48 protein-coding genes, 1 tRNA gene and 1 pseudogene (1 of these 50 running past the window's edge) are annotated in these 57,671 nt (G+C 60.6%); 23 read left to right on the top strand and 27 right to left on the bottom strand.

Features of this window, described 5'->3' with window-relative positions; translation table 11 throughout:
- Positions 1 to 720 carry the 3' portion of a YjiH family protein gene (locus ABRP66_RS02440; protein ID WP_284782524.1) on the top strand. It extends 627 nt beyond the left edge of the window, so the window shows 720 of its 1,347 coding nt (coding positions 628-1,347); its start codon lies beyond the left edge, outside the window; it ends in the stop codon at positions 718 to 720.
- Between the two features lie 3 nt (positions 721 to 723).
- Here the strand turns inward: ABRP66_RS02440 and hutG are convergent, their stop codons facing one another.
- Positions 724 to 1,662, bottom strand: a complete 939-nt coding sequence (hutG, locus tag ABRP66_RS02435; protein WP_284782525.1) for a formimidoylglutamase — start codon at positions 1,660 to 1,662, stop codon at positions 724 to 726.
- A 62-nt stretch (positions 1,663 to 1,724) separates the two neighbouring features.
- Between hutG and ABRP66_RS02430 the strand changes: the two genes are divergently transcribed.
- Positions 1,725 to 2,468, top strand: coding sequence for an IclR family transcriptional regulator (locus ABRP66_RS02430; RefSeq protein ID WP_284782527.1), 744 nt, complete (start codon positions 1,725 to 1,727; stop codon positions 2,466 to 2,468).
- 74 nt (positions 2,469 to 2,542) lie between these two features.
- A complete protein-coding gene (gene hutH / locus ABRP66_RS02425) occupies positions 2,543 to 4,093 on the top strand; it encodes a histidine ammonia-lyase (protein ID WP_349838292.1) in 1,551 nt (516 codons plus the stop codon).
- On the opposite strand, the gene ABRP66_RS02420 is transcribed toward hutH, so the two are convergent.
- Positions 4,074 to 4,874, bottom strand: a complete 801-nt coding sequence (locus ABRP66_RS02420) for an SGNH/GDSL hydrolase family protein (protein ID WP_349838291.1) — start codon at positions 4,872 to 4,874, stop codon at positions 4,074 to 4,076. The two genes, hutH and ABRP66_RS02420, sit on opposite strands and share 20 nt — an antisense overlap.
- A gap of 181 nt (positions 4,875 to 5,055) precedes the next feature.
- On the opposite strand from ABRP66_RS02420, the gene hutU reads away from it, so the two are divergent.
- The 4 genes from hutU to ABRP66_RS02400 all read left to right on the top strand — a co-directional run bounded on the left by hutU (position 5,056) and on the right by ABRP66_RS02400 (position 11,206).
- Positions 5,056 to 6,732 carry a urocanate hydratase gene (gene hutU / locus ABRP66_RS02415; protein WP_349838290.1) on the top strand — a complete coding sequence of 559 codons (1,677 nt, stop codon included), beginning with the start codon at positions 5,056 to 5,058 and terminating at the stop codon, positions 6,730 to 6,732.
- The gene (hutI, locus tag ABRP66_RS02410) at positions 6,733 to 7,902 is read left to right on the top strand and encodes an imidazolonepropionase (protein ID WP_284782532.1); all 1,170 of its coding nucleotides are present in this window, start codon (positions 6,733 to 6,735) and stop codon (positions 7,900 to 7,902) included.
- A gap of 46 nt (positions 7,903 to 7,948) precedes the next feature.
- The gene (locus ABRP66_RS02405) at positions 7,949 to 9,820 is read left to right on the top strand and encodes a DEAD/DEAH box helicase (RefSeq protein WP_023017755.1); all 1,872 of its coding nucleotides are present in this window, start codon (positions 7,949 to 7,951) and stop codon (positions 9,818 to 9,820) included.
- A 471-nt stretch (positions 9,821 to 10,291) separates the two neighbouring features.
- Positions 10,292 to 11,206 (top strand): HNH endonuclease signature motif containing protein, encoded by a 915-nt coding sequence (locus ABRP66_RS02400; protein WP_284853502.1) that lies wholly within the window; start codon positions 10,292 to 10,294, stop codon positions 11,204 to 11,206.
- Positions 11,207 to 11,214: 8 nt separating this feature from the next.
- On the opposite strand, the gene ABRP66_RS02395 is transcribed toward ABRP66_RS02400, so the two are convergent.
- The 3 genes from ABRP66_RS02395 to putP are packed head-to-tail and all read right to left on the bottom strand — an operon-like array spanning position 11,215 to position 13,887.
- Positions 11,215 to 11,658, bottom strand: a complete 444-nt coding sequence (locus tag ABRP66_RS02395; RefSeq protein ID WP_284851556.1) for a DUF2269 domain-containing protein — start codon at positions 11,656 to 11,658, stop codon at positions 11,215 to 11,217.
- A gap of 56 nt (positions 11,659 to 11,714) precedes the next feature.
- Positions 11,715 to 12,281, bottom strand: coding sequence for an HNH endonuclease family protein (locus ABRP66_RS02390; RefSeq protein ID WP_284769873.1), 567 nt, complete (start codon positions 12,279 to 12,281; stop codon positions 11,715 to 11,717).
- A 34-nt stretch (positions 12,282 to 12,315) separates the two neighbouring features.
- Positions 12,316 to 13,887: a sodium/proline symporter PutP gene (gene putP / locus ABRP66_RS02385; protein WP_349838289.1), complete on the bottom strand. Its 1,572-nt coding sequence runs from the start codon at positions 13,885 to 13,887 to the stop codon at positions 12,316 to 12,318.
- 180 nt (positions 13,888 to 14,067) lie between these two features.
- On the opposite strand from putP, the gene ABRP66_RS02380 reads away from it, so the two are divergent.
- The 7 genes from ABRP66_RS02380 (at position 14,068) to ABRP66_RS02350 (ending at position 22,718) form a co-directional block, all read left to right on the top strand.
- The gene (locus tag ABRP66_RS02380) at positions 14,068 to 17,085 is read left to right on the top strand and encodes a DEAD/DEAH box helicase (protein ID WP_502879901.1); all 3,018 of its coding nucleotides are present in this window, start codon (positions 14,068 to 14,070) and stop codon (positions 17,083 to 17,085) included.
- 4 nt (positions 17,086 to 17,089) lie between these two features.
- Positions 17,090 to 17,911, top strand: a complete 822-nt coding sequence (locus ABRP66_RS02375) for an SWIM zinc finger family protein (protein WP_284769870.1) — start codon at positions 17,090 to 17,092, stop codon at positions 17,909 to 17,911.
- Between the two features lie 2 nt (positions 17,912 to 17,913).
- The gene (locus ABRP66_RS02370) at positions 17,914 to 19,029 is read left to right on the top strand and encodes a metallophosphoesterase family protein (protein ID WP_284769869.1); all 1,116 of its coding nucleotides are present in this window, start codon (positions 17,914 to 17,916) and stop codon (positions 19,027 to 19,029) included.
- Between the two features lie 5 nt (positions 19,030 to 19,034).
- Entirely contained in the window at positions 19,035 to 21,623 is a 2,589-nt protein-coding gene (locus tag ABRP66_RS02365) for an AAA family ATPase (protein WP_349838287.1), read from the top strand.
- A 5-nt stretch (positions 21,624 to 21,628) separates the two neighbouring features.
- Positions 21,629 to 22,135 carry a MarR family winged helix-turn-helix transcriptional regulator gene (locus tag ABRP66_RS02360; RefSeq protein WP_023026318.1) on the top strand — a complete coding sequence of 169 codons (507 nt, stop codon included), beginning with the start codon at positions 21,629 to 21,631 and terminating at the stop codon, positions 22,133 to 22,135.
- A complete protein-coding gene (locus ABRP66_RS02355; protein WP_284782544.1) occupies positions 22,122 to 22,442 on the top strand; it encodes a molecular chaperone GrpE in 321 nt (106 codons plus the stop codon). Before ABRP66_RS02360 ends, ABRP66_RS02355 begins: the two co-directional genes overlap by 14 nt.
- Positions 22,443 to 22,514: 72 nt before the next feature.
- On the top strand, positions 22,515 to 22,718 hold the full coding sequence (locus tag ABRP66_RS02350; protein WP_005282344.1) for a hypothetical protein: 204 nt from the start codon (positions 22,515 to 22,517) through the stop codon (positions 22,716 to 22,718).
- A gap of 57 nt (positions 22,719 to 22,775) precedes the next feature.
- On the opposite strand, the gene ABRP66_RS02345 is transcribed toward ABRP66_RS02350, so the two are convergent.
- A complete protein-coding gene (locus ABRP66_RS02345) occupies positions 22,776 to 23,930 on the bottom strand; it encodes an ABC transporter permease (RefSeq protein WP_284782545.1) in 1,155 nt (384 codons plus the stop codon).
- 18 nt (positions 23,931 to 23,948) lie between these two features.
- A complete protein-coding gene (locus ABRP66_RS02340) occupies positions 23,949 to 24,848 on the bottom strand; it encodes an ABC transporter ATP-binding protein (protein WP_284769865.1) in 900 nt (299 codons plus the stop codon).
- Positions 24,849 to 25,044: 196 nt separating this feature from the next.
- Here ABRP66_RS02340 and ABRP66_RS02335 point away from each other — a divergent pair, with 196 nt between their 5' ends.
- Positions 25,045 to 25,494 carry a Panacea domain-containing protein gene (locus ABRP66_RS02335; protein ID WP_284769864.1) on the top strand — a complete coding sequence of 150 codons (450 nt, stop codon included), beginning with the start codon at positions 25,045 to 25,047 and terminating at the stop codon, positions 25,492 to 25,494.
- 516 nt (positions 25,495 to 26,010) lie between these two features.
- Here ABRP66_RS02335 and ABRP66_RS02330 read toward each other — a convergent pair.
- The 6 genes from ABRP66_RS02330 to ABRP66_RS02305 form a co-directional block, all read right to left on the bottom strand.
- On the bottom strand, positions 26,011 to 26,169 hold the full coding sequence (locus ABRP66_RS02330; protein WP_005282354.1) for a hypothetical protein: 159 nt from the start codon (positions 26,167 to 26,169) through the stop codon (positions 26,011 to 26,013).
- Positions 26,170 to 26,316: 147 nt separating this feature from the next.
- Positions 26,317 to 26,390, bottom strand: a tRNA-Arg gene (locus ABRP66_RS02325).
- A gap of 53 nt (positions 26,391 to 26,443) precedes the next feature.
- Positions 26,444 to 28,000 (bottom strand): alpha/beta fold hydrolase, encoded by a 1,557-nt coding sequence (locus ABRP66_RS02320; protein ID WP_284796323.1) that lies wholly within the window; start codon positions 27,998 to 28,000, stop codon positions 26,444 to 26,446.
- Positions 28,001 to 28,111: 111 nt separating this feature from the next.
- On the bottom strand, positions 28,112 to 28,732 hold the full coding sequence (locus tag ABRP66_RS02315; RefSeq protein WP_284769862.1) for a LutC/YkgG family protein: 621 nt from the start codon (positions 28,730 to 28,732) through the stop codon (positions 28,112 to 28,114).
- A complete protein-coding gene (locus ABRP66_RS02310; RefSeq protein ID WP_284784698.1) occupies positions 28,729 to 30,234 on the bottom strand; it encodes a lactate utilization protein B in 1,506 nt (501 codons plus the stop codon). The genes ABRP66_RS02315 and ABRP66_RS02310 overlap by 4 nt, the downstream gene beginning before the upstream one ends.
- A complete protein-coding gene (locus ABRP66_RS02305; protein ID WP_284782550.1) occupies positions 30,234 to 31,019 on the bottom strand; it encodes a (Fe-S)-binding protein in 786 nt (261 codons plus the stop codon). The genes ABRP66_RS02310 and ABRP66_RS02305 overlap by 1 nt, the downstream gene beginning before the upstream one ends.
- 224 nt (positions 31,020 to 31,243) lie before the next feature.
- Here ABRP66_RS02305 and argS point away from each other — a divergent pair, with 224 nt between their 5' ends.
- The 4 genes from argS to thrB all read left to right on the top strand — a co-directional run bounded on the left by argS (position 31,244) and on the right by thrB (position 36,709).
- Positions 31,244 to 32,896 carry an arginine--tRNA ligase gene (gene argS / locus ABRP66_RS02300; RefSeq protein ID WP_284769860.1) on the top strand — a complete coding sequence of 551 codons (1,653 nt, stop codon included), beginning with the start codon at positions 31,244 to 31,246 and terminating at the stop codon, positions 32,894 to 32,896.
- Positions 32,897 to 34,234 carry a diaminopimelate decarboxylase gene (lysA, locus tag ABRP66_RS02295; RefSeq protein ID WP_349838286.1) on the top strand — a complete coding sequence of 446 codons (1,338 nt, stop codon included), beginning with the start codon at positions 32,897 to 32,899 and terminating at the stop codon, positions 34,232 to 34,234.
- Between the two features lie 178 nt (positions 34,235 to 34,412).
- Complete coding sequence (locus ABRP66_RS02290; protein WP_284782551.1) at positions 34,413 to 35,756, top strand: homoserine dehydrogenase; 1,344 nt, start codon at positions 34,413 to 34,415, stop codon at positions 35,754 to 35,756.
- Between the two features lie 23 nt (positions 35,757 to 35,779).
- Positions 35,780 to 36,709: a homoserine kinase gene (gene thrB, locus ABRP66_RS02285; protein ID WP_284852162.1), complete on the top strand. Its 930-nt coding sequence runs from the start codon at positions 35,780 to 35,782 to the stop codon at positions 36,707 to 36,709.
- Here thrB and ABRP66_RS02280 read toward each other — a convergent pair.
- The 4 genes from ABRP66_RS02280 to ABRP66_RS02265 form a co-directional block, all read right to left on the bottom strand.
- Positions 36,696 to 37,355, bottom strand: coding sequence for a helix-turn-helix transcriptional regulator (locus ABRP66_RS02280; protein ID WP_284796325.1), 660 nt, complete (start codon positions 37,353 to 37,355; stop codon positions 36,696 to 36,698). The genes thrB and ABRP66_RS02280 overlap by 14 nt on opposite strands.
- A gap of 4 nt (positions 37,356 to 37,359) precedes the next feature.
- Positions 37,360 to 39,216: an ATP-binding cassette domain-containing protein gene (locus ABRP66_RS02275; protein WP_349838285.1), complete on the bottom strand. Its 1,857-nt coding sequence runs from the start codon at positions 39,214 to 39,216 to the stop codon at positions 37,360 to 37,362.
- 3 nt (positions 39,217 to 39,219) lie between these two features.
- Positions 39,220 to 39,981, bottom strand: a complete 762-nt coding sequence (gene modA, locus ABRP66_RS02270; protein ID WP_349838284.1) for a molybdate ABC transporter substrate-binding protein — start codon at positions 39,979 to 39,981, stop codon at positions 39,220 to 39,222.
- An 84-nt stretch (positions 39,982 to 40,065) separates the two neighbouring features.
- Positions 40,066 to 40,326 (bottom strand): DUF2249 domain-containing protein, encoded by a 261-nt coding sequence (locus tag ABRP66_RS02265; RefSeq protein WP_284769854.1) that lies wholly within the window; start codon positions 40,324 to 40,326, stop codon positions 40,066 to 40,068.
- Positions 40,327 to 40,395: 69 nt separating this feature from the next.
- On the opposite strand from ABRP66_RS02265, the gene ABRP66_RS02260 reads away from it, so the two are divergent.
- The 3 genes from ABRP66_RS02260 to ABRP66_RS02250 are packed head-to-tail and all read left to right on the top strand — an operon-like array spanning position 40,396 to position 44,044.
- A complete protein-coding gene (locus ABRP66_RS02260; protein ID WP_349838283.1) occupies positions 40,396 to 41,472 on the top strand; it encodes a DUF8744 domain-containing protein in 1,077 nt (358 codons plus the stop codon).
- On the top strand, positions 41,462 to 42,661 hold the full coding sequence (locus ABRP66_RS02255; protein ID WP_284850276.1) for a beta-carotene 15,15'-monooxygenase: 1,200 nt from the start codon (positions 41,462 to 41,464) through the stop codon (positions 42,659 to 42,661). Before ABRP66_RS02260 ends, ABRP66_RS02255 begins: the two co-directional genes overlap by 11 nt.
- A complete protein-coding gene (locus ABRP66_RS02250) occupies positions 42,662 to 44,044 on the top strand; it encodes a multicopper oxidase domain-containing protein (RefSeq protein WP_284850275.1) in 1,383 nt (460 codons plus the stop codon).
- 291 nt (positions 44,045 to 44,335) lie between these two features.
- Here the strand turns inward: ABRP66_RS02250 and narI are convergent, their stop codons facing one another.
- From narI to ABRP66_RS02225, 5 genes are read right to left on the bottom strand one after another with little or no spacing between them, the layout of a single operon-like run.
- Entirely contained in the window at positions 44,336 to 45,115 is a 780-nt protein-coding gene (gene narI, locus ABRP66_RS02245) for a respiratory nitrate reductase subunit gamma (RefSeq protein WP_005280178.1), read from the bottom strand.
- Between the two features lie 10 nt (positions 45,116 to 45,125).
- Positions 45,126 to 45,953, bottom strand: coding sequence for a nitrate reductase molybdenum cofactor assembly chaperone (narJ, locus tag ABRP66_RS02240; RefSeq protein WP_284769850.1), 828 nt, complete (start codon positions 45,951 to 45,953; stop codon positions 45,126 to 45,128).
- Positions 45,954 to 45,960: 7 nt separating this feature from the next.
- Complete coding sequence (gene narH / locus ABRP66_RS02235; protein ID WP_349838282.1) at positions 45,961 to 47,553, bottom strand: nitrate reductase subunit beta; 1,593 nt, start codon at positions 47,551 to 47,553, stop codon at positions 45,961 to 45,963.
- Positions 47,553 to 51,290 (bottom strand): nitrate reductase subunit alpha, encoded by a 3,738-nt coding sequence (locus ABRP66_RS02230; protein ID WP_284852157.1) that lies wholly within the window; start codon positions 51,288 to 51,290, stop codon positions 47,553 to 47,555. Before ABRP66_RS02230 ends, narH begins: the two co-directional genes overlap by 1 nt.
- 19 nt (positions 51,291 to 51,309) lie before the next feature.
- On the bottom strand, positions 51,310 to 52,635 hold the full coding sequence (locus ABRP66_RS02225; RefSeq protein WP_284769848.1) for a nitrate/nitrite transporter: 1,326 nt from the start codon (positions 52,633 to 52,635) through the stop codon (positions 51,310 to 51,312).
- A 228-nt stretch (positions 52,636 to 52,863) separates the two neighbouring features.
- Here ABRP66_RS02225 and ABRP66_RS02220 point away from each other — a divergent pair, with 228 nt between their 5' ends.
- Positions 52,864 to 53,343 (top strand): molybdopterin-binding protein, encoded by a 480-nt coding sequence (locus tag ABRP66_RS02220; RefSeq protein WP_284782557.1) that lies wholly within the window; start codon positions 52,864 to 52,866, stop codon positions 53,341 to 53,343.
- A 52-nt stretch (positions 53,344 to 53,395) separates the two neighbouring features.
- On the opposite strand, the gene mobA is transcribed toward ABRP66_RS02220, so the two are convergent.
- From mobA to ABRP66_RS02195, 5 genes and pseudogenes are all read right to left on the bottom strand, one after another.
- Complete coding sequence (gene mobA / locus ABRP66_RS02215) at positions 53,396 to 53,971, bottom strand: molybdenum cofactor guanylyltransferase (protein ID WP_284769846.1); 576 nt, start codon at positions 53,969 to 53,971, stop codon at positions 53,396 to 53,398.
- Positions 53,971 to 54,450, bottom strand: a complete 480-nt coding sequence (gene moaC / locus ABRP66_RS02210; protein ID WP_284769845.1) for a cyclic pyranopterin monophosphate synthase MoaC — start codon at positions 54,448 to 54,450, stop codon at positions 53,971 to 53,973. Before moaC ends, mobA begins: the two co-directional genes overlap by 1 nt.
- A 15-nt stretch (positions 54,451 to 54,465) precedes the next feature.
- Positions 54,466 to 55,671: a molybdopterin molybdotransferase MoeA gene (locus tag ABRP66_RS02205; protein ID WP_349838281.1), complete on the bottom strand. Its 1,206-nt coding sequence runs from the start codon at positions 55,669 to 55,671 to the stop codon at positions 54,466 to 54,468.
- Positions 55,672 to 55,682: 11 nt separating this feature from the next.
- Complete coding sequence (gene moaA / locus ABRP66_RS02200) at positions 55,683 to 56,798, bottom strand: GTP 3',8-cyclase MoaA (RefSeq protein WP_284782559.1); 1,116 nt, start codon at positions 56,796 to 56,798, stop codon at positions 55,683 to 55,685.
- A 61-nt stretch (positions 56,799 to 56,859) separates the two neighbouring features.
- Positions 56,860 to 57,600, bottom strand: a pseudogene (locus tag ABRP66_RS02195) (AMP-binding enzyme); the annotation flags it as partial.
- Positions 57,601 to 57,671: the final 71 nt, after the last annotated feature.

Below are 57,671 nucleotides of genomic sequence, written 5' to 3'. Positions count from 1 at the left end.
GAGGCTGCCGTTATTGCCACGGGATTCTCCACGGTATCGGCGGCGTTTATGGTTATCGTGGCTAAGCAGCTGGATTTGATGAATATCTGGGGCACGTACTTCGCCGTCACGCTGCTGGTGACGTTCCTGGTTACGGCCATTACCGTGCGCCTCCCGCCGCTGCGGACGATTCCGGATGAATACTGCGAGGATGCAGAGCCAGACCCGGAAAAGCCGGTGGAAGGATCGCGCTTTAAGAATGCGTGGCGCGAGGCGATGCTGGCTCTGCAGCGTGCGCCGTCGCTGCCGCAGGCCATTTGGGATAACCTGCGCGATGGCGTGCGCATGGCCGCGGCCATCGTGCCGTCCATCATGTCGGTGGGACTTATTGGCTTGCTGCTTGCGCGGTTTACCCCGATTTTTGAATGGATTGGGTACCTGTTTTATCCCTTTGCCTGGATAGTGCAGCTGCCGGAGTCGGCGCTTGGCGGCAAAGCCGCGGCGATGGGCATTGCGGAGATGTTTCTACCCGCCACAGCGGTGGCAGGCAGTGACTCCATGGTGCTGAAATTCGTCATCGGGGTCGTGGCGGTCTCTGCCATCATCTTCTTCTCCGCCTTGGTGCCGTGCATTCTGGCCACCAAGATTCCGGTGAAGCTATCCCACCTGGTCATCATCTGGTTTGAGCGCGTCGCGCTCACCATCGTGATTGCGACCCCGATTGCGCACCTGCTGTTTTGAGTTTTATTGCCCGCTTACCGCAGTGAGGTGAGCATTAACGATGTCATCGATAAGCCGCGCCGCCGCCTTGGCGGTGTGGTTGTCTATGTCGAAGGTGGGGTTGAGCTCGACGACATCGACAAGCGCGAGCTTGCCCGTCGCGGCGATGGCGACCGCCAGGGCGCGGATGCGCTCGTAGGCAACGCCGAGGCTGGCCGGGGCGGATACGCCCGGTGCGGTGGAGGCGGGAAGGACATCCAGGTCGATGGAGAGGTGGACCTTGTCCGCGGCGGTGGTGGCCTGGGTGGCGAGCGCGCCGCATTCGGCCGGGGTGAGGTTTAGCAGCTCCTCATCCAGGGTGTAGTTGACGCCGAGCTTTTCGGCATCGTTGAAGAGCACCGCGGTGTTATTGGGGCGGGAGATGCCGAAGACGGTGTAGTCAAAGTCATCGGTGAGCTGGGAAATCTGGGTAAAGGGCGTGCCCGAGGTGGCGTGGTCTGCGTGGCGAAGATCGAAGTGGGCGTCCAAGTTGATGATGGGGGTCGCACCGCGCGCGCGGAACAGGCCGCGGTGGGAGCCGAAGGCGGTTTCGTGCCCGCCGCCCAAGATGATGGGCAGGGTAGTGCTGCGGACGAGTTCTTCGACCTTGTCAGATAGCGCCTCATGGGCGCCGTCGAGATCGTCGGCTTGGGTGGTGATGGTTCCGGCATCGGCAAGCGCATGGCCGTGGTGGACCGCCAGGGAGCCAAGGGCTGTGCGCAGGGCGGCGGGGCCGGCGGCGGCACCTTGGCGGCCGCCGTTGCGCAGCACGCCCTCATCAGAGGCAAAGCCCAGCAGGGTCACGGGCGCGGATTCGGCCTGGTTGATAACGCTATGCCAGCGCGCGTGCTCGGGGCCGGGGCCATCGGAGCGGCCGGACCACTCGGGGGCGGGAGTAAAAAGTGGGGCTGATTCGGTATTCATAGTGCCGATACTAGAAGCGTGCGGTGAATTTGTCTGGCAGTAGCGGAATATAATTGGGCGCTGTGAGTGCTAACCGAGTCCCCGCCGCGCGCCATGCCCTGGACATCCTCAAGCTGCTATCGACTATCGATGTCCCGATTTCCGCCGCCCGCATCCAAGGCGAGCTCGGCCTGCCGCGCTCGACCACGTACCACCTGCTCGCGGAAATGGTCGATGCCGGGTTCGTTGCCCACCTGCCGGAGCACAAGACCTACGGCCTGGGGCTGGCCGCGTACTCGATGGCCTCTGCGTATGTAACCCAGCAGCCGCTGGTGCGCATGGCTACGCGCGATCTGGAGGAATGCGCACGGCTCGTTGGCGGATCCGGCCACCTTTCGCGCATGGCGGGCTCGGAGATTTTATACCTGCAGGAAGTCCGCGCGCCGGGCGCTACCTCGTTGGTTACGGAGGTGGGAGTGCGCCTGCAGGCGCATAAGACGGCATCGGGCAGGGTGATGCTGGCACACCTGCCGGAATGGGAGGTCAAGGCCGCATTTGATACCGCGGGCGGGGAAAATTTTGGTCTCCTTAAAAAGCAGCTGGACCGGGCCCGTGCGCGCGGATGGGACCAAGAGATAGAAGAAATCTCGCGGGGACAGGCCTCGGTGGCGGTGCCCATCCTGGACCACCTGGAGCGGCCCGCGGCGGCCATTGCGGTGACCTATCCCGTGTCCACGCCGGGCGATGGGGTGGAGGCGCTCATTGCGGCGCTGGGCCAGGCCGCGGAGAAAGTCGCGGGGAAAATGTATCGCCAGCGCGAAAAGTGAGGTAGCATGCGGGCTAGCGCGTTAGGCTGTGACGTGAGCTATATTTTGCTGCCCTAAAGACAATAGGAGTCATCATGCCTAATGCATACCCATCTACCGTTACCGTCGGCGTCGGAGCGCTGACCATTGAGGAAGTCGTGGCCGTTGCCCGCTACGGCGCCACGGTAGAAATCTCCGCCGAGGCCCTGGACGAGGTCGCCTCCACGCGTGACCGGGTCGAAGAACTGGCCCAAGACCCCACGCCGGTCTATGGCATCTCCACCGGTTTCGGCGCGCTTGCCCGCCGCCACATTCCAGAAAAAATGCGCGCGCAGCTGCAGCTATCCCTGGTGCGCTCCCACGCGGCCGGCACCGGCCCTGAGGTGGAAGAAGAAGTCATCCGCGCGCTCATGCTGCTGCGCCTATCCACCCTGTGCACCGGCCGTACCGGCGTGCGCCCCGTGGTGGTAGAAACCTACGCCAAGGCCCTTAACGCCGGCATCGTGCCGGTGGTGCGCGAATACGGTTCGCTGGGTTGCTCCGGCGACTTGGCCCCGCTGGCCTACTGCGCCCTAGCGCTCTTGGGCGAGGGCGAGGTGCGCGTGGGCGGTGAGCTCAAGGACGCCGGCGAGGCCCTTGCCGCCGCCGGCATCGAGCCGCTGGAGCTGCGGGAGAAGGAAGGCCTTGCCCTTATTAACGGCACCGATGGCATGCTGGGCCAGCTCTGCCTGGCCATTACTGACCTGCGCGCGGCCGCCAAGACCGCCGATATCGCGACCGCCATGACGGTAGAAGGCCTGCTTGGCACCCTCGTGGTCTTTGCCGATGACCTGCAGCAGCTGCGCCCGCACCCAGGCCAGGCCGATTCTGCCGCCAATATCCGCCAGGTGGCGGACGGCTCCGAGATCCTCGCGGCAGCGCTGGAGGAGTTCAAGAAGAACCAGGTCCAGGACGCTTACTCCGTGCGTTGCGCGCCGCAGGTAGCCGGCGGTTTCCGCGATACCTTGGCGCATACCGCGCAGGTAGCTGAGCGCGAGCTCGCCGCCGCCGTGGATAACCCAGTGGTGGCCAAGGACGGCCGCGTGGTCTCTAACGGCAACTTCCACGGCGCGCCGGTGGCCTATGCGCTTGATTTCCTCTCCATCGTCACCGCGGACCTGGCGTCCATTTCTGAGCGCCGCACCGACCGCTTCCTGGATCCGGCCCGCAACCGCGGCTTGAACGCCTTTCTTGCCGATGACCCCGGTGTCGACTCCGGCCACATGATCGCCCAATACGCCCAGGCTGGCATCGTCAGCGAATTAAAGCGCCTGGCCACCCCGGCCTCGGCCGATTCCATTCCTTCCTCTGCCATGCAGGAAGACCACGTGTCCATGGGCTGGTCCGCCGCCCGCAAGCTGCGCAAGGCAGTCGATGGCCTGCAGCGCGTGCTGGCCGTGGAGCTCCTCACCGCGGCGCGCGCCATCGACATGCGCGAGGGAACGCCCGCTGGCGGCACCGGCGCGGTTATCGCCGCCCTGCGCGAGACCGTTCCTGGCCCCGGCACCGACCGCTACCTATCGCCGGAAATCGAGGAGACCGTGCGCTTGGTCAAGTCTGGCGCGCTGATCGATGCCGTCGAGGCCGCTACGAGCGAGCTGCGCTAACTGCCTCGGCCATTGCCACCTGGCCCGCGTGGGTGGGGTGCATGGGAAAGGAATCGGTATCCTGCCCCGTAAAGTCCACCCACGGCTCATCCGAGCAGGCGGAGTGCTGCGGGGCATCGTCAGGCAGCACGTAGGTGGCCCCGTTGCGTTCGGCAGCCTCGCGCACTGTTTGATTGATGCGCTGGATGGTATCTGCCAACCACTCCCGGTCTGCGGCCGGGATTTTTTCTATGAAGGGGCAAGTCTCGCCAGGATTGATGAGGGGTATATAGCCGGTGGCAATGACCTTCGCCTCAGGTGAGCGGTGGGCGATTTCCCCGTAGACCTTGTCTAGGCGTTGGGGCAGATCGTGCAGTTCCAGTTCTATCTGCGCCCCCGATTCGTCTTGGCAAATATCGTCCGTTGCGCATTGGGTCAGGCGCACAAAGCTGGCATCGTTGCCGCCGATGCTCAAGGAGACAAGGGACGTATCCGCGGCCAGTGCGTCCACCTGGGCGGGGTGCTCGCCCGCGGAGGATAAGACATCCAGCGTGCTCGCGCCCTGGCAGGCGACGTTGCGGAAAGAACTCGTGCTGATTTCCTGCGCGGCGAGTTCTGGATAGGAATCTTGTGCTCTGGCGCAGGAATCGGGCGGATCGAGCGGGAGTGTCGTCGAGCCCATTGCCGCGTAGGAATCCCCGAGGGCCACATAGTTTTCGGGGTCTTCTGGAACTTTCTCTGGCTGGTTGGAACATCCTGCAAGCAGGCAGGTGGCGGCGAGGGCGGGCAATACGTGGCGCATGAATGCCATCGTAGCCGCAGAGTCTGAAATGCCAGACAGTTGGTGACTAAGCAAGCTCTAAATACGTTGTGCATCACACTAAATTGATATCTGTGACGCTCGCCAAGCCCCCGGGAGACAGCCCCGGGAAACCGGCCTTGGGGTAGGGCACGGCGTCGATAAGCACGAGCGAAAGGAAGCCATGTCTGAACCACGCGAAGTCCGCGCACCCCGCGGCACCGAACTCAACGCAAAATCCTGGCAAACTGAAGCGCCATTGCGCATGCTGATGAATAACCTCGACCCAGAGGTGGCAGAGCGCCCCGAGGACCTCGTGGTCTACGGCGGCACCGGCCGCGCAGCCCGCAGCTGGGAGGCATTCGATGCCATTGTGGAATCGCTGAAGGACCTGGAAAGCGATGAAACCCTCCTCGTCCAATCCGGCAAGCCGGTGGGCATCTGGAAGACCAATGAATGGGCACCGCGCGTGCTCATCGCCAACTCCAACCTCGTGGGCGACTGGGCTAACTGGGAGCACTTCCGCAAGCTCGAGGACGAGGGCCTGATGATGTACGGCCAGATGACGGCCGGTTCCTGGATCTACATCGCCACCCAGGGCATCCTGCAGGGCACCTACGAGACCTTCGCGGCCGTGGCCAAGAAGCGCTTCGAGGACAGCCTGGCCGGCACCCTGACCCTGACCGGTGGATGTGGCGGCATGGGCGGTGCCCAACCGCTCGCCGTGACGCTCAACGGGGGAGCAGTACTCATCGTGGACGTGGATGAGCACCGCCTGCGGCGCCGCCAGCACAAGCGTTACCTCGATGAAGTGGTCACCGATTTGGACGAGGCCTTGCGCTTGGTCCTCGATGCCAAGGAAAACAAGAAGGCCCTCTCCGTCGGCCTCGTGGGCAACGCCGCCGAGGTCTTCCCAGAGGTGCTGCGCCGCCAGCGCGCCGGGGAGTTCAAGGTAGACATCGTCACCGACCAGACCTCCGCGCACGACCCACTGTCCTACCTGCCCACCGAAATCACCGTGGATGACTGGCAGTCTGAGGCCAAGGCCGATCCCACGACCTTTACCAAAAAGGCTCGCGAATCCATAGCCGCACAGGTCCAGGCGATGGTGGAATTCCAGGACGAGGGTGCCGAGGTCTTTGACTACGGCAACTCCATCCGCGATGAGGCCCGCCACGCCGGCTACCAGCGCGCATTCGAGTTCCCAGGTTTTGTTCCCGCCTATATCCGCCCGCTCTTCTGCGAGGGAATGGGCCCATTCCGCTGGGCAGCGCTGTCTGGCGACCCAGAAGACATCAAGGTCACCGACCAAGCCCTAAAGGAGCTCTTCCCTGAAAACGAGCACCTGCACAACTGGCTGGACGCCGCCGAGGAGTACGTCGAGTTCGAGGGCCTGCCCGCCCGCATTTGCTGGCTCGGCTACAACGAGCGCCACAAGGCCGGCCTGCTTTTCAATGACCTCGTGCGCGAAGGCAAGATTAAGGCCCCCATCGTCATCGGCCGCGACCACCTCGATTCCGGCTCGGTTGCCTCCCCGTACCGCGAGACCGAAGCCATGCTCGACGGCACCGACGCCGTCGCTGACTGGCCGCTGCTCAACGCCATGACCGCCGTATCTTCCGGCGCTACCTGGGTCTCCCTCCACCACGGCGGCGGAGTGGGCATGGGCCGCTCCATCCACGCAGGTCAGGTCACGGTTGCCGATGGCACCGATCTCGCCGCCGCCAAACTGCGCGCCGTGCTGACCAATGACCCAGGCATGGGCGTTATCCGCCACGTCGATGCCGGGTACTCTCGTGCAGAGGAAGTAGCCAAAGAACGCGGCGTTCGCGTACCCATGGAATTTAAGGCAAGGGATTAAATGAGCACACTTTTTACCGGAATTTCAGAGCTCCGCACGGTCAGCGAGCACGGCACGCTTAACGATGCCGCCCTTATCGCCGACCACGGCACCATCGCCTGGATTGGCCCCGCCTCTCAGGCACCTGCCGCCGATGACCAGGTGGACTTGGGCGGGCGCGCCGTCCTTCCTGGTTGGGTGGATTCGCACACCCACATGGTCTTCGACGGTGACCGCTCCGCCGAGTTCGAGGCCCGCATGTCCGGCGGTTCCTACGAGGCAGGTGGCATCGCGGTGACCATGGACGCCACCAGGGAGGCGGGGGCGGACCGCTTGGATAAGCTCGTCGCCGAGCGCGTGGCCGCCGGCCGCCGCGGTGGCACCACCACCTTCGAGACCAAGACTGGCTATGGCCTCAACACGGAATCTGAAGTGGAAGCCGCCCGCATAGCATCCCAGCACGTCGATGACGTGACTTTCCTGGGCGCCCACCTCGTTCCACCGGGAGCGGATGCGGAAGACTACCTCGATGAGGTCGTCGGCCCGATGCTGGACGGCGTTGCCGAATACGTCCAGTGGATCGACGTCTTCTGCGAGCGCGGCGCGTTCAATGAAGAGCAGTCGCGCCGGGTTTTAGAAGCCGGTAAAAAGTTGGGCCTTGGCCTGCGCGTGCACGGCAACCAGCTTGGCGAGGGCCCGGGTGTCAGCCTCGCGGTCGATCTCGGCGCCGCCTCGGTTGATCACGTGAACTACCTGAGCGATAGTGACATCGAAAAGCTCGCAGCATCTGAGACCGTGGCCACCATGCTCCCAGCCTGCGATCTTTCCACGCGCGAGCCCCTGGCGCCTGGCCGTGCGCTTCTCGATGCCGGCGCCACCCTCGCCATCGCCTCCAACCTCAACCCAGGTACCTCCTATACTTCGTCGATGAACTACTGCGTGACCACGGCCGTCCTGCAGCAGCACCTATCCGTCGACGAGGCCATCCATGCCGCCACTACCGGCGGTGCCACGGCGCTGCGCCGCCATAATGTGGGCAACGGCCTTGATCCGAAGGGCCGCCCCGCGAAGGGAACCCTGGTGGAGGGCGCTGCCGCTGACCTGCACGTGCTCGATGCTCCTAGCGCGGTGCACTTGGCCTACCGGCCGGGTATGCCGCTGAGCTATCGCACGTTCGTGGCGGGGGTATAGCGAGGAATGGAGTTTGCCGCCGGTATCGCGTAGGGTTGGACGAGCAATGAGCATTACCGATAACGCCACCGGCGGCGTAAACGAGCCGGAAGATTTTAATAAGTCGGAATCTCAGGACAACTCGCAAGGTGTCAACCAGGACACCAGGGCTGCGAATACTTCTGAGGGCACCGGCGCTGAGTCCAAAGATTCGGCCAACGACAACTCCCAGGGGTTCGAGCACCTCGGCTTGCCAGATAAAATTCTGCAAGCCGTTGCGAAAGTAGGCTTCACCACGCCGTCCCCCATCCAAGCAGAAACCATCCCGATCCTGATGGAAGGCCGCGACGTCGTGGGCCTTGCACAGACCGGTACCGGCAAAACCGCAGCCTTCGCGCTGCCGGTCTTGTCCCAGCTTGACCCGCAGGCGCGCCACCCGCAGGCGCTCGTCCTTGCGCCTACCCGCGAGCTGGCCCTGCAGGTTGCAGACGCCTTCCAATCCTTCGCGGAAACCCTGAAGGGAATCGAGGTTCTTCCCATCTACGGTGGTCAGGCCTACGGCATCCAGCTGTCTGGCCTGCGTCGCGGCGCCCAGGTCATCGTGGGTACCCCGGGTCGCGTCATCGACCACCTGGAAAAGGGTTCGCTTGACCTGTCCCAGCTGCAGTTCCTCGTCCTCGATGAGGCCGATGAAATGCTGAACATGGGCTTCCAGGAAGACGTCGAGCGCATCCTGGAAAGTACCCCGGACCGCAAGCAGGTGGCGCTTTTCTCCGCCACCATGCCTAATGCCATCCGCCGCCTGTCCAAGCAGTACCTGCACAACCCGGCGGAAGTAACCGTTAAGTCGGAGCGCCGCACCAACGACAACATTAAGCAGCGTTTCCTGCTGATTCCGCACCGCGCAAAGATGGATGCCTTCACCCGCATCCTCGAAGTCATTACCTATGACGCCATCATCGTCTTCTGCCGTACCAAGCACGAGACCGAAGAGGTGGCCGAGGCCCTGCGCGATCGCGGCTACAGCGCCGCTGCCATTAACGGCGACATCGCCCAGGCGCAGCGCGAGCGCACCGTCGACCAGCTCAAGGATGGCCGCCTGGACATCCTCGTCGCTACCGACGTCGCCGCGCGTGGCCTTGACGTCGAGCGCATCACCCACGTGGTGAACTTCGATATCCCGAACGATACCGAGTCCTACGTGCACCGCATCGGCCGTACTGGCCGTGCCGGCCGCTCCGGCGAGGCAATCTTGTTCGTCACCCCGCGCGAGCGCCGCATGCTGCGCTCCATCGAACGCGTGACCAATGCTCGCCTCGAAGAGATGGACCTGCCGTCCGTCGATGAGGTCAATGAGAAGCGTAAGGAAAAGTTTGCGCAGGCCATTACCCAGTCCATGGACAACAAGCAGGCCGATTTCTTCCGCAACTTGGTACGCAAGTACTCGGAAGACAACGACGTTGCCATGGACGACATCGCGGCTGCGTTGGCCGTCATGCATCAGGGTGGCAAGAACTTCCTATTGGAAGACAAGCCTTTGCCCAAGCCAAAGAAAGACCGCCGCGATCGCGATGACCGCAAGCGCGACCGTGACTTCAAGGGTGGCGGCAAGAACCGCGGCGGTTCCAAGCGGCCGGATGGTGACTTTGAGACGTACCGGTTGGACGTCGGCAAGCGCCAGAATGTCCGCCCTGGTGCCATCGTCGGTGCTATCGCCAACGAAGGTGGCCTGTCTGCCAAGGACTTCGGGCGCATCACCATTGCGGTGGGGCACACGCTCGTGGATCTGCCGAAGAACATGGACCCGGCTGTGCTTGACCGCCTGAAGGATACCCGGATTTCTGGGCAGCTCATCAAGATTCAGAAGGATACCGGTCGCCCGCCTCGCCGTGATGGCGGCGGCGGTGGCCGCAAGCACGGTGGTCGCTTCCGCGACTAATTAAACCTCCAAAGGGCCTCTTTTTAGAGGCCCTTTTTTCATGCCCTGTGACCTGTGCTTTTACTATAAACGGGGGTAGTGTGTCAGGGTGGTCTTGTATGGTGTATGGCGAAATCATGTTCTAGTAAATCTCTCGAAAGAAAGTCCATGAATGCGCCATATTATGCCAATACCAATCCAGAAAATTCTACCTCCCGTGCAGCTACGGAGATTAGGAAGGTGGAATACCAGTTCTAGGAGAAGCTTCATCCTGACCCAGATGATGATATCGAAATTATTAGCCAATCCCTGTCTAACTTAACCGGGGCGCGTCAGTCCCGAATTAGGAATATTATTTTCGCCTTCGAGCGATTAAAAGAGCTGCCGCGGCTGCGCGCTCGGCAAGAACAGCATTTCCATTTAGATTTAGACCGACTCATTACGATTGACCAAACCCTAGCCAAACTCGGCGCCATTGATGCGGAGAAGAAGTTGACCATCGATGACGTCCTGACCAACTACTTAACCCCAACCCGTCCCAATCAGAAGCTGCCCTCGCACCGCAATCTCCGCCGCAAGTTACGCGAGCTTATTGTGCGCCTCGATCCCTCTATTGCCGCGCGGGATCCGCGCCGCAAGCAAGCCTATAGCGTTGAACCTACAGGTGGGGAGTGGGCTGCGGTTTGTCTGGACGTCGGGTTAGAAACCGCGGAGATAATTGACCGCAATATTCGGGATATCGCTACGGAAAAGGATCTCACGATGGCTGAGGCCGCAGTGGAGCTGCTGACTGGAAAGGCGCAGGCAAAGGCCAAGGTCGTGTTGAATGTGTATCGCTGCGACCTGCCGGATGCACCCGCCTTTGTACAGAACTTGGGCTGGGTATCTCCGGAGACTGCGGATGACCTACAGGCTCGGGCGACTACGACCAGGCATATGGAGAAGGCCGGTCAGGCGGAGAGCCCCAACTATGTGACGCCGCCGGATATCCGGGCGTTTGTAGAGGGCTTGGATGGCACGTGCCGGTGGCCAGGCTGCACGCGGCCGGCGGTAACTTCCCAGATGGACCATCGGCACGACTTTGCAGACGGCGGGCCGACTTCGGCGGCAAACCTCACTTGCCTGTGCCAGCACCATCACAACATTAAGACCGATGGGAGGGCGTTTTATATCAAGGACCCGATAAGCGGGGACATCGTCTGGCTTTTCGATGACTCTACGTGGGTCTACGACTCCGCGAGGGGACCGCTAGCACCGAAGAACCGCAGGTGGGCGCAGACGGTGGCGCAAGCGACGCAGAAGCGGCGGGAGAATGCGCATGCAGATGCGCAGCAACTAAAAGAAGAACTTCGGGAGGAGTCCAGTCATGAAAAAGGGGACAGTGATGACACTGTCCCCGAAGAGTAAATGGCTTCCTAGATGTACATCAAGATAAGGCAGATGATCCACAGGAGGTTGAAGACGCCGCCGAAAGCGGACAAGGACTTCTTAATGGAGCCCAGGTTGGCGGTATCGCCGGACTCTAGGGCTGCCTGCGCCGTGCGCTGCTTAGGAAGGATAAGGAAGAAGAGCAGGCACCACGCGATGATGGCCACGAGGATGGCGATGTGGAAGTTGACCTGGCTCTTGAAGGTTTCGATATCAGACAGGAACACAGCAAGGCCAAGGACCGGCACGAGCGCGGAAATGTAGCCGTAAGTGTTGGTGATGTTGTGCAGGTTGCGGGCGGCACCGAGGGCCGTCTTATCGCCCTGCGCTGCGCGCTGCAGCTGGGTCTGGTAGATGGACGTGGAAATGCACACGGGGCCAAGCAGAACAATGGCCGCTGCCACGTGCAGGAAGATGAACAAAGTAGTCATGGAGGATGCCCTTCAGTTAAGAAAAGTTGCCTTGTTCACCCTAATCAATTTCCCTGCTAGAAATCGAACCGACATTGCCTTCTCATTGCACGCACGTCTGCGCGGGGCAACGGTAACTCGTAGTTCCGGGCGATTTCTGCGAGGCGCCGCGAGTAATCGCAGCGGTTGGCGGGCGGGAGCCACTCAGAGGGGAGGGAATCGGACTTTTCCTGATTGAGCTCCCGGCTGGTCGCCACCAGATTGAGGGGATCGTTAGCAAAGCGGATCTTGGTGTCTTGGTCCCATTCTGCAGCCCCCAGGTCAAAGGCGGCGGAAAGCGGGAAGATGTGGTCGACCTCGATGGGGGAGGTCGCTGAAATCATCTCACCCGCGTAGGGGTCATAAATCGTGCCGGATTGTGGCCGGCAGTCAGCGAAGTCCTCGCTGGCTTGGTTCTCCATGATGGCCTCACGCGTGGTGCATGCGCCGTTGGGCTGCCAGCCGCCGAACTCGTCGCGGTCGTAGCCCGGCAATTCCGCGCGAGCCGGCACTGTGGAGACATCAAAACGCGGAAAAGGCCACGCATACCATGCGATAACGAGAGCGGTTATGCATGATAGCGCGGCCAGATAATAGGACTTCATGCCCTATTGGACTCCGCGAGGTGCGGGAAGGTTCCTACTTGTTATCGGAAACCTTTTCTGCTGCTTCCTCGAAGTCCAGGGAGTCGTCCTTCTCAACGAGCTTGGCAAGCTTCTCGGCTTCCTCGAACTCGTCCAAGACCTCCTGGTCTGGCTGCTTGGTAGCCAAGGTGACCAGAACGGTAACGAGGAGTGCGGAGAAGAAGCCCGGAACCATCTCGTAGAGGGAATCGCCGAGCGGGGACATGCCCCAACCGATGGCGACGACTGCACCGGTGACCATACCGGCGATTGCACCGGTTGCGTTGAGGCGCTTCCAGTACAGAGCCAGGATAACGAGCGGACCGAATGCGGAACCGAAACCAGCCCATGCGAAGCCGACCAAGCCAAGAATGGAGTCGGACGGGTTGATAGCCAGGAGTGCGGCGATAACCGCGATGGCCACAACGGCGGTACGGGACAGGTTAATCAGGATGCGCTCGTCAGGCTTGCGCTTTGCGATGATGAGGTAGAGGTCCTCAATCAGGGAAGAGGAAACCACGAGCATCTGGGAGGACATGGTGGACATGATCGCTGCCAAGACTGCGGTCAAGATGAAACCAGCAGGCAATGGGTGCATCATGGCCTGAGCCATATCCAAGAAGATGGTCTCGAAGTTCTCTTGGTCAGTGATGGTCTCACCGAACTGGGTGAAGTACACAGTACCGGTAAGCGCAACGAAGATAGCGCCGATGACGGAAAGACCCATCCAAGTGATGCCGTAGAAACGGCCCTGCTTGGCGTCAGAAGGCTTACGCAGCGCCATGAATCGCACGATGATGTGCGGCTGACCAAAGTAGCCAAGGCCCCAAGCGGCGTTACCAACGATAACACCAGCGGAAACACCGGCGAAGAGAGAGAAGTAGTTATCGTTTGGCTCGAGTGCGCCATCGGTGGCGTAGCTGTTTTCGGTAGCGAAGGAGAAGATCGCGCCGGCATCGTCAAGAGCGAAAAGCGCCATGATTGGCACGATCAGCAGGGCGACGAACATCAGCATGCCCTGCATAGCATCGGTGTAGGACACAGCCAAGAAGCCACCAATGAAGGTGTAGAAAATGGTCACTGCGGCGATGACCAACATACCGGTGATGTAGTCGCCACCGAAGGTGGACTCGAAGTAACGACCACCGGAGACCATGCCGGAAGAGACGTAGAAGGTAAAGAAGAAGATAATGATAACTGCGGAGATAACACGCAGCAAGCGCGACTTATCGCGCAGACGGTTCTCGAAGAAGGAGGGGACCGTAATGGAATCGCCCGCAACCTCCGAGTAAGCGCGCAGACGTGGCGCAATCCACTTCCAGTTAGCCCATGCACCGATAAGGAGGCCGATAGGCATCCACAGCTCGGAAAAACCGGAAAGGAAGAGCGCGCCAGGCAGACCCATAAGCAGCCAGCCGGACATATCAGATGCGCCGGCGGAGAGAGCAGCTACGAATGGGTGCAGGCCACGGCCGCCCAAAACATAATCGTCATATTCGTCGGTTTGTTTGTAGCTCCAGTAGCCAATGGCTGCCATTACGAGGAAGTACACAATCATCGCAATGACGTACCAAGTTGATTCTTGCACGTTTCACTCCTTGTAGTGATTTGTCGGACATTCTTACGTTAACGGTGACTTCAGGTTCACCCAAGCTAAAATTCAGTTGTGGCATAGATCTCTGGTGATGTTTTTCACCGTTTAACTGCGTAAAGACGTGAATATAACGAGCTTGTAACAAAACTATACGGGGCTGCTATGCTGGCGGTTATGGCTTCTTACCTTGTGCATGGCCTCTGGCTGCCGGTTTCGGGGCTTGGTCTATGGATTGAGCAGGTAGAAGGGCACAAGATTGTTATGCCTTCGGCCGTGCCGGAAGGGACGTTTCCGCAGGCAATTGATGCCATCCTGGCTAAGAAATCCTTCCGGAACCGGGCGCGCGTATCACTACGGACTCCAAAGGGCAAAGACGTCTCGCTCATGGTGCCCATGGCCATGTTTGCCCCAGAAGAAGCAGTAGAAGCCCTAGCCCAGCTGGAATACCTGGATCATCATCCACCGGCATCGATTGCCCCGGATCTGCACTGGCTCATTCACGCATATAGTGGCCTGAGCAAGTTTGTCCGCGCGGGCAGGGTGACGTTCCGGTTGGCGTACCAGGCCAACGAGTGGTTTCCCATGTGGCAGCTGGCCTCGGGTTTGGGTGAGCGCGGTTGGCTAGCAGAAACGATGGCCGCGGCCCCCGGGATTCTCCATATAAATAATAGAGCCCTTTCAGATGACCTAGCGGATGAACTGACGCATTGGATTGCCAACCGGGAATTGCAGCCGCTGCTTAATGAGCCCCGGCCCATGCCTTGGCACGACTTCGCCCGCGCATTGCTGACGACGGCCCCTATCCGCCGCGGCCGCGCGCAACTGCTGCGTGGGCTCAATGAATGGAAAAATTCCATTTACCAGGTGGAACTCCAACTCGTCTACATCGTGGAGGAACCGGAAGAACAGGATCCAGAAGACGCAGCGTGGCCGATTCGTGTGCGGGTGCGCTCTGGAACGGATTCGCCGCGGCCGGTATCGGCGGAGGAGCTGGATAGGGCGAGCATCGAGAAGCTGCGCGAAAACCACCGCAAGGCCGTGCATGCGGCACCGAGCCTGGGCCAGAGTACGCAATTGCCCCAGCCCGGCGACGGCGATTGGGATGTCTACCTGGACACGGAACAGCTCACGCAGTTTATTGCGCACGAGGTGCCCGAGCTGAAAAAGCGGGGCATTACCGTCATGCTGCCCAAATCGTGGGCGCAGATGGATACCAAGGCCAAGCTGGAAACCCGTGAGGCCAGGGACCCGGCCGAGGCCGCCACGAAGAAGCACATCGGCATGAATCAGCTCGTGGACTATAACTGGCGCATGTCCGTGGGCGATGTGGAGCTTACCGAGTCCGAGATGGACGAGCTGGTCAATTCCAAGTCCGGGCTCATTCAGCTGCGCGGCAAGTGGGTCATGGCCGATACCCAGGTCGTATCCAAGGTCTCGTCCTATATGGAGGAGCTGGCGGATAAGTCCCGCGAGCGCGCCAAGAAAGAGCTCGAGCAGCTGGCGGCCTCGGCGGAGATGGCCAAGAAACTAGGTGAGCCGGGCTGGCAGCAGCTCATGGCGGAGGTCGAGCATCGCCGCGCGGAGTTCAACGAGAAGAGTGAGCACCAAGTCACGGTGGCGGAGCTGCGGGAGCTGGCGCTTGAGTCTATGGCCCAAGAGCCGATCGAATTTACCGGCAGCACGTGGCATACCGCGTTGCTTGGCGGTATGGATACGGTTGCGCCTAAGCGGGTGGACATTCCGGAGACCGTACATGCAGAGCTGCGCGAGTATCAGCGCACGGGCGTGGACTGGCTGTATTGGATGTCGCGCAATAATATTGGTGCCGTGCTTGCCGATGACATGGGGCTCGGCAAAACACTCCAACTACTGTCCCTTTTGGCGGTGGAGAAGGAGCGCGGTGAACAAACCGGGCCCACCTTGGTCGTCGCACCGACTTCCGTGGTAGGTAACTGGGCTCGCGAGGCGCGTCGCTTCGTGCCGGATTTCGAGGTCATGGTGCAACACGGCGCGGGGCGGCCGAGCGGGGAGAAGTTCCTCGAGGCCGCCGCGAAAGCCGATCTGGTCATTACTACCTATGGCACCGTGAGCCGGGACTTTAACCTCTTGGGCGAGGTGTCTTGGCAGCGGGTGGTTCTGGATGAGGCGCAGGCCATTAAGAACTCGGCCACGCGTTCCTCCAAGGCGGTGCGATCGCTGCCGTCTGAACACCGCGTGGCGCTGACCGGTACGCCGGTGGAAAACCGCCTGTCCGAGATGCGGTCCATCTTGGACTTTTGTAACCCAGGGATTTTGGGCACGGCGTCCTTTTTCCGCAATCACTTTGCCAAGGCCATCGAGCGCAATAATGATGAGGAGATGTCCGAGCGCCTGCGCGCGCTGACCGCGCCTCTCATCCTGCGCCGCGTCAAGACCGATCCCAATATCATCGATGATCTGCCGGAAAAGTCCGAGCAGATTCTTACCGTATCCATGACCACCGAGCAGGCCGCGCTGTACAAAGCGCTGGTCAATGAGGTGAAGAAGAGCTTGGAGGATGCTACGGGCATCAGCAAGCGCGGCATCGTCTTGGCCTCGCTGACGCGCATTAAGCAGATCTGCAATCACCCGGCGCATTACCTGGGGGATGATTCACCGGTGGTTATCAAGGGCAAGCACCGCTCGGGCAAGGTGAAGGAGCTGATGCGGATTGTCGATGCCGCTACCGAATCCGGCGAGCGCCTGCTGATCTTTACGCAATACAAGGCCTTCGGGGCTATCCTGCAGCCCTACCTGAGCGGGCAGCTGGGCCATGAGATTCCCTTCCTGCACGGCGGGGTGACGAAGAATAAGCGCGACCAGATGGTGGAGGACTTCCAAGCCGATGATGGCCCACAGGCGATGATCCTTTCGCTCAAGGCGGGCGGCACGGGCCTCAACCTAACTGCGGCATCGATCGTGGTGCACATGGACCGCTGGTGGAACCCCGCGGTGGAAAACCAAGCCACGGACCGCGCCTTCCGTATTGGTCAGCGCCGTAACGTGCAGGTGTATAAGATGATTACCGCTGGCACGTTGGAAGAATCCATTCAAGACATTTTGGATGGAAAGACGCAGCTGGCTGGTTCCGTCGTCGGCGAAGGCGAGGGCTGGCTCACGGAATTGGAGCCGGACCAGCTGGCAGAGCTCATGAGTTACCGGGGAAAGGAGTAAGCGGATGGCCGTTAAGGGCGATGACAATGTCATCTACGCAAACTTTGGTACCCGCAAGCGCGTGAGCACCCCGGATGAGGTCAACCATGTTGACCGCAGCGGGCGGCTACTGTCCAAGACCGCAGCCCGGATTTCTTCCTTTACCAGCCATGATGCGGACCGGGGACGGATTACCCGCGGGCGCCAGTACGCCGAAGGCGGTCACGTCGTTGGCTTGGAGATCCGCAACGGTGCCATCCATGGGCGCGTGGCCGGTTCCCAGAACGAGCCTTTTTCCGTACTCATCCAGCTGCCGTACCGCGATAATGACGATATTGCGGCACTCGCCGGCCAATTCGCGCGCACGCCGAATTCCGTAGCGAATGCGCGCAAGGGCCTGTTGTCTGAGGAAGCGCTGGATACCTTGTTTGCCAGCGAGGTCGAAGATCTGCGGCTATCCTGCACCTGCCCGGATTCCGCGTATGCCTGCAAGCACATCGTGGCGGTGGGAGATAGGCTCGCCACCCGCGCGGATGCGGATCCCGCCGTGATTTTCAATATGCGCGGGCTGGACTTTGCGCGCTTGGAAAAGGCCGTCATGGAGCAATCGCAGCAGGTCTCTCGAGAAAGCTTTGGAGCTAGCGATTTATCCGCGGAAGAAAAGAACGACGTGTTCTGGAATGGCCGCGAGATGCCTAAACTGCCGCACCCCAAGGTTGCCCCAGCGCTGGAAGATTCCGATCCGGACCTCTTGCGCAAGGCCCTGCGGGCCGTATCGCATACCAATATTGACCTCTTGCGGGCCGTGTCCGATATTGAAGACCTCTACTACCACTTAACGCACTGATTATGATTGCAACGACCTTTATCCACACGTCCGACTTCCAGCTGGGAATGACCCGCTGGTTCTTGAAGGGGGAGGCGCAAGGTCGTTTCAACGATGACCGCGAGTCCGCCATCATGCACCTAGGCCAGCTCGCGGAGGAGGTCGGCGCGCAGTTCATCGTCGTGGCGGGCGATGTATTTGAACACAATGCGCTCTCCCGAGAAATTTTGGCCCGCGCTACCGAGATGTTTAAGCGCTTGCCCGTGCCGGTGTATGTGCTGCCGGGAAACCACGATCCGCTGGTCGCGGACTCGGTATTTTATCGCACCAGCGCGGATAACGTGCACGTCATCGCGGATTCAGAACCCATCGCGGTGGGCAAGGGCGTGGAATTGGTGGGGGCGCCGTACTTGTCCAAACGCGCCAACCACGACTTGGTGCGCCAGGCCTTGGAGCCGCTCGAACCCACGGAGGGAATCCGGATTGCTGTGGGCCATGGACAGGTGGATTCGCGTACTAGCGGGGGAGATGCCGATACCATCGACCTGGAATTCGTAGAGCAGTGCTTGGAGCGTGGGGTGATCAATTACTTGGCGCTGGGCGATACCCACTCGACGGCCAGCCTGGGAAAGACCGGCCGCGTCTGGTTCTCTGGGAGCCCGGAGACCACGGACTTTAAGGAATGCTCCACCGGTGGCGGCGAGGCCGATTCCGGGAACGCGCTGGTGGTAAGGATTGAGGGGGAAGACATAGACATCGATAAGCGCAGCATCGGGCGCTGGACGTTTGAAGCCCTCGATGCCTCCGTCAATTCCACCGAGGATGTCGAGCGCTTCCTGCGCAGCTTGGAAGAGTACCCGGATAAGGTGCGCACGGCGATTAAATACAGCCTGCAAGGGACCCTTGGCATTGCGGCGCACGCCCAGCTGCAGCGCGGGCTGGATGAGTTGGAGGCGGTCTTTGCCTCGCTGCGCCCGCGCGAGCGAACCATGGACCTGTTCTTGGAGCCTAGCGAAGACGAACTAGCCAACCTGGACATTTCCGGCTATGCCGCCGACGCCCTGCAAGAGCTGCTGGAAAACCGCGAGGATCCGGTGGCCCGCGACGCCGCCAACCTGCTATTTCGCTTGGAAGGATAAACCACATGCGCATCCACAGCTTAGAAATTAAAAATGTCCGCGGCATCGAGCATTTAGTGTTGGATGACCTTCCAGAAACCGGGGTGGTGGTCATTCACGGCGAGAACGAGGCCGGTAAATCCACCATCGTGGAGGCCCTCGATGTGGTGCTGACGGAAAAGCACACGGCGCGCCCCAGCGGTATCCGGGATCTGCAGCCGGTGGGCAAGGACGTATCGCCGGAGGTCATTGCGGATATTTCCGTGGGGGAATACCGCTTTCGCATTGCCAAGCGCTGGCTGCAGAAGAAGTACTGTGAGCTGGCCATCTCGTCCCCGCGCCACGCACAATATACAGGCCGCCAGGCCGATGACGAGCTGGAACGGATCTTAAGCGAGAACATGGATCGCCAGCTTCTTGATGTCCTCTTTATGCGCCAGGATGACTCCAATGACGCTATCTCTGCAGTGGGCATTCCCTCGTTAACACAGGCCCTCGAGCAGGAGTCCGGCCTGGCAGAGGACGAGGTATCCGGCGATGATTCCCAGCTTTTGGGCAAGGTAGATAAGGAATACAAGCGCTACTACACCGAAAAGACGGGCAAGGCAGCCGGCGGGTATAAAAAGGCCCAGGAGACCTTGGAGCGTGCCGAGCAAGAGCTGGAGGAAGCAACCGCTGCGGTGCGCGGGCTCGATTCCGTGGTGGAGCGCTACGAGCACCTGGAACACCAGCAAGAAGAAGCCGAAGCGCAGCTTCCCGGGGCCCGCCAGGACCTTGCCGAGAAGCAAGCTGCCGCGGACGAAGCCGTGCAGGCCCAGCACCAGGTGGATGCGCACAAGGCCGAGCTCACCCGCGCCAAGGAGGATTTCCAGCGCGCGAAGGATGCGCAGTCTAAGCGCCAGGAGATGGCCGAGGCGCTCGAGGCCGCTGGCACCGCAAAGTCGAGCGCCGCGGATAAACTTGCGACCGCCCGCGAGAAGGCCGCGGAGGAAAACGAGAATAAAGAGGCGGTGGAAAAGAAGCTGGCTACCGCCAAAGAGGACTACGCCACCGCGCGCACAACGCTCAAGCAGGCGCGGCTGCATCAGGACAAGGAGACCTTTCAGCGCCTGGATAAGCGCCTGCTCAAGGTAGAGGAACTGGCACGTGGCGTGGGGAAGGCTCAGGCGGAGATCGCCCAACGCGGGCGCGAGATGACCGCCGCGGATGTCGAGGAACTCCGCAAGGCGGATGCCGATCTCGGCTTGGCCAAGCGCCTGCACGATGCCACCGCCGCCAAGGTGGAATTTTCCGGGCCCGAGGGCGCGGAGATTGGGGTGGATGGGAAGCTGGTGGACATCGGCAAGCAGCCTGCAGTTGAGCTTGTCGATGGCCGCGAGATCACCATCGGCGATATCACCGCCCGCTTTGTGGCCGGTGCGTACTCTTCCGATAAGACCCAGCGCGAGGTGGATCAGGCCGAGACGCGCCTGCAGGAGCTTTTCGATGCCACCGGCGTGGCATCCATCGCCGCCGCCGAAGCTCTGTACAAGGCACACAGCGAGCAGAATGCCGGGTTGGATGCCGCCACGCGCAAGCTCGAGAGCGAGTTGGGGCCGGATGATTTGGGCGAACTGCGCGCCCAACACGCGGCGCTGAAGGAGAAGGTCGCCGGGCTCGATGATGCCCCGGTCATGGATTTATCCGCTGCAGAAGAAACGGAGGAAGAGGCGCGCGAGCTTGTCGATGCCCTCGACCGCGAGCTTATTCCCTTCCGCGATAGCCGCATCGCCCACGACGTGGTGCGCTTGGAGGCCGAGCTCGCGGCCGCCACCGAGAAGGCCGAGCGCGCCGAGCGCGAGCTGACCGAAGCGCGGGAGAAAACCTCCGATGCTGGTTTGGAAGGAGAAGCGGAGCGGCTGGGTGCGCTGGTAACCCGAATGCAGGAACAGCTATCTGAGATGGAGGCCGTGGACCTAGCCACCGCTCAGAGCTTGGTGGAGGGCGCGCAATCGCACCTGGAGTACCTGCAAAATCAGGTGCAAGATTCCAAGGTGGAACTGGGCAAGCTGTCGAGCGAGATTAATTATCACTCCGGCGCGGCAGAGCGCGAGCAGCAGGCGCAAGCGGAAGCAGAAATGGCGCAGGCAGTGCTAGAAAGCGTGAAAAAGCGCGCGCTGGCGGCACGCTACCTGCGCGAGCTGCTGCTCAAACACCGCGATGCCGCGCGCCAGCGTTATGCCGAGCCCTTCGTGGCGGCACTCGCCCAGCTGGCCCGCACCATCTACGGCGGGGACATCAGCTTTGAACTGGCAGATGATCTTTCCGTCACCGCACGCACCCGCGATAATGAAACGGTGGCCATAACCAGCCTGTCTGGAGGCGCGCGCGAGCAGCTGGCCATCCTTACCCGCTTTGCCATCGCGCGCTTGGTGGCGGGGGAGGAAACCGTGCCGGTCATCGTCGATGACGCGCTGGGTTCTACCGACGCGCACCGCCTGCAACTCATGTCCACTTTGTTCTCACAGGTAGGCCGCGAGAACCAGGTTTTGGTCTTTACCTGCATGCCGCAGCGCTATTCCCGGGTGCCTGGGCGCAGCGAGCGCGACATCGCCACGCTGAAGGAGGTAATCTAGTCCTTATGTCTGAACAAACCCGCTGGTTAAACGATGATGAACAGGAGCTATGGCGCCTATTACTGGCCGCGACCCGCAAGATAGATAGGGGCATGGACGAGACGCTCAAGGCTGGCGGGGAGATCTCCGTCTCCGAGTTCGCGGTCTTGGTATCCCTTTCGGAAGCCCCAGATCAGCACCTGCGTTTGCGCGACCTGTGCACGGAGCTCGCCTGGGATCGCTCGCGCGCCTCCCACCAGGTCACCCGCATGGAAAAGCGCGGGCTCTTGGTTAAAGAAAAAACCACCGATGATGGCCGCGGGGTCAACGTGCATATCACGGAGGCAGGGCTCCACCACCTCGAGCGCGCGGCCCCCGAGCACGTGGAATCCGTCCGCCGTTTGGTCTTCGACCACCTCCACGAGGATGACGTTCCCGCACTCAAGCGCTTTTTCCATGGGGTATTGCAGGTCAATAACATCCCCGGCTATTCGGGATTCGTCCCGGATTCTTTATTGAATGGAGGAAAATAATACCGCCATGATGGGACAAGAACTTTTCGAGCACCCTAAAAAGCAGTATAAAACGTATGGCTTGACGGCCTTGGGCGAGCTGGGCCAGCGCATTGGTGATCCGGAGGCCTTTGCCGAGGATCGCGCCGATGCCGATCAGATTGCCGCGATGGAAGAAGCCTTAGAAGCCTATCCCGATTCCGCGGTGACCTTTGATGAGGATGCCGATGCCTGGATCATGGGCGCGGAAGAGGACATCGAGAAAATGTTCGCGGACCGCGAGGCGTTCCTCGAGGCTTTATTGAATGATGAAGATCCAGGGATCTAATGCCACCGCGGAGACCATAAACTGTTAAGATACTTTTAGTTAATCTTCGGTGAAGCGAGAGGTTTTATCATTATGAACGAGCGCGAGGCTCAAGAACAACGCGAGGCGGCGGCCCGCCAGCAATCCGAGGGCTGGGTTTCCGTTTTTGTCCAGTGGATCCCCTGCATGCTGCTAGCCCTAGTGCTGGTTGGCGCCATGTTCTTTGGCATGTACTACATCGAGCACGGCACCTTGGATATCACCCAGCCGATCACCAACGAATTCATCGTTGAGTAATCCTGCGCAGTAGAACAATCCGGCCTCCCCTTAGAAAGTGGGAGGCCGGACTTATTTTTATTTCTTGAGCACCTGGCGCCAGGTCATCTTCTTGCCATTATTCAAGATGGCGCGGCGGTAGATGCGCGCAACAACGATGAGAATCAGCACGGTAACTACAGCGAGGACCGCATAGCTTCCCGTTAAGCCCAGCCAGCTCATATTGCCGCTCGCGACTTGGAGGGGAGCGACCAACATGGAGACTGGCGGCACCCAGCCCATGACCTGCATCCAGGTGGCATCCAAGTTCGTCCAGCCAAACATGGTGATATACATGGTGGCAAAGACGAGGAGCAGGATGGGCGTCTGCGTCGATTGCAGATCCTCGGTGCGCTGCACCATGGACCCGGCTGCGGCATAGAGACTGCCGAAGAACAGGAGGCCGAGGATTTCCCCGACGAGCAGGGCAGCGATTAGGCCATAATCGAGCTGGATTTCGCTCGCTGCGCCAGTAAATGCCAGGGAGGCCACGCCGCCGTCCAGGATGAGGAAGGTGCCGAGCAGCCCGATGATGGTATTGCCAATGACCTTGCCGGCCAAGAAATCCACCGGGCGCACCGTGGACAGGATGATTTCGACCACGCGCGAGGATTTCTCTTCTGTAACGCGGCCGCCGATGAGCCCGGCGAAGGTCATGATGGAAAAGACCACCACCATGGAGGCGATAAGGACAATGGCAACGGTGCCCATCTGGGCCTCGGAAGTCTCATCGGCTTCCAGATCGACCGCGGTCACTTCGGCTGATGGGGTGGCGGCGGCAAGCTCTTGGGCATCAATATTCAGCGTATTTAAGGCCTCTGCCTGCGCCTGCGCTGCGACCACCTGATTGACCGTGGTGGAGATGGTGGTGGAGGCAGTGCCGTTGGCCAAAAGCTCCCACCCCTCGTCGCCGGCGGGCACGAGCGCGGCGTCGACATCGCCGGCATCGATAAGCTGCACCGCGCCATCCCGGTCATCGGCGGCCTGGGCCTCCAGCCCGGAATCAGCGAATGCGTCTGCCTCCATGCCCACCACGGCGACGGAATCTGGTTCATCGTCACCACCGGACAGCAAGTCAATGATAATGGGGGTGGCGATGGCACCAATGATAAGCAGCAGCATCATGATGACAACGGATTTGGTCTTAAGGGCAACCGCCATTTCGCGCTTGGCGACGGTCCCTATGGTCTTCATTGCCGAATACTGCATGGGCTAGGCCTCCTCGGTGGTGGTGCTGGTGACGACGTCTTGGAAAAGCTCGGTAAGGTCGGGGACCTTGAGGCCGAAGGAGTGGACAGGGCCAGCGGCCATGGCAGCGCGCAAGATGGCTTGGTCATCGGTGCCGGCATCGGCTTCGAGCACAACGCCCTTATCTGTTTCCTCTACCAAGTGGGTGCCCTCCGGGTACCAACCGCGAGCAGGGGTTTCCACCGCATAGCGCGAGGCGCCTTGGGTGCGCAGCTCGTCTACCGTGCCTTCTGCCACCATGCGGCCTTGCGTGACGATGCCCACGTGATCGCACAGGCGCTGCACCAAGTCCAGTTGGTGGGAGGAAAAGATGACCGGCACACCGCGGGCGGCGCGCTCGCGCAGCATGTCAGACATGACATTGACCGCAACGGGGTCCAAGCCGGAAAAGGGCTCATCCAGAATCAACATATCGGGGTCATGGATGAGGGAGGCGGCCAGCTGCACGCGCTGCTGGTTGCCCAAGGACAAGTCATCCAGCTTGTCTTTCTGGCGTTCACCTAGCCCTAGCTGCTCCAGTAGCTCCGTGCCGGATTTCTGGGCGGCCTGCTTGCTCATGCCGTGCAGGGTGCCCAGGAACGTCAGCTGGCTAAGCAGCGGTTCCTTGCCGTAGAGTCCGCGCTCTTCGGGCATATAGCCAATGCGGCGGCGGTTATCGTCATTAATGGGGGAGCCATCGAAATAAACTTCGCCGGAGTCTTTCGCGAGTACGCCAAGGGCGATGCGCATGGTGGTGGACTTGCCCGCGCCATTGGAACCGACGAAGCCGAAGATCTCGCCCTCCTGCACGCTAAAGGTCATATCCCGCAGCGCGCGGACACTGCCAAAAGATTTATTGAGATGGTCGATTTCTAAGGTGGGCAAGGGGGATCCTCCATGGCTCGCCTATACTGCATAACTTTCGTGGTTCTAGATACCTTAGTATTTCATAAACCTAACAGTTTGGCTATGGAATCCATTGAAAGCCAGGTTGCATGGGTCAAGCCCCACCGAGTAGGTAGGAATAGAAAGTGCTCTCCACGTGCTGTAGCGTTTAAAACAAGCAGGAAGGAGGTGCACAATGAAGCAATACACTGCTCATCAAATCGCAGAATGGCTCGTAGCTTGGGCTGAAGAAACCGAAGAAGCCGAGCTCACACCGCTGAAAATTCAAAAGCTTCTTTACTACGCAAAGGGCCTTTACATGCGAGCCTCCGGAGGGGTGCCGCTCTTCAATGAACGGATGGAAGCATGGGCCCACGGACCTGTCGTTGTAGACATCTACCGCGAACTTAAAAAGTACGGTAAGAGCCCGATCGACCCCGATACTTTTATTTCTGATGACTTCAATTGGGATGATTATCGGCCTGTAGAAGATACCCTGATTGACGTATGGAATAAGTATGGCCCCTATTCGGCGTGGGCTTTACGTAATAAAACCCATACGGAGTCACCTTGGAAGAAAAACTTCGTTGAAGAAAAACGGGGGCTTGAGATTTCTGATGCCGACCTTAAAGAGTACTTCGACTAGGTATGGCAAAGAAAAGTAAGAGACGTGGCACGCGCCCGGTTTCGAAGAATCACAGTGGTGCAGATACAGGCGTCTTGAGCGCAATACGAGCGGCATCAAACGAATACCCGCTCCTGTCCACTAGGTTTCTGCAGAGCGGATGGGGATTCGGGCAAATGACCGATAGGATGCGCCGCGAATTCCTCGATAAATGGCACAAACGCTCACTAATTTCTTGGACAGATCTCGTTAATCACCACAGGCACGGGCTCGGCTCGGAATTTATCCCAAAAAACGAAATCAAAGCTCAAATACCTAGGCAGTTCCAAGAGCTAACCAAATTCCGCGTGTTCCGGCACCAAGAGAACCTTCCATTCGTTGGCTGGAAAGACGGTGGAATTTTCTACGTTCTATGGATAGAGACTAAGTATGGGGATCTTTACTCACATTAAAGCGGGGCCCGCGACACCTGCCACGCGCTGGTCCTAGCCCCGTCTCACAATTTTCGCTCGGCTTTTGCGTCCGTGATTCGCGGGCTTATTTTTTCCACACTTTCTTGTAGGTGGCACAGCCAAGTGTAGCCACCGCAACGCCGGTGAGGATGGTGCTGAAGATAGCGAACCCGTTGATGACGTTGATGATCAAAGATATGGCTAGTAGGGCCAGGGCGATGAAGTAGAGAGTTCGTGTGGTCATGGGTTTATCCTTCCGTTTAGAATTGGAGGGGTAGCCCGGAGGTTCAGGATGGTAAGGGCTTCCTGAACCTCCGGTGGCTACTTAATCCGCAAACGGGGCGTATATTGAAACCCCCTCGCTGGCAAAAGCGAAGGGGCTAAAAATTTGTGTCCCCGACAGGGATCGAACCTGCGACCTTCGGTACCGGAAACCGATGCTCTAATCCGCTGAGCTACGGAGACATCGCTGGGAAAATTCCCAACGATGTGATTCTAGCGCATCTCCCGCTCGGGAACTAAATCAGGCCCGGTGCGTCAGCGGTGGTTACCTCACCGGTGCGCAGATAGTGCACGCCAATCTCATCGACGGCCTTATTACCCAGCGCAAAGTGCCCGTGGCCGGGGCCGTGGACGGTGACGACGTGCGATTGCATGGGCTGGGAGAGGGCCGCGTGGTACTGGTACGGGGTCTGCGGATCGCCCGTGCCTTGGATTTGCAGCGGCTTTGTGGCAAGGTGCGACCCATCGAGTGGCGCCCCGCCGGTAACGGGTCCGCGTCCGCCGCACCCGGCGCCAGATCCGTACATGGAATTAACCAGGGAGAAAATATCGCCGGTGACAAAGTTGGACCACAGGTAGGTGGGGAAGAGCCACGGGTTACCAGCGACGGTGTTCTCGTTGCAGACGATGAGATTCTGCATATTCATCATCTGGATTGTTTGCTGTTGCACCGCGCGGGCAAGCTCCGGATCATCGACGACCTCGAGAGGCTTACTGCCGTTTAAGTACTTGGCAAACTCATCCCAGTGCGCGGGCATGGGAACGACCTCGCGGGTCTTGCCTAAGGTCACAGAGGCGCGCTGATCCGCTTGTGGGTTAAGCGCCTTGTTGGCGAGGAATTCTGCCTGCACGCGCAGCTCACCCGTGGCGGTCATGATGTCCGCGCCCGGCTGGCCGGCGAATTCGAGTCCTGGGGGAAGGTCACCGATTTTCGCATCCGGTGGCAAGACCGTAGGGCGGGCGCCGGCTTCCATGGCGACTTTCTGCGACCACTTTTCATAGACCTGGAGTGCAGTAGTGCCCAAATGGTAGGTGGCGTCATTATCCGCGATGAACTGGAAAAGATCGTGCAGCGCATTTTCGTACCCTTGTTGCTGCGAGGTGAAGATGCCGTTCCATGCCAGCTGCGGGCTCATGCCGGAATCGAGCAGCACCTTGCCGGTGTGCTGCGGATACTGGGTGGCGTAGGCGGAGCCAAGATAGGTGCCGTAGGAAATGCCGGCGATGTCGATGACCTCCTCACCCAGCGCTTGGCGCACCTTCTCCCAGTCTTGGGCGGTATTTGAGGTGGTCAAAGAGTTGGTATAGCCAGGGGTATTCTGCTCGCAGGCATCGCGGGTGGCCTTGCCGATCTGCGTAGTGGCCTCGATGGGATTGAAATTCGGGGTGGCGGCGCAGTCTACCGGGGTGGAACCGGGCAGCCCGCGCGGTTGGACGCCGATCAGATCCCATTCGTTGCGAATTTCTTCGGGCCATTCGACGGCATCGTTGCCAGCCCAAGAATAGGCGTCACCGCCAGGGCCACCTGGGTTGGTAAAGAGCGCGCCACGGCGTGCGTCTGGTTGTGCCGCAGGTACGCGGACAAAACCAACGCTAATGGTTCCGGCCTCGGGGTTATCGTAGTAGGTAGGTACCTCTATCCGGCCGCACTCGGCGCCATCCAGATTGACCTGTGCGGGGCAATCCTCCCAGGTGATTTCTGGATCCGCCGCGGCGGCGGTGGGGGCTGCCACGCCCAGTGCGAGGGCGCTAGCGCAGACTACGGTAGAAATTTTTCGAGAAAAAGAAAGCATAAGCTAAAGCTCCGACTCCTATAACGTTCGTCAGAGTTAGCTTATGCTTCTTTCAGGTTCGTGGCAGTAATTGCCACGCGGCGGGTGCCCTAACTCGGCACCCTAGCCTCGTTACTTCACAATAATCACGATGAGATCGCGCGGGCCGTGCACACCCTCAACGCGCGAGAGCTCGATATCGGAGGTCGCGGAAGGGCCAGAAATCCACGTTGCGGGCTTATCTGGGTTCATCCGGGAAATGACCTCAGTGATGCCGTAGACAACCTCGTCGCGGCGGACGATACAGATGTGACGGTCCGGTACCAGCGTCAAGGCGCGGCGGCCGCAGCGGGAATCGGACTGCAATACGATGGTGCCGGTCTGCGCAGAAGACACAAGGGACTCGGTGACGACGGCATCGGCATCGTCAAGCTCGCGCGGATCCGCTTCCTCGTCGTCCGGGCGGGCCGGAAGGCCATCAAAAAGATCGGCATTCATGCCCGGGGCGTAGCGGATGTCCTTACAGTTGCGATCGTTGACGATGGAATCCAGCGTCTTTTTGAGATCGCTTTCCTCCGTGACGTGGACTTCCGCCTTGTAGTCCTCGAGGCGATCGACCAGCATCTCGCGCAGTTCATCATCATTCAGCGTGCCTTCGCGCTGGTATTCGCGGGGCACATCGACGTGATCTGGCAGCCCAGCCTGCTTCTGTGCCGAGCGAATGCGGTTTAGGATGTCTTGCTTTGCGCTCACTTGGAGGCCTCCTTACGGGCATTGGACAGCAGCTCTTTGCCTTCTTCGGAGTCGAACCATTGGCGGAAGGATTTCTTTGGCGGAATCGCGGTATCGCGGCCATCGGACCAACCGGACATGAACAGCGGCAGCGACTCGATGGTGCCGTTGAATCCGCCCATCACGCGGCCAAGTGCCACGAGGTGGGTGACCTTATCCCACATCTTCGGGTTGTCCCAGAGCAGCTGCACCGTCTTGAACAGCTTTGGCTCGATCGGCGAGGCAGCATGGGTGACCTTCTGGTGGCGGTTTTCTAAGATGACATCAGAAAGCGGAATCTTCACCGGGCACACGTCGTCGCAGCGCCCGCACAGCGAGCAGGCGTACGGCAAGCTAGCCGATGGATCGTTGTGGTCCTTCATGCCAGTTAGCTGCGGGGTCAGGGAGATACCGATGGGGCCCGGGTACACGGAGCCGTAGGCGTGTCCGCCGGCGCGCTCGTACACGGGGCAGACATTGAGGCAGGCCGAGCAACGGATGCACTTCAGTGCTTGGTGGCCAACGGGCGAAGACAACGCTGCGGTGCGCCCATTATCCAGCAAGACGATGTGGAAGTTCTGCGGGCCATCGCCCTCTGTCACACCGGACCACATGGAGGTATACGGGTTCATGCGCTCCGCGGTGGAGGAACGGGGGAGCAGCTGCAGGAAGACTTCCAGGTCCTGGAAGGTAGGCACGAGCTTTTCGATGCCCATGACGGTAATCAGCGTTTCCGGCAGCGTCAGGCACATGCGGCCATTGCCCTCAGATTCCACGACGTTGACGGTGCCGGTTTCAGCAACGCCGAAGTTGGCGCCGGAAATGGCGACCTTGGCCTTCATGAACTGCTGGCGCAGGAACTGGCGGGATGCCTCGGCCAACTCGGCGGGCTCGGCCTTCAGCGAGTCATCCGTGTTGGGCATCTTATCGACGAAGATATCGCGAATTTCCGCGCGGTTGCGGTGAATTGCGGGCACCAGAATGTGCGATGGCATATCGTCACCAAGCTGGACGATGAGCTCTGCCAAGTCGGTTTCCTGGGCGTGGATTCCGGCCTCTTCGAGGTGCTCGTTTAAGCCGATTTCTTGGGTAGCCATGGATTTCACCTTGACCACGTCGGTTTCACCCGTTTCGCGGATGAGACCTTCAATGATCTCGTTGGCTTCCTTGGCATCGCGGGCCCAGTGGACGATGCCGCCGCGGTCAGACACTGCCTTTTCAAATTGCTCGAGCAATTCCGGCATGCGGGCGGTGACGTCCTCTTTGAGGGCAGACCCGGCGTTGCGGAGCTGCTGCCAGTCATCTACTTCCTGCACGGTGTTGGCGCGCTTTTGGCGGATGGTGGTGGTCGCGTGCTGCAGGTTGTGACGCTGGGTAGCGTTATTCAGCCCGACGTGCGCGAGCGGGACGAAGGCCTTGCTGCCACGCAGGTTGCCGTAGCCTTCAGGGGCGCGTGGTGGGGTGGTGTCGAGGAAAGAGGTCATTAGAGCATCGTCTCCTTGGAGTAAGCGGCGGAGTCTGGCTGCCACGGGTGTTCCTTCGTGGAGGCCAAAATCTCTGCCATATGTAGGACGCGAATGCCGGAGCGCTGGCGGTGCAGGGCGCCGCCGATATTCATCAGGCAGGAGGAGTCACCGGCGGTCACGTACTCAGCCTTGGTGTCTTTAATGTGGCGAGTCTTATCGGAGACCATGGCCTGTGAGACCTCCGCATTCTTCAGGGCAAAGGTGCCACCGAAGCCGCAGCACTCTTCGCTATTGGCTAGCGGTGCCAAGTCGATGCCCTCGACTTCTTGCAAAAGCTTGTAGGGGCGGTCTTCCAGCTTGAGGAAGCGCAGGCCGTGGCAAGCGGAGTGGTAAGTCACGCGGTGTGGGAAGAAAGCGCCGACGTTGGTCACGCCTTCAATATCGACCAAAAATTCGGTGAGATCGTAGGTCTTTTGTGCGGTCTTTTGCGCGCCATCGACATCGGCGGACGTGCCGAAGCGGTCAGCAATGCTTTCGTGGCGGTCGCGAACCGCTGCCACGCAGGAACCGGAGGCTGCCACGACGTAGTCAATGGAAGGATCTGCGAAGGCATCCGCATAAGAGCGGATCATCCCCAGCGTTTCCTTTTGATAGCCGGTGTTGATGTGCATCTGGCCGCAGCAGGTTTGCTCCTCCGGAAGGACAACTTCGTGACCTAACCGGGAGAGAACCAATGCCGTCGCCTTTTGGACGTCCGGGAAAAGGGTGTCACCAATGCAAGTAGAAAAAAGCGCAATGCGCATACGGTGCTCCTTATTAGTTTTTAAGTCATGGAGGTGTAACTAACCCTACACATTCATCACGTGAAATGTAGTGTGAATCACGTTCTACCAGCATATATTTTGTAATATATATCGCAATATAGGTTTGCCTAAGAGGTCTAGAAAATGAGTAAATTTTGCCCTCTGAAATGTTAGCCAGTGCTTCTTTTCGCACGTGTCGGGGCAGTGAACTAGACTCTTGCCACATGACTCCAGCTGATTTGGCCACCTTAGTTAAAGAATCCGCCACCGAGGTCATGGCAGAACATGACCTAGACGCGTCCGTATTGCCGGAATCTGTCACGGTAGAGCGACCCCGCAACCCAGAACACGGTGACTACGCCACCAACCTTGCACTGCAGGTGGCCAAGAAGGCCGGCGCGAATCCGCGCGAATTTGGTGGCTGGTTAGCACAAAAATTGGCCCAGCACGATGCTATCGCGGAGGCCGATATTGCCGGTCCTGGCTTTATTAATATCCGCTTGGCCGCCGCTGCCCAGGGCGAGATTGTTGCCCAGATTCTGCAGGCAGGCGCGGACTACGGTTCCAATGATTCCTTTGCGGGCAAGAAGATTAACCTGGAATTCGTATCTGCCAATCCCACCGGCCCGATTCACTTGGGCGGTACGCGCTGGGCCGCGGTCGGCGATTCGCTGGGTAGGGTGCTCACGGCTTCCGGTGCAGAGGTCACCCGCGAGTACTACTTCAACGACCACGGCGGCCAGATTGACCGCTTCTCCCGCTCCCTTGTTGCTGCCGCAAAGGGCGAGCCCACGCCGGAGGACGGCTACGGCGGAGATTATATCCACGACATCGCAAACGCGGTTGTGGAAAAGAATCCAAGCGCGCTCGAGGGTGATGCTGCGCAGGTACAAGAGGCCTTCCGCGCCGATGGCGTGGAGATGATGTTTGCGCAGATTAAGCAGTCCCTGCATGAATTCGGCGTGGATTTTGATGTCTACTTCCACGAAAATTCGCTTTTTGAATCTGGGGCGGTAGACAAGGCGCTTGAGACCCTGAAGTCTGAAGGCCACCTCTATGAGGCGGACAATGCGTGGTGGCTAAAGTCCACCGATTATGGCGATTCTAAGGATCGCGTCGTGGTGAAATCGGACGGTAATGCGGCCTATATCGCCGGCGATATCGCCTACGTGGCCGATAAATTCGACCGCGGTCACGATCTCAATATCTACATGCTGGGCGCTGACCACCACGGTTATGTCCCGCGCCTGAAGGCTGCGGCAGCCGCCTTGGGCTATGACGCCGATGGCGTCGAAGTGCTCATTGGCCAGATGGTCAACCTGCTGCGCGATGGCAAGCCGGTGCGCATGTCCAAGCGCGCGGGCACCGTGATCACCATCGAGGATTTGGTTGCCGCCATCGGTGTTGATGCATCGCGGTATTCGCTGGTGCGCTCGTCGGTGGATCAGTCCATCGATATCGACTTGGGCCTGTGGGAGTCGCAGTCCTCGGATAATCCTGTCTACTACGTGCAATACGGCCATGCGCGGCTGTGCTCGATCGGGCGCAAGGCGGCGGAGTTGGGGGTTAGCTCCGAGGGTGCAGACCTCTCCCTGCTGGAGCATGAGCGCGAAGGCGACCTCATCCGCACCCTGGGCGAGTTCCCCGCAGTGGTGGCAGATGCCGCGGAACTGCGCGAGCCGCACCGCGTGGCGCGCTATGCCGAAGAGTTGGCTGGCGTATTCCACCGTTTCTATGACACCTGCCAGGTTCTGCCCAAGGCAGGGGAGGAAGAGCAGCCCATTCACAGTGCACGCCTCGCATTGGCAGAAGCATCCCGCGTCGTCCTGTCCAATGCCTTGACCATGGTGGGCGTGAGCGCACCGGAGAAGATGTAAATGACTGATTTCAATGAGCTTCCCGCCCACGTGTGGCCGCGGAATGCGAGCCGCCAGGAAGACGGCGTAGTAACCGTAGCGGAAGTCCCCTTGCCGGATTTGGCAGAGGAATTCCAGACCCCGCTGTACGTCTTCGATGAAGATGACTTCCGCTCGCGCTGCCAAGACATGGCCCGCGCCTTCGGTGGACCCGATCACGTGCACTATGCCTCCAAGGCATTCATTTCCAAAAAGGTAGTGCAGTGGGTCAATGAAGAAGGCCTGTGCCTCGATGCTGCCGCGCTCAATGAGCTAAAGATTGCGCTCGCCGCAGAGTTCCCGGCAGCGCGCATTACGGCGCACGGGAATAATAAAGACGAGGAATACCTGCGCCTGTGCGTGGATGCGGGCGTGGGCCACGTGGTCATCGATAATGAGCAGGAGCTCGAAGAGCTCAACCGCATCGCCGGCGAGGCAGGCGTGGTGCAGCCGGTAATGATTCGCGTCAAGCCGGGTGTGGATGCGCATACCCACGAATTCATTGCTACCTCGCACGAGGACCAGAAATTCGGTATTTCCCTGGCCACGGGCGCGGCTTTCGCCGCCGCTAAGCGCTGCCTTGAGGTGGATAACCTCCACTTGAGCGGCTTGCACTGCCATGTAGGCTCCCAGGTTTTCAATGCCGAGGGTTTTAAACTCGCCGCCGAGCGAGTGCTGGAGCTCTACCGTCAAATCCACACCGAGCTGGGCGTTGACCTAGCCGAGCTGGACTTGGGCGGCGGCTTTGGTATTCCATATATGCCCTATGAGGAAGCCCTGAATATTGACCGCGTGGCGCAGGACATGCTGCGGGCCGTGGACCAGACCGCGGAAGAACTCGACATTAAGGCGCCGTTCCTCCTCGTGGAACCGGGGCGCTCCTTGGTGGCCGGGTCTGCCGTGACCGTCTACCGCGTGGGTACGGTCAAGGATGTGGAAACCGGCAAGGCCGATTTGCCGGTGCGCCGGTATATCTCTATCGATGGGGGAATGTCCGATAACATTCGCCCCGCGCTCTATGGTTCCGAATACGATGTGCGCCTGGTAAACCGCTTTAGCGATGGCGAGATGGTGCCCTCGCGCATCGTGGGCTTCCACTGCGAATCCGGCGATATTCTGCTGGAGGAAGGCGAATTGCCCAATGATATTCAGCCGGGAGACTTGCTCGCCTTCGCTGCTACCGGTGGGTATCAGTACATGATGTCGTCCCGGTACAACGGCGCGGTGCGCCCAGCCGTGGTTGCCACGCGCGTGGGAAATACCAAGCCCATGCTGCGGCGCGAAACCATCGAGGATCTTTTGTCCTTGGAAGTGGATTAAGCCAGTACTACCCCCGCAACGCACGGGCTGCAATAGGCCTGTGCGGCGGGGGTTTTCTGTAGCTAAACGAATATTATCCCCCGCATGTCGCAATATAGACAGCTCGTTCTGTATAGTGACCTGTAGCCGCATACAGCGGGAGACATTTTCGACCACTAAATCGACATGGAGACGGACTATGGATGCTTCAAACAGTGAGCTACAGCTACATTCGCGTACCGGCAAGGGTGAAGGCGAAACCGTTGGCATCGCGCTGCTTGGATTCGGCACCGTGGGCGCGGAAGTTTTCCGCCTCTTAGATGAAAATGCGGATGCCTTTGCTCATCGCATCGGTGGGCCAGCAGAGATCCGTGGCATCGCCATCCAGAACAAGAATAAGCTGCGCCCGGGCGTGCCCAGCGAATTGTTGACGGATGATGCCAAGGCCCTGATCTCCCGCGATGATATCGACTTGGTGGTGGAGGTCATCGGCGGGATCGATTTCCCGCGCGAGCTGGTGTTGACCGCGCTTAATTCCGGCAAGTCCGTGGTGACGGCGAATAAGGCGCTCGTTGCCGCGCACGCTGATGAATTGGCCGAGGCCGCCGAACGCTCCGGCGTTGACCTGTACTTTGAGGCCGCCGTTGCCGCCGCCATCCCCGTCGTGGGTATGCTGCGTCGCTCCTTGGCAGGCGACCAGATCGAGCGCATCTCCGGCATCGTCAACGGCACGACCAACTACATCTTGGATGCCATGGAATCCACCGGCGCCACCTATGACGAGGCCCTGGCAGAAGCTACCCGCCTGGGCTATGCCGAGGCGGATCCCACCGCGGACGTGGAGGGGCATGACGCGGCGTCCAAGGCCGCCATTATGGCCTCCATCGGTTTCCACACCCGCGTGAAGTTCGAGGACGTGCACTGCGAGGGAATTACCGATATCACGGCAGACGATATTGCCGCGGCGAATGATGCCGGCTATTCCATCAAGCTGCTGGCCATTTGTGAGCGCCTGCGCCGCGAGGATGGATCCGAAGTGGTCAACGCGCGCGTGCACCCGACCTTGGTGGCCAAGGAGCACCCGCTGGCTACCGTCAGCGAGTCCTATAACGCCATCTTCGTCGAGGCTGAGGCAGCCGGATCGCTCATGTTCTACGGCAATGGTGCTGGCGGCAACCCCACTGCTTCGGCCGTGCTTGGCGATGTCGTCGGTGCCGCCCGCAATATCGTCCACGGCGGCCGCGCGCCTGGCGAGAATACCTACGCTAACTTGCCGATTGCGGACTTCGGCGAGGTTGATACCCGTTTCCACATCGATATGGAAGTCCAGGACCGCGCTGGCGTCTTGGAGGCTATTTCCGCGCTTTTCGCACAGCATGGGGTATCCCTGCGCACCGTGCGCCAGGAAGACGGCGAGGACACCGCGCGCCTTATCGTGGTCACCCACGCTGCCAAGGAAGCGACCCTGGAAAACATCGTCTCCGCCTTGGGCGAGCTCGATGAGGTCAAGGCCGTTCACTCGGTCATCCGCCTGGGCAGCTAAACCGGTTCGATATATTAGTCACCATGAGCATCGAAGTTGAAGTCGGCACCAAAGCGATAGTCACCGTCCCCGCCTCCACGGCGAACCTGGGGCCGGGCTATGACACCCTGGGCATGTCACTGAGCATGTATGACACCGCCGAGGTGGAGGTCATTCCCTCCGGCCTTGAGGTGGAGATTTTTGGCGAGGGGGCAGAAGACCTCCCGCGCGATGGCTCGCACCTGATGGTTAAGGCCATCCGGTCCGCCCTATCTGCGGCCGAAGCTACGGTGCCGGGGCTGCGCGTGGTTTCGCATAATACGATTCCCCAATCGCGCGGCCTGGGTTCTTCGGCGTCTACAGCGGTCGCCGGCGTGGCCGCGGGCAATGCCTTGGCGGGCAGCCCGCTGACCCAAGATCAGCTCGTGCAATTGTCCTCGGCGTTTGAGGGCCACCCGGATAATGCCGCGGCCTCGGTACTGGGCAGTGCCGTGGTCTCGTGGACGACGGTTCCTGTCGATGGCCGATCCTTACCGGAATACAAGGCCGCTACCATCAACGTGCATCCCGATATTCGGGCGACCGCGCTGGTGCCGGATTCCCACGCCTCCACCCAGGCGGTGCGTCGCGTTCTGCCTTCGCACGTGACGCATTCCGATGCCGCCTTTAACGTCTCCCGCACCGCCGTCCAGGTAGCCGCATTGCAGAACTACCCGGAGTTACTGTGGGAAGGCACCCGCGACCGCTTACACCAGCCGTATCGCGCCGACGTGCTTCCCGTGACCGCGGAGTGGGTGAACCGCCTGCGCAACCGCGGGTACGCCGCCTATCTTTCCGGAGCGGGGCCAACGGTGATGGTGCTGCACACGGAGGACATCGACGAGAGTATTCTCGATGATGCCCGCGAGCAGGGCCTGCGCGTCTTCGATCTCAAGGTCGCGGGCCCGGTTCGCGTGGAAGTTACACAGGCTTAATCTCGATCTGGCACACTTCGGGGCGCTGCATCGGCGTTAAGGCGATGTCCGCGTCCGTACCGCTGGCTTCCTGCAAAAAGCCAGCGTGTATGGCGCAGACAAAGGGGCTCGGGGTGGTTCCGGAGGAGACGAACGGGCAGGCATTCAACTCGATTTCGGAAGGATCTGCGCCCTGCGAAGGATCAAAACCCATATCGCGCAGGGTGGCAAAAAGGGTATCGAGCGCCCCGCTGTGAATGTCCGCGCCCGTGGCGCGCGCCCATTGGCGTCCCAGCTCCCGGGCCTGTGGGGAAGAGAAATCATCGAGCTCTTCTTTGCCCGCGAGCATCGAGGTCAGCACGCTAATGAGGCTGACGTATTCGTCTGCGATGGCGCGGTTATCTGGCACGCGCGCCTGGAAAATCAGGGACGGGCGTCCGCGACCGGTGCTGTGCTCTGGAACGGCGGTGACGGCACCGACATGAATGAGCTCATCGATATGCCCGCGCGCGGTATTGACGTGCATGCCTAAATCTTTTGCTACCTCCGCCGCACGGGCTCCTCGCGGGTAGTGCTGGAGCTGCGTGAGCACCTCGCGCTGCTTAGGGGAAAGCTTGAGTGCTTCTGGGAAAAGTTCTGTACTGGGGCGGGGGAGCGAATTAGGCATGCGATTAACTTCGTATCTCTGAGTGCTGTTGAGGGGCTTGATTAACAGAAATCTTATCTTTAGCCACGCTATAGGATACGGTATCGCCAGTATCAATACCTAAAGCTACCTGCCTACTCACCGGCACAGTGATGGATTGCCCGTCCATATCTAGGCTTAATCGAGCATCCGCCGTGCTGGCAGCTTCTACCGCGATGACCTTGGTGGACCAGTGATTGACCCCGGTAGAGGCTTCAGCCGTAAGGTGCACGTCGCTGGGTTTAAAGGTGACCGCTACCTTATCGCCGGCGCGGAGATCGGCGGGCCCGCCAGTGATGGTGGCATTCCCGCAGGTAATGACGGTCTCGGTAGCAGTCGCCTCTGTGACGGTGCCTTCCACGCGGTTGAGGCCTGCGATATTAGCCACGAAGCCGGTGGGTGGGACATCGAGGAGGTCTGCGGCAGGCCCGTGGGCGGTGACGCGGCCGGAATTCATGACCACCATGTCATCGGCAAGCCCGGCAATATCCAACGCATTGTGGGTCACCAGCAAGGTGGTGCGGTCGCGGCGGGTAGCGCGCAGGAAGCGGCGCCACTTGCTGGCGGATTCCACATCGATGGCCGCCAAGGGCTCATCCAGAATCAGGATGGTGGGCCGCGCGGCGAGCGCGCGGACGAAGGCGACTTGGGCGGCCTGGCCGCCGGAAAGGGCTGGCACGGGGACATCGTTAAGCTCACGCAAGCCCGCCGCCTCCAGCAACTGCGTGGCGCGCTGCTTATCGCGGGTGACCATCGCGATGGCTTGGTTGGCGGTAGCCCGCGGCGGCAGGCCGGGGCGCTGGGTCAGCAGGACGATGTCATCCTGGTTGGCGCTAATCTCCGCGCCGGTCAGACGCCCAGCGATGCGGCTCATCAGCGTGGTTTTGCCCGAGCCATTGGAACCGACGATGGCGGTGATCGCGCGCGGGGTAAATTCCGTCGTCTCCCCATCCGCCGTGACGGATAGAGTAGGGGCCTTTTCCGGGGCCGTCAGGGCGCTGAGCTTCTCATAGTCCATGCTGTGCAGCTCGCGGGCCTGCGCCTGATAGGAACGCTGGAGGAGAGAGGGAAGCCCGGCGAGGGCGAGGCAGAGGATGGCCATCGCAATGAGGATGGCGGAAAGCACATAGGCACCATCGGTATCGACCTCGCGCTCCAGGTAAATACCGAGCGGCATCGTGCGGGTCACGCCCGGCTGGGAGCCCGCAAAGGTCAGCGTGGTACCGAACTCGCCGAGGGACCGGGCAAAGGCAAGGCCGGCGCCGGTGGCCAAGGCGGGGGCGATGGAGGGGATGGTGATTTTGCGCAGTACCTCCCAGCGGGAAAGGCCTACGCTGGCGGCAGAGGCCAAAATCTCTTGATCCAATTGGCGCAGGGCGGAATCGACCGCCACCACGACGAAGGGCAAGGCGACGAAGCACTGCGCGGCGATGACGCCGGGAAAAGCAAAAGCAAAATGGAAGTCTATGGCGTCAAGAAACGGGGCTAAATAGCCCCTGCGGCCAATGGCGGCGGTCAGCGCCAAACCGCCCACCACGGGTGGCATGGCCAGGGGCAAATAGATGAACAGGCGGATAACGCCGCTGCCTCGGCCGAGTTGTTGGACCCATAAGGCAAGGCCGGTCCCCAGCACCATCGCCAGCAGCATTGATTGGAATGCCGCGGTAAGGGACAGCTTGAGCATGTCCCAAATCTCCGGTTTGGCGAGGTATTCGCCGATGCGGTTCCACGGTACGCGCAGCCCCAGGGAGGCTACGGGGACGAGGATGACAACGACCGCGATAAGGCCGATAAGGCCGATAACGAGCGGAGATTTAAGGCGTATGGGCTGGGGAGGGGTCATTGATTAATCTGCTGGGTTAAAGCCGTGCTCTTCCCAGGTCTTATCAAAGTCATCGGCCAGCAGGTCAAGGACCTTCTGTGCCTCTTCTGGGTGTGCAGCCTCGGCGGAGACTGCGCCTAGGATTTGGTTGGCAAACTTATCAGCATCCGGAATCTCGATAACCTCTACATCATCGCCAGCGGCCGCGGCGTCGGTGGAGTAGACCCAGCCGGCATTGGCCTCACCGGAGACGACCTTGCCCAAAACGTCAGCGACCTGCTGCTCCTGGGAGGCGGGCTTTACGTCCAGGTTGTTTTCTTCGATGATCTGGGAAGAGATATCTCCGCAGGGAACCTGCGGGTCACAGATGACGAAGCGGTCTTCGTTCTGCAGATCCTCGATGGAGTGGATATTGCCCGGGTTGCCCTTCGGCACGACCATCACCATGACGTTGGTGGCAAGCACTTTCGGGTCCTTGACGGTTCCGTCATTGATTGCCTTGTCCATGGTCTTTTTGGACGCGGTAAGCAGCAAGTCCGCAGGAGCGCCCTCGCTGAGCTTATTGACCAAGTCGGAAGAGCCGCCATTTTGGAACTCGAGGTTTACCGGGGCGTCGAACTCGGAAGCGCGCTTTTCCAGTTCATCGTTGATGACGCGGGTGGACGATGCAGCCAGTAGGTTCAAGCTGGTCTCCTCCGCATCGGAGGTAGTGGAGGTATCGGGAGAGCAGGCGGAGAGCGCCAGCCCGGTCGCAGCCACGGCGGCTGCGGCAAATTTCTTATTCATAGTGAATGTTCCGTGTTATGTAGGCAACTTAGTATGAGAGATGAAGTTATCAGCACATAGCCTATCGATTGTTACGGAAATACACTACGAAATTCGCGTGAACTTGATGTGATAGTCGTTTTCTTCTTCCTTGAGGTACGACAGCTCAAATTTCTCCGCGCGCTCTTCTACTTCCTTGAGTAGGGGGAGGGGGTTGTGTGGGGCGATGAGGATCATGGCTTGGCCCACGTTCAGGGTGCCCAAAGCGCCGTGGATGGCACCGTGACGCACGGCGTGGGGGATTTCGGTCGCGTTGAGCGTGGGGATGGAGTTCTGCTGGGAAGAATCGGTGATGGGAAGTTCCATGGTGAGGATCATCCTTTCGGAGGTGGGGTGAGGTTTTACCTTGCCACCAATATTAGTACGATTAAAGCCGTGATAAATAATAGGCTGGCGCACCGCTTCTTCTTCCTTGCCTGCGCGGGGCTGTCCTTGCTGGTTGGGCTCGCCGCCGGGGCATCCCTGCTCGGCGTGGGTTTCTCGCCGGCTGCCTCCGTCGCCGCCGATCATGGCCCCTTGATGGTCTTTGGCTTTGTCGGCGGCGCTATCGGGCTGGAGCGCGCCGTCGCCGTGAGCACGCGGTGGGCCTGGACAGGACCCATCTTCCACGTCGCCGGTTTTGTGGGCATCGTGGCGGGCCTGCCGCGGCAGGTTCCGGCGTTGTGTTTTGCCGCCGGCTTCATCGTGCTGGGGTTTATCTATGCCACCATCCACCGGCGCCAGCCCGCCCTGTCCATCATTGTGCAGGCCACCGGCGTCATCGGCGGGGTAGCGGCGGCACTGCTGTGGGCCATCGAGCCAGCGTTTTCTACCGCGATGCCGCTGTGCGTGCTCTACGTGGTAGCGACGATCATCGGCGAGCGCATGGAGCTGGCCCGCATCACCATGGCTGGCACGCAGGCGGAAAAGCGGATTACGCTGTGGGTTTTGGGGTTGGCGGCGCTCAGCGTGGTCTATATCCTCTCTCCGGCAGTGGGCTATCGCGCGATGGGCGCGGCGCTTATCGGCGTTGTGATTTTTACCATGCGCGTGGATGTGGCGAAGAACCTAGTGCGCTCGCGCGGGCTGCCGCGCTATTCCGCCGCGTGCATGCTCGCCGGGTATTTTTGGTTGGCCCTCGGCGGCTATTTCTGGCTGCTCTATGGCGAAAGCTCCGGCTTTGCCTACGACGCCTCGGTGCACGCCATCTTTTTGGGCTTTGTCATGTCCATGATTTTCGCCCATGCCCCCATCATTATTACCTCTGTCATCCGCCGCTACTTGCCCTACCATCCGGTGCTGTTCCTCCCCGTAGCGGTCCTGCACGGCGGGCTGGCGCTGCGCATTCTTGCCGATGTCGCCCGCCACACCGTCGCCTACCAAGTAGGCGGGCTGACTACCATCGCCGCCATCTTGGTTTTCCTCGCCTGCGGCATTACTTTGTCGGTGAAGGAGGCCCACCGTGCACATTAATGACATTTCCCTGGCCGCCCGCAGCCGCTGGCACATCGTGACCGCAGCCCTTATCGGCGCGTGGGTGCTTATCGGCATCGGCATCAACGTGGCGGGTCACCTGGGCGCGCCCGTGGTGTGGTGGGACCTCATCCACCCGCTGACCATCGGCGCGCTGACCACGGCCATCGTTGTATTTTCCACCCACTTCACCGAGGCGCTTACACGCACCGCCAATAACGGATACCGGGGCGTGGGCGCACGCGTGGTACTCATCCAGGTGGGCCTTGTCCTGCTCATTATCGATCGCGCCGGATATGACTGGGGCCTGCTTGCCGATGCCGCCTCCCTCCTCATCATCGCCGCCCTTGCCTGGCAGCTCGTCTTTATCTACACGCGCTTGCGCGGCTCGCTTTCCGGATCGTTTGCGGTGACGGTGCCGTTTTATGCGGCCGCATCCATCTTCATGATTGCCTCCGTGGTGCTGGTGATCTTAAGCGGCAATGGCGTAGGCAACTATTCCTTCCTGGTGGCCGCCCACTCGCGCGGCATGGTGTGGGGGTTTGCGTGGCTGACCATCGTGGGCACCATCGTGACGCTCCTTCCCACCTTGTCCAGCACCGCGATTTCGCCCACCGCGCGCACCAGGTGTACGCGCGGGCTCATCGTCCACTGCACCGGGCTAGCCCTGACCATGGTCTGCGGCGCGGTGGGGTGGACGCGCGCGGCGGGCATCGCCCAGCTGCTCGTCGTGCTCGCCGCCATCATGATCATCCAACCCGTCCTGGCCACCGTGCTGGGGCGCAACCCTCGGCTCACCACAGCATCGGTATCCGTTATCGCAGGACTGCTGTGGATGGTGGCCCTGTGCGCCGGCGATGCCGTCGCCGCAGCGCTCGGCGCTTACCCGCGCGTCATCACGCTGTTTTTGGTTCCGGCCTTCATCGGCGGCGGCATTTTGCAGCTGGTCACCGGCGTCTTGCACCACCTCTTGCCCACGCTGGTGGGAGGCGGTCCTGCCAAGGTGCACCACGGCCGGGATGCCGCGGACCGCGCCGGTTTTGCCCGACTCGTCCTCATCAACCTCGGCGCCCTGCTGAGCCTTGTCAACGCCCTGCCTGCTGGGCTTATCCTCATGGGGATGGGCTTAGCATTAAACGTGCTTGCCGTGGGCCGCGCCGTCTACCAACAACAGAATCTGGAGAATTAAATGCTTAGTGTTTCTTCCCCACAGCCACAGGATAAGCCGCCGGAGTCCGGCAACTCCCAATGGGCCTCGTGGTTACTTATCGGTATCGCGCTGGCCGCGGTAATCGCGCTCGCCCTAGTCAATACCACCTCTAAGGACTCCCAGCCATCAAGCTCTGTTGCCGAAGGTGAAACCCACACCATTGACGTAGAAGTCGATGGTATGGCCTTCGTCCCCAACCACGTTGATATCGATCCCGGCACCCACTTGGTGGTTAACTTCACCAATACCGGGGACCAAGTCCACGATCTAAAGATTGGTGATGCCGAAACCGGCCGCGTCGATCCCGGCGATACCGTGCAGCTCGATGCCGGTGTCATCGAATCCAGCATCGAAGGCTACTGCACCATTGCCGGTCACCGCCTGCAAGGTATGACCTTTGACGTCAACGTGGACGATTCCGCGCCAAGCACCGGCGGGCACGATCACCACCATGCCGTGGCAGGGGCATCCAACCCGCACGTTGATGTTCCGAGCGCCGCCGAACTCGGTGCCTCCCGCGAAGGTTTTAGCGCCTATGACGCCTCCCTGGCGCCGGCGGCTAATACCACCACGCATGAAGAAACCTGGTCGATGACCGAGGAAATCGTTGAGGTAGCCCCAGGAGTTAAGCAGATGCAATGGCTTTTTAATGGCCAGGCGCCAGGGCCGACGCTGCGCGGCAAGGTGGGCGATAAGTTCAAGATCACCATCAAGAACGAGGGCAGCATGGCCCATTCCATCGACTTCCACGCCGGTGAGGTCAACCCGGATGAAAACATGAAGTCCATCCAGCCCGGGGAAGAACTGACCTACGAATTCACCGCGAATCGCGCCGGTATTTGGATGTACCACTGCTCAACCGCCCCGATGTCCCTGCACATCGCCAACGGCATGGCCGGCAACGTCATCATCGATCCACCAGATCTCAAGGACGTGGATGCCGAGTACAACTTCATCGCCAACGATGTCTTCCTCGGCGAGGAAAAGACCGGCGCCGATGCCCAGCGCGTAGCCGATGGCGAGTTCGACCTCATGGCCTTTAATTACTACCCCAGCCAGTACGACGTCGATCCCATCAAGGCCAAGGTAGGCGATACCGTTCGCCTGTGGATCCTGAACGTCGGCCCCGATCAGCCGCTTAGCTTCCACGTGGTGGGCGAGCAATTCGATACTGCCTACAAGGAAGGCGCCTATCTCATCAAGGACGAGGAAAAGACCGGCTCGCAGGCCTTCGACCTACTTCCCGCGCAAGGCGGGTTTGTGGAAATGACCTTCAACGAGCCCGGAACCTATTCCTTTGTCAACCACATCATGACCAACGCGGAAAAGGGACAGCACGGCAAGTTCGTCGTTACCGAATAAAGCGTTGCCAACCCCACCCCGTCCTTCGCGCTCACCAGGGCACTGCCGATAGGTAGTTCCACCTCTCCCCGTGAGCGCGAAGGGGCGGGGTTCTTTATTGCTAGCCTCTCCTTGGCGCTCACTGGGTGGAAGTATCTACGGGCGCACCGCCTTGCCGGTGAGCGCGAAGGGCGCGTGGGAGGCGAGTGGTGGGTGCATGGGGAGCGCCGGAGTAAACGTAGACATAAGGAAACCGCCGCGGGCCATCCAAATATTGGACAGCGCGCAGCGGTGAAAGGACCGAGGAACTACCTAGGCACCGTGGCCCGGGGTTTCTCCTTCCAATTGCTTCCGGTTGGAGCGGATAGGCTCCCACGCGGTATTGGAGCGCATCGGGGTGGTGCGCTCATCGCGGGAACGGTAGACCACGTACGGGCGGGTAACGTAGCCGACCGGCGCCGAGAACGCGTGGACAAGGCGGGTAAAGGGCCACACGGCGATGATGGTGAATCCGCAGAGGACGTGGACCTTAAATTGCCACGGGGCACTGGCCATGAGGTCTGGCTGGATGTTGAAGATCAACAGCTGGCGCAGCCACGGGGAAATGGTTTCGCGGTAGTCGTACCCGCCGGTGCCGGCGAGGTCAAAAAGCTGCAGGGTAAAGGTGGCAAAAGAACCCGATACCAGTGCGAGGCCGAGCAGCGCGTACATGACCTTATCCGAGGTGGAGGTGGACAAGAATACGGAGCGGTTCTTTAGCCTGCGGTACAGCAAACCGGCAAAGCCCAGCAGGACCGCCAGAGCGGCGATGGAGCCGGGGATGGTGGCCAAGAGATGGTAGGCGTGGTCGCTGATGCCAACGGCCTGGGTCCAAGATTTGGGGAATGCCAAGCCCATTAGGTGGCCAATGACCACGAAGACCATGCCCCAGTGGAAAAGCGGCGAGGATAAACGCAGCAGCTTGGATTCATAGATTTGGGAGGAGTGGGTGGTCCAGCCGAATTGGTCGGAACGCCACCGCCAGAAGATGCCCACAAAGAACGCCGCGATGGCTAACCACGGGAAGGCACCCCAGAGGAAGTTATCAAACATGATGTGGCTCCTAGACGAGGTCTGGTTGGGTAGTGGGGAAGGGAAGGTCTGCAATGCCGACCATCTCGGCGGGTGGGCCGGTGCGGATGAGATCGACGTACTTTTGCGCGGTATCAGAATCGACTTCTGGAAGGGCCTTGCACAGCGCGACGATCAAGCTGACATACGGCGAACGCTCGCGGGCGAGGGCCGCGCGCAGCACCTCGATTCCTTCGCGGTAGCTGGCCACTAATTCGACGGCGCGCTCGTGCGTATCCCCCTCGCTCATGGCGAGGGCTTCGAGGACGACGCAGAGGTGATCAGGTAGCTCTGCATCCGAAATCTCGAAGCCGAGCGATTCTAATTGCTGGCGGAAGGACAAAATGGCCATTCCACGCTGGCGGGTATCGCCAACAGCAAAGTAGGACAGGTACAGCGCGCAGCGTCGGCGCTGGTCAAAGGTCTCGACGTAGTGTTCTTCCAAGCCGCGGGGGCCGATGCTGCGGGCCCATTCGGCGAAGTTGATGAAGTCGGTGGCAATGGCCAGCGGCAGGTCATCTACTTGGTCTTCGACCGCGGAGAGGCGGTCAAAGATATCTTCGCCGGGGTAATTCAGCAGCACGGACACGGCCATGGCGACGATTCGCCGCTGGTCTTCAGTGACCTCGACCGGCGTGACAAATTCATTGGGGACTTGACCTGTGTGGGTGCGCAGCGTCTTTTCGACGTCCTTGGCACCGCCCATGGAACCGATGCCAGCGGGTGTTCCGAATCCTGCCACGGGGGCATCGCCACCCTGCTGGGCCGATTGCCGCTGCAGGGATTCCTGGCGTTTGCGGAGTTTATCGAAGATATTCACGGCTAACCTACTTCCGCGGCGGGAACATGGCATCGGGCCGGTCACCGCTCCAGGAGAGTAGCGAGACCTTGCCCTGTGGTTCCGCGCCGTGGGTGCAGGCCTCGGGCGCGCCCATGCCCAGGTCGTGGAAGACGTCTTCGGAGGCCTTGGCCGGATCCACATCGCCGAACGGATCCAAGTCGGTTATGCCGCGCGGGGATTCGGGCGAAGCGGTGGGGATGACGTAGCGGTCATCGTATTTAGCGATGGACAACAGGCGGTACATGCCTTCCATCTCCCTGCCTGTCATGCCTACTGCCTGGGCGATTTCCTCCTGCGGTTCGTTGCCCAGGTTGATATCGCGCATATACGAGCGCATGGCGACGAGCCGACGCAGCGACTTTTCTACCGGGACGGTATCGCCGGCGGTAAATAGGCCCGCTAGATATTCCAGCGGAATGCGCATATTCGATAGCGCCGAGAAGAGGATCTTGTGGTCCTCGCCGTCGTTGCCGGTTGCGGTCACCTTGTCAACGATGGGCGACAGCGGCGGGATGTACCAGACCATCGGCAGCGTGCGGTACTCCGGGTGCAGCGGCAGAGCGACGCCGTACTTGAAGATGAGGTCGTAGATCGGCGACTGCTGCGCGGCATCGATCCAGGAGTGCGGGATGCCCTCAGCCTGGGCCGCGCGGACAACTTCAGGATCGTGGGGGTCGAGCATGATCGACTTTTGGGCCTCGAAAAGGTCCTGCTCATTTTCGGTAGAGGCGGCCTCGGCCACGCGGTCGGCATCGTAGAGGATGACGCCCAAGTAGCGCAGGCGTCCCACGCAGGTCTCGGAGCACACGGTGGGCTGTCCCACTTCGAGGCGCGGGTAGCACAGCGTGCACTTTTCGGCCTTGCCGGTCTTGTGGTTGAAGTAGACCTTCTTATACGGGCAGCCGGATACGCACATGCGCCAGCCGCGGCAGCGGTCTTGGTCCACCAGGACGATGCCGTCTTCGGTGCGCTTATACATCGCGCCAGAGGGGCAGGAGGACACGCAGGTCGGGTTCATGCAGTGCTCGCAAATACGCGGCAGGTAGAACATGAACGAGTCCTCGATTTCCTTCTTGACCTCGAGGTTCATGTTGTGGAGCACGGGGTCATCGTCAAGCGTGGCAGTAGAGCCACCCAGGTTATCGTCCCAGTTGGAGGACCATTCGATCTTGCCGATGTCCCGGCCGTCGATCTGAGAGACCGGTTTGGCGGTGGGCTGGGTCTTCTGTCCCGCCTCGGCGCCCATGAGGTCCTCGTACTGGTAGGTCCAGGGCTCGTAGTAATCCTGGATGGTGGGCAGGTTGGGGTTGTGGAAGAGGGGGGCTAGCTTTTTGAGGCGCCCGCCGGCCTTGGGCTTGATCTTGCCAGACGCCGTGCGCTCCCAGCCGCCCTTCCACTTTTCCTGGTCCTCCCAGGTGCGCGGGTAGCCGAGGCCGGGGCGGGTTTCGACGTTATTGAACCAGATGTACTCGGTGCCTTCGCGGTTGGTCCATGCCTGCTTACAGGTAACTGAACACGTGTGGCAACCAATGCACTTGTCCAGGTTCATGATCATGGAGATTTGGGCCATGACTTTCATTAGTAGGATACCTCCTGGGAACGGCGGCGTACGCGGGTGACTTCATCGCGGTTATTGCCGGTAGGGCCGATGTAGTTGAAGTGGTAGGTCAGCTGGCCATAGCCGCCAGCGATGTGCACCGGTTTGATGGAAATGCGGGTCAGCGAGTTGTGCGTGCCGCCGCGGCGGCCGGTGTGCTCGTTGATCGGCGTGCCCACCGTGCGCTCCTGTGCGTGGTTGCACAGCATGGTTCCCTCCGGAATGCGGTGGGAGACAATGGCGCGGGCGGAGACGACGCCGTTGCGGTTATATACTTCGACCCAGTCATTGTCCGTCACGCCGATTTTCTCGGCGTCCTTATTGGACATCCAGACCACCTGGCCACCGCGCGAGATGGAGAGCACGTGCAGGTTGTCGAAGTACTGCGAGTGGATGGACCACTTATTGTGCGTGGTCAAGTAACGCAGGGTGACCTCGGCCTCGCCCCGGTCATTGGTCAATTCCGTGCCCGGCGCGAATTCACCGTGCATGTGGACGTGATCTAGCGGTGGGCGGAAGATCGGCAGCGATTCGCCGTAGTCCATAAACCAGTCGTGGTCGATGTAGTACTGCATGCGGCCGGTCAGCGTGTGCCAGGGCTTATCGAACTCGACGTTGATGGAAAAGGCGGTGTAGCGGCGCTTATTACGCTTATCGGCGGTCCACTCGGGAGAGGTGATGACCTCCTTCGGGCGTTCCTTGATGTCATCCCAGGTGATGCGTACGTCTTCATCGGGAGTGCCCAGTGGCGTCAGATCCTTGCCGGTGCGTGAGGACAGGAACTCAAAACCTTGCTTGGCTAGCTCACCGTTGGAGACACCAGACAGGTGCAAGATGGCGTCGATGACCTTGGTGTCCTTGGACAGATCCACCAGCTCGCCCATCGAGGTCTCCGTGGTGCCACAGATGAGCTCGAGCTCCTTGACCTGCTTTTCCACGTTGAACTTGGTGCCGTGCACGCCGGTGCCGGCCTTGGCGGGAAGCGGGCCTAAGTGCGCCCACTTTTCGTAGACCTTGGTGTAATCGCGCTCGACAACGTGCAGCTTTGGCATCGTGACCCCAGGGATAAGGCCCTGTTCTTCGGGGTCGGGGACGATGCCGTTGGGCATGCCAAGCTCGTCCGGGCTGTCGTGGTGGCTCGGCTGGGTAATGACATCGCGTTGCACGCCCAGCCACTTGGTGGCTTTATCAGAGAGGGCTGCGGCCAAGTCCCGGAAGACCTCGTAGTCCGAGCGGGCCTCCCACGGCGGGTTAATCGCCGCGTTAAACGAGTGCAGGTACGGGTGCATGTCGGTAGAGGACATATCGTGCTTTTCGTACCAGGTTGCGGCCGGGAAGATGAGGTCCGAGACCAGCGTGGTGGAGGTATTGCGGAAGTCCGTGGTCATCATCAGATCCAACTTGCCCTCCGGTGCCTTATCCACCCACTTGATGCTGCGCGGGCGGTCTTCGGGGGCTAGTTCTTCCGCGGTGGCATCCGAGTCGATGCCCAAGAGGTGGCGCAGGAAGAACTCGGTGCCTTTGGCGGACGAGCCGAGCAGGTTGGTGCGCCAGTTGAGCAGGATGCGTGGCCAGTTCTCCTCGGCGGACGGGTTGTCATAGGAGAATTCCAGGCGGCCGCTTTCTAGCTCTTGGACCACGTAGTCGTTGATGTCCATGCCGGCCTCATCGGCTTCATCGGCAAGGAAGAGGGAGTTGCGGTTGAACTGCGGGTAGGCCGGCATCCAGCCGCGGCGCATGGATTCCGCCATGGTATCGGAGACCATCTTGTCCCCAATGGAACCGTGGCTAGCCAGCGGCGAGCCCAAGTGGGAGGCGCGCGAATTATCGTAGCGATACTGTTCGGTGGCGAAGTAGTAGAAGCCGGTGGAAATCATGTGGCGCGGCGGGCGCTGCCAGTCGGCGGCCATAGCCCACTGGGTCCAGCCATTGATCGGGCGCAGCTTTTCCTGGCCGACGTAGTGCGCCCAACCGCCACCGTTAACGCCCTGGGTGCCGCACATGGAGGTCAACGCCAAGAAGGTGCGGTAGATATTATCGGCGTGGAAGTAATGGTTGACGCCAGCGCCCATGATGATCTGCGAACGGCCCTTGGAATCCGCGGCGTTTTGCGCGAATTCGCGGCCAATGCGGATGGCGGTATCGGCGGCCACGCCCGTGAGCTCTTCCTGCCAGGCGGGGGTGCCGACCTCGCTGGAATCGTGGAAGTCCTTTGGCCAGCTACCCGGCAGGTGGAGATCCTCGCGGTTGACGCCGTAGTGGGCGAGCATGATGTCGAAGACGGTGGTAACCAGCTTGCCGTCGACCTCGTGGACGGGGACGCCGCGGTGGACGATGCCCGCGCCAATGGGCTTGTCGGTCCCCACGTCCTCTGGGTTGGTATCCAGGTCAAAGCGGGGGAAGAGCACCTCGGCGGTATCAAAGCTATCGGTTTCTGCGATGGACATGACCGGATCGGCGTTATCCAGCGCCAGGTTCCACTTGGCGCTCTCGTTATCCCAGCGGTCTGCCACGGTGCCGCCTGGGTCAACGATGCGTCCGTCTTCTTCCATCACAAGGCCACGGTGGGTGGCGTTGGGGGAGGAGTTCAAGGTGGCATCGGCAAGCTGCGAGGCGGTGAGGAATTTGCCTGGGGTGTAGGTGCCGTCGCCGTGGTCTTCCAGGGATACCAGGAAGGGCGAGTCGGTGTATTTGCGCATGTAGTTCAGGAAGTACGGTTCCTGGCGGTCCACGTGGAAGGTCTTCAAAATGACGTGGCCCATGGCAAAGGCGAGCGCGGCATCCGTTCCTGGCTCGATGCGGGCCCACTCATCGGCGAACTTGGTATTATCCGCAAAGTCGGGCGAGACCACGACGACCTTGGTGCCCTTGTAACGCGATTCCACCATGAAGTGGGCGTCTGGGGTGCGGGTGACCGGGATATTCGAGCCCCACATCATGAGGTAGGAAGAGTTGTACCAGTCGCCGGACTCGGGGACGTCGGTCTGGTCGCCGAAGGTCTGCGGGGATGCCGGCGGCAGGTCGGCGTACCAGTCATAGAAGGAGAGCGCGACGCCGCCGATGGTCTGCAAGAAGCGCATGCCCGCGCCATAGGAAATCTGCGACATGGCCGGGATCACGGTAAAGCCGTTGATGCGGTCAGGACCGTACTTGCGGATGGTGTAGACGTGCGCGGCCGAGGCGATGTCGATGGCCTCTTCATAAGAGATGCGGATGAGCCCGCCCTTGCCGCGCTGGGAGATATACGCCTTGCGCTTTTCGGGGTCCTCTTGGATGGCGCGCCAAGCCAGGACGGAATCGCCGTGCTTAGCCTTTTCCTCGCGGAACATATCTACCAGCACGCCGCGGGCATACGGGTAGCGCACGCGGGTAGGAGAGTAGGTGTACCAGGAAAAGGAGGCTCCACGCGGGCAGCCGCGGGGCTCGTATTCTGGCATGTCATTGCCAGTGGTGGGGTAATCCACCGCCTGGGATTCCCAGGTGATGACGCCGTCTTTGACGTAGACCTTCCACGAGCACGAACCGGTGCAGTTCACGCCGTGGGTGGAGCGCACCATCTTGTCGAAGGCCCAGCGGTTGCGGTAAAAGACGTCCGCCTGGCGGCCGCCCTTTAAGAAAAGCTGCTGACCAGAATCGGTAGCTTCGCCTTTGCGCAGGTAGGCACCGAACTTAAAGAGCGGATTTGAAGAGCCCTTTTCGGGCGCGAAGTATGCAGTCATGGGGGTTGAAAGCTCCTAATTATCCGGGAAATGGGGCGTTGGGGCGGGCGTAGTAGATCCACACCAACACGGTGGTAATGGCAAAGTACACGGCGCAGCCCCAGAAGAACGTCGGTGCAGACATCATGGAAAGCAAGACACCTGCGACAAACGGGCCGAAGGCGCCGATGGCACCGGTCCAACCGATAACGCCGCCTGCTTGGCGCTTGGGCAAAATCATGGGCATTTGCTTAAACGTGCCGGCGTTGCCCAAGCCCGTGAAGAAGAAGAAAATGAGCATGGTGCCCAGGAACCACCAGACCTCATCCGGCTCGTCCGGGGTGAGGAAGAAGGTAGCCACGACGGTAAAGATGGTCATGCCCAGGCAGCCAATGAAGGTCCAGATGGCGCCGCCGAACTTATCGCACAGCGGGCCCCACAGGGCGCGGACGAGCGCACCGATAAGTGGTCCGAGGAAGGCGTAGCTCGCGCCGGCGGGCAGGTTCTCGTAGGTGCCGGCAAATTCGGAGCCTTCGCCGAAGATCTGGTTAATAAGCAGCGCGGTTTGCGCGGCGAAGCCTGAAAATGCGCCGAAGGTCATGAAGTAGACGACGGTAAGAATCCAGGTGTTCTTATTGCCAAAGATGTCCATCTGCTGGCGGAAATTCGCCTTCACGGGAACATCCTTGAGCAGGGTCCATGCCAGGAATGCGCCGACGATGGCCCACGGCACCAAGAAGATGGCGGGGTTGTGGACAAAGATTTCGCCGTCATCGGTGCGCTGCGGGGCAACAAAACCTACGCCCAGCAGGGTAAAGCCCATGAGCCATGGGGCGACCAGCTGGATAAAGGAGATGCCGAAGTTACCGATGCCGGCCTGGATACCCAGCGCGGTACCGGACAGGCGCTTGGGGAAGAAGTAGCCGGTCGAGGGCATGAATCCGGAGAACACGCCGCCACCGATGCCGGAGAGGAAGGCGAGGGTCATCAGCCACCAGTACGGGGTGGAGGAGTCCTGTACCGCGAAGAACCAGCCCAGCATGGGGATGATAAACAGCAGCGAGGAGCTGAAGACGAGCTTGCGCGTGCCGAGGATAGGCGGCAAGAACATGAAAATGAGGCGGAAGATACCGCACGCCAATCCGGGAATGGCGGTCAGCCAGTAGAGCTGGCTGCGGGTTAAGTCGAAACCAATCTGGTTCAACTGCGGGGCAATTGCCGATACGAGGTACCAAGTGGCAAAGCCAATGATAAGAACAAATGTGGAGATCCACAGCGTGCGCCAGGCAATTTTGGAATCCCAGTGGTCGGAATCTTCTGGATCCCAACCTTGGATGACTTTGCCTGAGGTATCAAGAGCGGTCATGATTTCCTCACAGGTAGTAGGTCGTTCAACTCCTTAATCCACCGGCGACTATGCTCGAAAAGGTAAATAAAAACGGTAAAATCCGTATCTAATTACGGCATACAAATGTTGCGTAATTCTTGATCGATTCCGATGCCGCAGGTTAGCCCCGTGCCCCAAATGTGTTGGTGTCGAAAACTGAATGATGTGATATTAACCACACTCCACAGTGGGAAAGGAATGAGACTTATGTCCCAAAGAAAGGCACAGATAATCGTCAGCTCGGACCGCATTTTGGCCGGGGAAAAACCGAACCGCGCCGGGGAGAAAGCGGCAGAAATCCTGCGCACCCACGACATCGATGTCGCGCCACCGAGCATCGTGCCGGAGGGCCTTAAGCCAGTCGACGACGCGCTGCGGACCGCCGTGGATACCGGCACCGATATAGTCGTGGTAATCGGCGGCACCGGCATCGGGGCGACGAACCTGACCCCAGAGGTCACCGAGCGCTATATCAAGGCCCGCCTCTACGGCCTGGAGACCCAGGTGCTCCTGCGCGGGCTCGAGTCCTCGCCCAAGGCGGGTCTGTCCCGCGGGATCATCGGCATGACCGACCACGGCGGCGGCAGCCTCATCATCAATTGCGCCTCGTCTACCGGCGCCGTGGCAGATGCTCTTGGGGTTATTGCGCCGCTGCTTGCCGATGTCTTCCGCTCCCGCGGCGAATAATGCCTCCCTCACCATCCCTTCGCGCTCACGGGGAGGGCGGCGTGTACTTGCCTTAGCCGCGCCGGTGAGCGCGAAGGGCGGGGTGCGGTGGAATGTCCTGCAATTCGGCAGGGGTATCGTAATCGCGCTCGGCACCGGTGCCGGCCACCTCGACGAAATCGGCGCCGCGGATAAGCCTTTTTACGGAGACATTGCGGGTCGACTCCAGCGCGCCCAAGCGTTCGAAGATCGCATCGGTATGCCACAGCGAACACAGGGGCTGTAAGTACCCATCCGCGGCGCGGGTAATCGCGGCATCGGCGCTGGGCGCGGCCTGCAACGCGTAGTTAAGGTGCGGGAGGAGCTGCGGGGAATCGGGAGCATCCACAGCGAAGAGTGCCAGGCGGTCGCAATGCGACAAAGCGCGCGCACCAGCTTCGATGCCGGCGACAGGGCCGCCGAAAAGCGGCGACTCGCACACCTGCGGCAGGCTGAGGTAATGCGGGGAAATAACGATAGACGGCATGCCATAGGGAAGCTGGCGCAGCAGGCGGTCCACCAAGCGCAGGCCAAAGGCGCGCACCTGTGCCTTATCCGCCCCGCCCATGCGGCGCGATTGCCCGCCGGCCAGAATGATCGCGCCGTCCATTAAGCCTCCGAGAGGGTCCTAGACCAATCGCCGGAGCGCCCGCCCGATTTCGCCACGATGCCACAGCGGCGAATAAAAGCAGAGCGATCGACGCCCTTGACCATGTCAATGAGCGCCAAGGCAGCAACGTTGACCGCGGTCAGTGCCTCCATTTCCACGCCGGTGCGGTCGGCGGTGCGCACGGTGGCGGTGATCTTCACGTGGGCATCGGCAAGCTCGAGATCCACTGCGCAGCCATGCACGCCGATGGTGTGCGCGAGCGGCAGGAGCTCTGGGACCTTCTTCGCTGCGGAAATGCCGGCAATGCGCGCGACCGCCAGCACGTCGCCCTTGGGCACGGTGCCCTCGCGCAGCGCGGTCATGACCTCTCGGGAGCAGACGACCTCGCCCTCGGCGGTGGCGGTGCGCACGGTCGGCTGCTTCTCGGTCACATCGACCATGTAGGCGGTGCCGGCGGAATTGAGGTGGGTAAACTCCATGAAAAATTCTCCTCTTTAATAAAGATAGACGGTGGTCTCTTTGCCCGTGGCGGGGGCGGGTCCATCAATGATGCAATACCCATTCGTACCGGCCAGCGAGACCACCCGGTGGCTGCCACGGCTTAACGCGCCAGTAATCCTGGGCTTTCCCGCAAAGCTTACGGTCACCGGAACGATGACGGGGCGCGTGCTTGCCGGTGGCAGCGGGACCTCCACCTTCGCACGCAGTTGCACGGCCTCCCGCGGGTGCGGCTGGCCCGATAAGGCGGCGATAAGCGGGCGGGCATAAAGCTGGTAACCGACGAAAGCCGCCACCGGATTGCCTGGCAGCGCAAGCACCGGAACACCCCGCCACCTGCCGATGCCCTGCGGCGCACCGGGCCGCTGGTGAACGTGTCCAAACCACGAATTATCGCCCGTGCCCAGCACCCCGTGCACCACGTCGAAGGCGCCGGCCGATACCCCGCCGGAGGTAATGATGAGGTCGTGGAATGCGCTGAGCTCATCGAGCAATCTGGATAACTCCGCAGGATCGTCGCCCACGTGCGAGTAGGACTCCGTGTGGGCGAGGGAGGCGAGCATCGGACCATTGGAATCCGGCAGGCGCCCTGAGGCGAGTTCATCCGGATAGGCGGATAGCTCATTGCCGGAAGAAATTACCGCGATGCGCGGGCGCCGGTAAGCCTTTACAGAATAGATGCCGGTGGATATAAGCGCCGCGATAACGGCGGCATTGGCGGTAGTGCCGGCAGTAGCAACGACGGTGCCGGGTTGTATATCTTCTCCAGCGGGGCGGATATGGGTTTTTGCAGGCGCGGCGGTGACGGTGACCTCGCGCGGCAACTCCGTGGGACCAGGCGGAACGGTGGTTTTTTCTACTGGGACGACGATTAAGCCAGTGGCATCGCCCACCGGGGCCCCGGTCATGATGCGCACCGCCTGACCGACGGGAACTGCCTGAGCGGCAGCGCCGGCGGGAACATCGCCTGCTACCGGCAGCGTCCACGGACCTGGGCCCGCGCCCGAAATATCTGCGGCACGGACGAGGAAGCCATCCATAGCGGAATTGGCAAACGGCGGGACGGGAAAGCGCGCGGTAGCATCCTCCGCCAATACCCGGCCGCGCAGCGCGGGGCCAACGGGAACGGACTCTGCACGCGGTGCCGGCGCCAGCGCCAAAACCGCGGAAAGGTGCTCAGAAATGGAACGCGATGCGGACATAAATAATTAGATTAGCCGCCTATGGCAGACATGGGACGATCCGGCTGCAAAAAGCCCTCATCATCAATGCCATGGCCCGGTTTCTTCGTCCACATTTCCCCGGCCCACACCTCCATTAATTCCTCGTCGCTGGCGCCAGAGCGCATGAGATCCCGCAACTGGGTTTCGGAATTGCCAAACAGGCAGTTGCGCACGGCACCATCGGTGGTAAGCCGGGTGCGGTCGCAGTCGCCGCAGAAGGGATGGGTTACGGAGGCGATGATGCCGAGCTTGCCGGCGGTGCCATCGGGGGCGATAACATCCCATAAAGCGGCCGGGGCTGATCCGCGCGGCTCGCGCGCCGGGCGCATGGAAAAGTGGCGTTGTAGCCGGTGCAAGATGTCATCTGCGGTGACCATGTCTTCGCGGCGCCACTTTTCCCGCGGTCCGAGCGGCATCTGCTCAATAAAGCGCAGCTGGGCGCCCTGGTGCAGCGCATAGTCCGCCAGCGGGACGATATCTGCTTCATTGACGCCGGGCATGACCACCGCATTGATCTTGACGGGGTTCAATCCGGCATCGGCTGCGGCGGCGATGGCTTCGAGCACGTGGGCTAGCCGATCGCGCCGGGTGAGTGCGGCATAGCGCTGTGGATCGATGGTATCCAGCGAGATATTAATGCGGTCGAGGCCTGCTGCGGCAAGCTTTGCGGCGCGCTTTTCCAAGCCCAACCCATTAGTAGTCAGCGCCGTCGATGGCGCAATGCCTTCATCCGTGGTGAGTTCCTTGGTAGCGGCGATGATTTTTTCCAAGGATTTGCGCAGCAGCGGCTCGCCGCCGGTAAAGCGCACCTGGCGGATTCCGAGCTTTTCCACGCCGAGGCGGATGAGCCGGATGGTCTCTTCATCGGACAGCGTTTGCTGCGTGGGCATCCACTCTAAGCCTTCGGCCGGCATGCAGTACGTGCAGCGCAGGTTGCAGCGGTCCGTGAGGGACACACGCAGGTCGCGTGCCCTGCGGCCGTAGCGATCAACCAAGGCGCGGGTGCCGTCGCTTGCCGCGGCAGGTAAATCCTCCGGCGGCTGCGTCCGGCCCACGGTGGGCAGGGGCAGGGACACCGCTGAAGAAGAAGGCGTTGGTGAAGTCATTGCTGCCAGTCTACGAGTGGGAAACAAGGTACACCAAGCTACAACGCAACCTGGCTGATGATTATTCCTCGTTTTCCCGGTTAAAATCGCTTTCGTTGATTTCGTCAAGGCGCTGGGCTTCACCTGGGCCCTTGAGGCGGATGATATTGTAATCGCCTTCCGCCAAGTGGGTGCGCAGATCCTTCTTATCAAACTTGCCCACTGAGGTCTTATCGATCGACTTTACGAAGGCCCAGTACTCCGGCAGCATCCAGCTAGGCAATTCCTTGCGCAGGCTCTGGCGCAATTTTTCGGCCGTTTCGATGGTGGGAGAGGCTTGTTCATCCAAGACGGTCACGGCGAGGGGGCGTTCCACCCACTGCTTATCTGGGTAGCCAATTACCGCGGCTTCCACCACATCTGAATTGGCCATGATGAGGTTTTCCAACTGCACCGAATAGATCCACTCGCCACCCGAGCGGATGACATCGCGGGCGCGGTCTTCCACGGTGAGGAAGCCGTCCTTCGTTACGGAGCCGACATCGCCTGTGCGCAACCAGCCATCTGCGGTGAACTTGGACTCCGCGGCCTCGACCGGCTTGCCGCGGAACTCGGAAGCCACTTCACCCGGCTCAGCGGTGGGGGAATGATAATAAGAACCGGTCACGAGGTTGCCACGCACCTGGAGCTCACCGGCATTGCGGTCGGTCTTCGATACCACTTGGCCGTCATTGACCACGCGGTATTGCAGCGAAGCGGCGATCTTTCCCTGGGAGATGCGATAAGCCCAGCGGGTATCGCCGGACGCTCCCTGCGGCGGGCGATACCCGCTGGGCTTATCGCATCCCCCAGGGAAAGATCGCCGCTTCGCTGCAATACCGCGTGGTCAATGAC

Origin of the sequence: Corynebacterium sp. KPL2680, from assembly GCF_040225675.1 — a bacterium.
Taxonomy (GTDB): Bacteria; Actinomycetota; Actinomycetes; order Mycobacteriales; family Mycobacteriaceae; genus Corynebacterium; species Corynebacterium rhinophilum.
Note: the sequence above shows the minus strand (reverse complement) of the source record. Positions and strands in the feature narration are given on the sequence as shown.

What these genes read in the sequence shown, in the direction of transcription:
- hutG (WP_284782525.1), bottom strand. Translation starts at nt 1,662, where the DNA reads ATGAATACCGAATCAGCCCCACTTTTTACTCCCGCCCCCGAGTGGTCC.
- hutH (WP_349838292.1), top strand. Translation starts at nt 2,543, where the DNA reads ATGCCTAATGCATACCCATCTACCGTTACCGTCGGCGTCGGAGCGCTG.
- ABRP66_RS02420 (WP_349838291.1), bottom strand. Translation starts at nt 4,874, where the DNA reads ATGCGCCACGTATTGCCCGCCCTCGCCGCCACCTGCCTGCTTGCAGGA.
- hutU (WP_349838290.1), top strand. Translation starts at nt 5,056, where the DNA reads ATGTCTGAACCACGCGAAGTCCGCGCACCCCGCGGCACCGAACTCAAC.
- hutI (WP_284782532.1), top strand. Translation starts at nt 6,733, where the DNA reads ATGAGCACACTTTTTACCGGAATTTCAGAGCTCCGCACGGTCAGCGAG.
- ABRP66_RS02405 (WP_023017755.1), top strand. Translation starts at nt 7,949, where the DNA reads ATGAGCATTACCGATAACGCCACCGGCGGCGTAAACGAGCCGGAAGAT.
- ABRP66_RS02395 (WP_284851556.1), bottom strand. Translation starts at nt 11,658, where the DNA reads ATGACTACTTTGTTCATCTTCCTGCACGTGGCAGCGGCCATTGTTCTG.
- ABRP66_RS02390 (WP_284769873.1), bottom strand. Translation starts at nt 12,281, where the DNA reads ATGAAGTCCTATTATCTGGCCGCGCTATCATGCATAACCGCTCTCGTT.
- ABRP66_RS02380 (WP_502879901.1), top strand. Translation starts at nt 14,068, where the DNA reads ATGGCTTCTTACCTTGTGCATGGCCTCTGGCTGCCGGTTTCGGGGCTT.
- ABRP66_RS02375 (WP_284769870.1), top strand. Translation starts at nt 17,090, where the DNA reads ATGGCCGTTAAGGGCGATGACAATGTCATCTACGCAAACTTTGGTACC.
- ABRP66_RS02370 (WP_284769869.1), top strand. Translation starts at nt 17,914, where the DNA reads ATGATTGCAACGACCTTTATCCACACGTCCGACTTCCAGCTGGGAATG.
- ABRP66_RS02365 (WP_349838287.1), top strand. Translation starts at nt 19,035, where the DNA reads ATGCGCATCCACAGCTTAGAAATTAAAAATGTCCGCGGCATCGAGCAT.
- ABRP66_RS02360 (WP_023026318.1), top strand. Translation starts at nt 21,629, where the DNA reads ATGTCTGAACAAACCCGCTGGTTAAACGATGATGAACAGGAGCTATGG.
- ABRP66_RS02355 (WP_284782544.1), top strand. Translation starts at nt 22,122, where the DNA reads ATGGAGGAAAATAATACCGCCATGATGGGACAAGAACTTTTCGAGCAC.
- ABRP66_RS02350 (WP_005282344.1), top strand. Translation starts at nt 22,515, where the DNA reads ATGAACGAGCGCGAGGCTCAAGAACAACGCGAGGCGGCGGCCCGCCAG.
- ABRP66_RS02345 (WP_284782545.1), bottom strand. Translation starts at nt 23,930, where the DNA reads ATGAAGACCATAGGGACCGTCGCCAAGCGCGAAATGGCGGTTGCCCTT.
- ABRP66_RS02335 (WP_284769864.1), top strand. Translation starts at nt 25,045, where the DNA reads ATGAAGCAATACACTGCTCATCAAATCGCAGAATGGCTCGTAGCTTGG.
- ABRP66_RS02330 (WP_005282354.1), bottom strand. Translation starts at nt 26,169, where the DNA reads ATGACCACACGAACTCTCTACTTCATCGCCCTGGCCCTACTAGCCATA.
- ABRP66_RS02320 (WP_284796323.1), bottom strand. Translation starts at nt 28,000, where the DNA reads ATGCTTTCTTTTTCTCGAAAAATTTCTACCGTAGTCTGCGCTAGCGCC.
- ABRP66_RS02310 (WP_284784698.1), bottom strand. Translation starts at nt 30,234, where the DNA reads ATGACCTCTTTCCTCGACACCACCCCACCACGCGCCCCTGAAGGCTAC.
- ABRP66_RS02305 (WP_284782550.1), bottom strand. Translation starts at nt 31,019, where the DNA reads ATGCGCATTGCGCTTTTTTCTACTTGCATTGGTGACACCCTTTTCCCG.
- argS (WP_284769860.1), top strand. Translation starts at nt 31,244, where the DNA reads ATGACTCCAGCTGATTTGGCCACCTTAGTTAAAGAATCCGCCACCGAG.
- lysA (WP_349838286.1), top strand. Translation starts at nt 32,897, where the DNA reads ATGACTGATTTCAATGAGCTTCCCGCCCACGTGTGGCCGCGGAATGCG.
- ABRP66_RS02290 (WP_284782551.1), top strand. Translation starts at nt 34,413, where the DNA reads ATGGATGCTTCAAACAGTGAGCTACAGCTACATTCGCGTACCGGCAAG.
- thrB (WP_284852162.1), top strand. Translation starts at nt 35,780, where the DNA reads ATGAGCATCGAAGTTGAAGTCGGCACCAAAGCGATAGTCACCGTCCCC.
- ABRP66_RS02280 (WP_284796325.1), bottom strand. Translation starts at nt 37,355, where the DNA reads ATGCCTAATTCGCTCCCCCGCCCCAGTACAGAACTTTTCCCAGAAGCA.
- ABRP66_RS02275 (WP_349838285.1), bottom strand. Translation starts at nt 39,216, where the DNA reads ATGACCCCTCCCCAGCCCATACGCCTTAAATCTCCGCTCGTTATCGGC.
- modA (WP_349838284.1), bottom strand. Translation starts at nt 39,981, where the DNA reads ATGAATAAGAAATTTGCCGCAGCCGCCGTGGCTGCGACCGGGCTGGCG.
- ABRP66_RS02265 (WP_284769854.1), bottom strand. Translation starts at nt 40,326, where the DNA reads ATGGAACTTCCCATCACCGATTCTTCCCAGCAGAACTCCATCCCCACG.
- ABRP66_RS02250 (WP_284850275.1), top strand. Translation starts at nt 42,662, where the DNA reads ATGCTTAGTGTTTCTTCCCCACAGCCACAGGATAAGCCGCCGGAGTCC.
- narI (WP_005280178.1), bottom strand. Translation starts at nt 45,115, where the DNA reads ATGTTTGATAACTTCCTCTGGGGTGCCTTCCCGTGGTTAGCCATCGCG.
- narH (WP_349838282.1), bottom strand. Translation starts at nt 47,553, where the DNA reads ATGAAAGTCATGGCCCAAATCTCCATGATCATGAACCTGGACAAGTGC.
- ABRP66_RS02230 (WP_284852157.1), bottom strand. Translation starts at nt 51,290, where the DNA reads ATGACTGCATACTTCGCGCCCGAAAAGGGCTCTTCAAATCCGCTCTTT.
- ABRP66_RS02225 (WP_284769848.1), bottom strand. Translation starts at nt 52,635, where the DNA reads ATGACCGCTCTTGATACCTCAGGCAAAGTCATCCAAGGTTGGGATCCA.
- ABRP66_RS02220 (WP_284782557.1), top strand. Translation starts at nt 52,864, where the DNA reads ATGTCCCAAAGAAAGGCACAGATAATCGTCAGCTCGGACCGCATTTTG.
- mobA (WP_284769846.1), bottom strand. Translation starts at nt 53,971, where the DNA reads ATGGACGGCGCGATCATTCTGGCCGGCGGGCAATCGCGCCGCATGGGC.
- moaC (WP_284769845.1), bottom strand. Translation starts at nt 54,450, where the DNA reads ATGGAGTTTACCCACCTCAATTCCGCCGGCACCGCCTACATGGTCGAT.
- ABRP66_RS02205 (WP_349838281.1), bottom strand. Translation starts at nt 55,671, where the DNA reads ATGTCCGCATCGCGTTCCATTTCTGAGCACCTTTCCGCGGTTTTGGCG.
- moaA (WP_284782559.1), bottom strand. Translation starts at nt 56,798, where the DNA reads ATGACTTCACCAACGCCTTCTTCTTCAGCGGTGTCCCTGCCCCTGCCC.